This is a genomic window from Acinetobacter piscicola, assembly GCF_002233755.1.
Lineage (GTDB): Bacteria > Pseudomonadota > Gammaproteobacteria > Pseudomonadales > Moraxellaceae > Acinetobacter > Acinetobacter piscicola.
In genome coordinates, this window is sequence record NZ_NIFO01000004.1 from 57672 (window position 1) to 115342 (window position 57671).

Annotated in this window: 55 protein-coding genes, 4 tRNA genes and 1 riboswitch (2 of these 60 cut by a window edge); of the genes, 30 read left to right on the forward strand and 29 right to left on the reverse strand. The window is 38.3% G+C overall.

Features of this window, described 5'->3' with window-relative positions; all coding sequences use genetic code 11:
* Together murD and ftsW are read left to right on the forward strand one after the other, a co-directional pair.
* On the forward strand, positions 1-161 hold the end of the coding sequence (gene murD, locus CDA10_RS08715; protein ID WP_089605242.1) for a UDP-N-acetylmuramoyl-L-alanine--D-glutamate ligase. The gene continues 1186 nt to the left of window position 1, outside the view; only the last 161 of its 1347 coding nucleotides appear in the window; its start codon lies off the left edge, out of view; it ends in the stop codon at positions 159-161.
* Positions 162-182: 21 nt separating this feature from the next.
* On the forward strand, positions 183-1379 hold the full coding sequence (gene ftsW / locus CDA10_RS08720) for a putative lipid II flippase FtsW (protein ID WP_089605243.1): 1197 nt from the start codon (positions 183-185) through the stop codon (positions 1377-1379).
* A 98-nt stretch (positions 1380-1477) separates the two neighbouring features.
* On the opposite strand, the gene gluQRS is transcribed toward ftsW, so the two are convergent.
* The 6 genes from gluQRS to CDA10_RS08750 form a co-directional block, all read right to left on the reverse strand.
* A complete protein-coding gene (gluQRS, locus tag CDA10_RS08725; RefSeq protein WP_228704617.1) occupies positions 1478-2395 on the reverse strand; it encodes a tRNA glutamyl-Q(34) synthetase GluQRS in 918 nt (305 codons plus the stop codon).
* Between the two features lie 2 nt (positions 2396-2397).
* Positions 2398-2925 (reverse strand): RNA polymerase-binding protein DksA, encoded by a 528-nt coding sequence (dksA, locus tag CDA10_RS08730; protein WP_089605245.1) that lies wholly within the window; start codon positions 2923-2925, stop codon positions 2398-2400.
* Positions 2926-3138: 213 nt separating this feature from the next.
* On the reverse strand, positions 3139-3951 hold the full coding sequence (gene cpdA / locus CDA10_RS08735; protein ID WP_089605246.1) for a 3',5'-cyclic-AMP phosphodiesterase: 813 nt from the start codon (positions 3949-3951) through the stop codon (positions 3139-3141).
* Positions 3952-3960: 9 nt separating this feature from the next.
* The gene (locus CDA10_RS08740) at positions 3961-4581 is read right to left on the reverse strand and encodes an NUDIX domain-containing protein (protein WP_089605247.1); all 621 of its coding nucleotides are present in this window, start codon (positions 4579-4581) and stop codon (positions 3961-3963) included.
* Between the two features lie 76 nt (positions 4582-4657).
* Positions 4658-6577 (reverse strand): phosphomethylpyrimidine synthase ThiC, encoded by a 1920-nt coding sequence (gene thiC / locus CDA10_RS08745; RefSeq protein WP_089605248.1) that lies wholly within the window; start codon positions 6575-6577, stop codon positions 4658-4660.
* 147 nt (positions 6578-6724) lie between these two features.
* Positions 6725-6854: riboswitch (TPP riboswitch) on the reverse strand.
* Between the two features lie 165 nt (positions 6855-7019).
* Positions 7020-8096 (reverse strand): hypothetical protein, encoded by a 1077-nt coding sequence (locus CDA10_RS08750; RefSeq protein ID WP_089605249.1) that lies wholly within the window; start codon positions 8094-8096, stop codon positions 7020-7022.
* A gap of 493 nt (positions 8097-8589) precedes the next feature.
* On the opposite strand from CDA10_RS08750, the gene phoU reads away from it, so the two are divergent.
* Positions 8590-9312 (forward strand): phosphate signaling complex protein PhoU, encoded by a 723-nt coding sequence (gene phoU / locus CDA10_RS08755; protein WP_089605250.1) that lies wholly within the window; start codon positions 8590-8592, stop codon positions 9310-9312.
* A gap of 382 nt (positions 9313-9694) precedes the next feature.
* Here the strand turns inward: phoU and CDA10_RS08760 are convergent, their stop codons facing one another.
* Positions 9695-10972 carry an O-acetylhomoserine aminocarboxypropyltransferase/cysteine synthase family protein gene (locus tag CDA10_RS08760; RefSeq protein ID WP_089605251.1) on the reverse strand — a complete coding sequence of 426 codons (1278 nt, stop codon included), beginning with the start codon at positions 10970-10972 and terminating at the stop codon, positions 9695-9697.
* Between the two features lie 311 nt (positions 10973-11283).
* On the opposite strand from CDA10_RS08760, the gene CDA10_RS08765 reads away from it, so the two are divergent.
* From CDA10_RS08765 to ettA, 6 genes are all read left to right on the forward strand, one after another.
* Positions 11284-12276 carry a hypothetical protein gene (locus CDA10_RS08765; protein ID WP_228704614.1) on the forward strand — a complete coding sequence of 331 codons (993 nt, stop codon included), beginning with the start codon at positions 11284-11286 and terminating at the stop codon, positions 12274-12276.
* Positions 12277-12281: 5 nt separating this feature from the next.
* Positions 12282-12842 carry a hypothetical protein gene (locus tag CDA10_RS08770; RefSeq protein ID WP_089605252.1) on the forward strand — a complete coding sequence of 187 codons (561 nt, stop codon included), beginning with the start codon at positions 12282-12284 and terminating at the stop codon, positions 12840-12842.
* Positions 12843-13028: 186 nt separating this feature from the next.
* Positions 13029-13172: a hypothetical protein gene (locus CDA10_RS16820; RefSeq protein ID WP_157909349.1), complete on the forward strand. Its 144-nt coding sequence runs from the start codon at positions 13029-13031 to the stop codon at positions 13170-13172.
* Positions 13173-13279: 107 nt separating this feature from the next.
* Positions 13280-14824: an esterase-like activity of phytase family protein gene (locus CDA10_RS08775; RefSeq protein ID WP_089605253.1), complete on the forward strand. Its 1545-nt coding sequence runs from the start codon at positions 13280-13282 to the stop codon at positions 14822-14824.
* 75 nt (positions 14825-14899) lie between these two features.
* Entirely contained in the window at positions 14900-15772 is an 873-nt protein-coding gene (locus CDA10_RS08780) for a hypothetical protein (protein WP_089605254.1), read from the forward strand.
* 181 nt (positions 15773-15953) lie between these two features.
* Positions 15954-17615: an energy-dependent translational throttle protein EttA gene (gene ettA / locus CDA10_RS08785; protein WP_089605255.1), complete on the forward strand. Its 1662-nt coding sequence runs from the start codon at positions 15954-15956 to the stop codon at positions 17613-17615.
* Between the two features lie 41 nt (positions 17616-17656).
* On the opposite strand, the gene CDA10_RS08790 is transcribed toward ettA, so the two are convergent.
* Both CDA10_RS08790 and hisF read right to left on the reverse strand, forming a co-directional pair.
* Entirely contained in the window at positions 17657-18016 is a 360-nt protein-coding gene (locus CDA10_RS08790; protein ID WP_171333966.1) for an SEL1-like repeat protein, read from the reverse strand.
* Positions 18017-18465: 449 nt separating this feature from the next.
* The gene (gene hisF / locus CDA10_RS08795; RefSeq protein ID WP_089605257.1) at positions 18466-19224 is read right to left on the reverse strand and encodes an imidazole glycerol phosphate synthase subunit HisF; all 759 of its coding nucleotides are present in this window, start codon (positions 19222-19224) and stop codon (positions 18466-18468) included.
* Positions 19225-19337: 113 nt separating this feature from the next.
* Between hisF and CDA10_RS08800 the strand changes: the two genes are divergently transcribed.
* From CDA10_RS08800 to CDA10_RS08815, 4 genes are all read left to right on the forward strand, one after another.
* Positions 19338-20288 (forward strand): homoserine kinase, encoded by a 951-nt coding sequence (locus CDA10_RS08800; RefSeq protein WP_089605258.1) that lies wholly within the window; start codon positions 19338-19340, stop codon positions 20286-20288.
* Between the two features lie 94 nt (positions 20289-20382).
* Positions 20383-21009, forward strand: a complete 627-nt coding sequence (locus CDA10_RS08805; protein WP_089605259.1) for a DUF1294 domain-containing protein — start codon at positions 20383-20385, stop codon at positions 21007-21009.
* Between the two features lie 31 nt (positions 21010-21040).
* Positions 21041-21433 carry a DUF4870 family protein gene (locus CDA10_RS08810; protein ID WP_089605260.1) on the forward strand — a complete coding sequence of 131 codons (393 nt, stop codon included), beginning with the start codon at positions 21041-21043 and terminating at the stop codon, positions 21431-21433.
* A 114-nt stretch (positions 21434-21547) separates the two neighbouring features.
* Positions 21548-21841 carry an antibiotic biosynthesis monooxygenase family protein gene (locus CDA10_RS08815; RefSeq protein WP_089605261.1) on the forward strand — a complete coding sequence of 98 codons (294 nt, stop codon included), beginning with the start codon at positions 21548-21550 and terminating at the stop codon, positions 21839-21841.
* Between the two features lie 414 nt (positions 21842-22255).
* On the opposite strand, the gene hisA is transcribed toward CDA10_RS08815, so the two are convergent.
* Entirely contained in the window at positions 22256-22987 is a 732-nt protein-coding gene (gene hisA, locus CDA10_RS08820) for a 1-(5-phosphoribosyl)-5-[(5-phosphoribosylamino)methylideneamino]imidazole-4-carboxamide isomerase (RefSeq protein ID WP_089605262.1), read from the reverse strand.
* 88 nt (positions 22988-23075) lie between these two features.
* The gene (locus CDA10_RS08825) at positions 23076-23726 is read right to left on the reverse strand and encodes a 3'-5' exonuclease (protein ID WP_089605263.1); all 651 of its coding nucleotides are present in this window, start codon (positions 23724-23726) and stop codon (positions 23076-23078) included.
* Positions 23727-23822: 96 nt separating this feature from the next.
* Between CDA10_RS08825 and CDA10_RS08830 the strand changes: the two genes are divergently transcribed.
* The gene (locus CDA10_RS08830) at positions 23823-24248 is read left to right on the forward strand and encodes a transcriptional regulator (RefSeq protein ID WP_089605264.1); all 426 of its coding nucleotides are present in this window, start codon (positions 23823-23825) and stop codon (positions 24246-24248) included.
* A gap of 49 nt (positions 24249-24297) precedes the next feature.
* Here CDA10_RS08830 and CDA10_RS08835 read toward each other — a convergent pair whose 3' ends face one another.
* The 3 genes from CDA10_RS08835 to hisB all read right to left on the reverse strand — a co-directional run bounded on the left by CDA10_RS08835 (position 24298) and on the right by hisB (position 26235).
* Positions 24298-24834, reverse strand: a complete 537-nt coding sequence (locus CDA10_RS08835) for a DUF805 domain-containing protein (RefSeq protein WP_089605265.1) — start codon at positions 24832-24834, stop codon at positions 24298-24300.
* A gap of 190 nt (positions 24835-25024) precedes the next feature.
* Positions 25025-25642 carry an imidazole glycerol phosphate synthase subunit HisH gene (gene hisH / locus CDA10_RS08840; RefSeq protein ID WP_089605266.1) on the reverse strand — a complete coding sequence of 206 codons (618 nt, stop codon included), beginning with the start codon at positions 25640-25642 and terminating at the stop codon, positions 25025-25027.
* Complete coding sequence (gene hisB / locus CDA10_RS08845; protein ID WP_010112988.1) at positions 25642-26235, reverse strand: imidazoleglycerol-phosphate dehydratase HisB; 594 nt, start codon at positions 26233-26235, stop codon at positions 25642-25644. Before hisB ends, hisH begins: the two co-directional genes overlap by 1 nt.
* A 99-nt stretch (positions 26236-26334) precedes the next feature.
* Here hisB and CDA10_RS08850 point away from each other — a divergent pair, with 99 nt between their 5' ends.
* The 4 genes from CDA10_RS08850 to CDA10_RS08865 all read left to right on the forward strand — a co-directional run bounded on the left by CDA10_RS08850 (position 26335) and on the right by CDA10_RS08865 (position 28155).
* Positions 26335-26712, forward strand: a complete 378-nt coding sequence (locus CDA10_RS08850) for a GNAT family N-acetyltransferase (RefSeq protein WP_089605267.1) — start codon at positions 26335-26337, stop codon at positions 26710-26712.
* A gap of 210 nt (positions 26713-26922) precedes the next feature.
* Positions 26923-26998, forward strand: a tRNA-Phe gene (locus CDA10_RS08855).
* A 134-nt stretch (positions 26999-27132) separates the two neighbouring features.
* A tRNA-Phe gene (locus CDA10_RS08860) sits at positions 27133-27208 on the forward strand.
* Positions 27209-27384: 176 nt separating this feature from the next.
* Positions 27385-28155, forward strand: coding sequence for a class I SAM-dependent methyltransferase (locus CDA10_RS08865; RefSeq protein WP_089605268.1), 771 nt, complete (start codon positions 27385-27387; stop codon positions 28153-28155).
* Positions 28156-28220: 65 nt separating this feature from the next.
* Here the strand turns inward: CDA10_RS08865 and CDA10_RS08870 are convergent, their stop codons facing one another.
* The gene (locus CDA10_RS08870) at positions 28221-28640 is read right to left on the reverse strand and encodes a GNAT family acetyltransferase (RefSeq protein WP_089605269.1); all 420 of its coding nucleotides are present in this window, start codon (positions 28638-28640) and stop codon (positions 28221-28223) included.
* A 224-nt stretch (positions 28641-28864) separates the two neighbouring features.
* Between CDA10_RS08870 and CDA10_RS08875 the strand changes: the two genes are divergently transcribed.
* On the forward strand, positions 28865-30505 hold the full coding sequence (locus tag CDA10_RS08875; protein ID WP_089605270.1) for a GMC family oxidoreductase: 1641 nt from the start codon (positions 28865-28867) through the stop codon (positions 30503-30505).
* A 72-nt stretch (positions 30506-30577) separates the two neighbouring features.
* Here the strand turns inward: CDA10_RS08875 and CDA10_RS08880 are convergent, their stop codons facing one another.
* From CDA10_RS08880 to ompR, 3 genes are all read right to left on the reverse strand, one after another.
* The gene (locus tag CDA10_RS08880) at positions 30578-32098 is read right to left on the reverse strand and encodes an acetyl-CoA hydrolase/transferase family protein (protein ID WP_089605271.1); all 1521 of its coding nucleotides are present in this window, start codon (positions 32096-32098) and stop codon (positions 30578-30580) included.
* 206 nt (positions 32099-32304) lie between these two features.
* On the reverse strand, positions 32305-33765 hold the full coding sequence (locus tag CDA10_RS08885; protein ID WP_089605272.1) for an ATP-binding protein: 1461 nt from the start codon (positions 33763-33765) through the stop codon (positions 32305-32307).
* Positions 33766-33923: 158 nt separating this feature from the next.
* Positions 33924-34688, reverse strand: coding sequence for an osmolarity response regulator transcription factor OmpR (gene ompR / locus CDA10_RS08890; RefSeq protein ID WP_010112999.1), 765 nt, complete (start codon positions 34686-34688; stop codon positions 33924-33926).
* A gap of 609 nt (positions 34689-35297) precedes the next feature.
* Here ompR and CDA10_RS08895 point away from each other — a divergent pair.
* Entirely contained in the window at positions 35298-37682 is a 2385-nt protein-coding gene (locus CDA10_RS08895) for a Tex family protein (RefSeq protein ID WP_089605273.1), read from the forward strand.
* Between the two features lie 49 nt (positions 37683-37731).
* Here the strand turns inward: CDA10_RS08895 and CDA10_RS08900 are convergent, their stop codons facing one another.
* On the reverse strand, positions 37732-38115 hold the full coding sequence (locus CDA10_RS08900) for a MerR family transcriptional regulator (protein ID WP_089605274.1): 384 nt from the start codon (positions 38113-38115) through the stop codon (positions 37732-37734).
* A gap of 105 nt (positions 38116-38220) precedes the next feature.
* Between CDA10_RS08900 and CDA10_RS08905 the strand changes: the two genes are divergently transcribed.
* Entirely contained in the window at positions 38221-39309 is a 1089-nt protein-coding gene (locus tag CDA10_RS08905) for an SDR family oxidoreductase (protein ID WP_089605275.1), read from the forward strand.
* Between the two features lie 71 nt (positions 39310-39380).
* Here the strand turns inward: CDA10_RS08905 and CDA10_RS08910 are convergent, their stop codons facing one another.
* Both CDA10_RS08910 and CDA10_RS08915 read right to left on the reverse strand, forming a co-directional pair.
* Positions 39381-39626, reverse strand: coding sequence for a hypothetical protein (locus CDA10_RS08910; protein WP_089605276.1), 246 nt, complete (start codon positions 39624-39626; stop codon positions 39381-39383).
* 74 nt (positions 39627-39700) lie between these two features.
* Positions 39701-40456, reverse strand: a complete 756-nt coding sequence (locus CDA10_RS08915; RefSeq protein ID WP_089605277.1) for an SDR family oxidoreductase — start codon at positions 40454-40456, stop codon at positions 39701-39703.
* Positions 40457-40563: 107 nt separating this feature from the next.
* Here CDA10_RS08915 and CDA10_RS08920 point away from each other — a divergent pair, with 107 nt between their 5' ends.
* Positions 40564-41460: a LysR substrate-binding domain-containing protein gene (locus CDA10_RS08920; RefSeq protein ID WP_089605278.1), complete on the forward strand. Its 897-nt coding sequence runs from the start codon at positions 40564-40566 to the stop codon at positions 41458-41460.
* Positions 41461-41480: 20 nt separating this feature from the next.
* Here CDA10_RS08920 and CDA10_RS08925 read toward each other — a convergent pair whose 3' ends face one another.
* Positions 41481-42368, reverse strand: a complete 888-nt coding sequence (locus CDA10_RS08925) for an SDR family NAD(P)-dependent oxidoreductase (RefSeq protein WP_089605279.1) — start codon at positions 42366-42368, stop codon at positions 41481-41483.
* A gap of 356 nt (positions 42369-42724) precedes the next feature.
* On the reverse strand, positions 42725-43090 hold the full coding sequence (locus CDA10_RS08930) for an SEL1-like repeat protein (protein WP_089605280.1): 366 nt from the start codon (positions 43088-43090) through the stop codon (positions 42725-42727).
* A gap of 267 nt (positions 43091-43357) precedes the next feature.
* Between CDA10_RS08930 and CDA10_RS08935 the strand changes: the two genes are divergently transcribed.
* From CDA10_RS08935 to CDA10_RS08950, 4 genes are read left to right on the forward strand one after another with little or no spacing between them, the layout of a single operon-like run.
* On the forward strand, positions 43358-43834 hold the full coding sequence (locus tag CDA10_RS08935) for a hypothetical protein (RefSeq protein ID WP_004725380.1): 477 nt from the start codon (positions 43358-43360) through the stop codon (positions 43832-43834).
* 58 nt (positions 43835-43892) lie between these two features.
* On the forward strand, positions 43893-45257 hold the full coding sequence (locus CDA10_RS08940; RefSeq protein ID WP_089605281.1) for a TolC family protein: 1365 nt from the start codon (positions 43893-43895) through the stop codon (positions 45255-45257).
* Position 45258: 1 nt separating this feature from the next.
* Positions 45259-46566, forward strand: a complete 1308-nt coding sequence (locus tag CDA10_RS08945) for an efflux RND transporter periplasmic adaptor subunit (protein ID WP_089605282.1) — start codon at positions 45259-45261, stop codon at positions 46564-46566.
* Entirely contained in the window at positions 46556-49747 is a 3192-nt protein-coding gene (locus CDA10_RS08950; protein ID WP_089605283.1) for an efflux RND transporter permease subunit, read from the forward strand. Before CDA10_RS08945 ends, CDA10_RS08950 begins: the two co-directional genes overlap by 11 nt.
* A gap of 72 nt (positions 49748-49819) precedes the next feature.
* On the opposite strand, the gene CDA10_RS08955 is transcribed toward CDA10_RS08950, so the two are convergent.
* Entirely contained in the window at positions 49820-50620 is an 801-nt protein-coding gene (locus CDA10_RS08955; protein ID WP_004725389.1) for a DUF4198 domain-containing protein, read from the reverse strand.
* 152 nt (positions 50621-50772) lie between these two features.
* On the opposite strand from CDA10_RS08955, the gene CDA10_RS08960 reads away from it, so the two are divergent.
* Complete coding sequence (locus CDA10_RS08960; protein ID WP_089605284.1) at positions 50773-51732, forward strand: cation diffusion facilitator family transporter; 960 nt, start codon at positions 50773-50775, stop codon at positions 51730-51732.
* Positions 51733-51828: 96 nt separating this feature from the next.
* Here the strand turns inward: CDA10_RS08960 and CDA10_RS08965 are convergent, their stop codons facing one another.
* The 5 genes from CDA10_RS08965 to CDA10_RS08985 all read right to left on the reverse strand — a co-directional run bounded on the left by CDA10_RS08965 (position 51829) and on the right by CDA10_RS08985 (position 54519).
* Entirely contained in the window at positions 51829-52170 is a 342-nt protein-coding gene (locus CDA10_RS08965; protein ID WP_089605285.1) for a hypothetical protein, read from the reverse strand.
* A 159-nt stretch (positions 52171-52329) separates the two neighbouring features.
* Positions 52330-52405: transfer RNA gene (locus CDA10_RS08970), tRNA-Glu, on the reverse strand.
* Positions 52406-52435: 30 nt separating this feature from the next.
* Positions 52436-52511, reverse strand: a tRNA-Ala gene (locus CDA10_RS08975).
* Between the two features lie 57 nt (positions 52512-52568).
* Positions 52569-54077, reverse strand: a complete 1509-nt coding sequence (gene gltX / locus CDA10_RS08980) for a glutamate--tRNA ligase (RefSeq protein WP_089605286.1) — start codon at positions 54075-54077, stop codon at positions 52569-52571.
* A gap of 139 nt (positions 54078-54216) precedes the next feature.
* Complete coding sequence (locus CDA10_RS08985) at positions 54217-54519, reverse strand: hypothetical protein (protein ID WP_089605287.1); 303 nt, start codon at positions 54517-54519, stop codon at positions 54217-54219.
* A 373-nt stretch (positions 54520-54892) separates the two neighbouring features.
* Here CDA10_RS08985 and CDA10_RS08990 point away from each other — a divergent pair, with 373 nt between their 5' ends.
* From CDA10_RS08990 to rsmH, 3 genes are all read left to right on the forward strand, one after another.
* Positions 54893-55885: a sulfate ABC transporter substrate-binding protein gene (locus CDA10_RS08990; RefSeq protein WP_089605288.1), complete on the forward strand. Its 993-nt coding sequence runs from the start codon at positions 54893-54895 to the stop codon at positions 55883-55885.
* 168 nt (positions 55886-56053) lie between these two features.
* The gene (locus CDA10_RS08995) at positions 56054-57073 is read left to right on the forward strand and encodes a sulfate ABC transporter substrate-binding protein (protein ID WP_089605423.1); all 1020 of its coding nucleotides are present in this window, start codon (positions 56054-56056) and stop codon (positions 57071-57073) included.
* Between the two features lie 287 nt (positions 57074-57360).
* A protein-coding gene (gene rsmH / locus CDA10_RS09000; protein WP_089605289.1) for a 16S rRNA (cytosine(1402)-N(4))-methyltransferase RsmH crosses the window boundary here: on the forward strand, positions 57361-57671 show its beginning. Its footprint extends 616 nt past the window's final position; 311 of the gene's 927 nt are visible here — the first part of the coding sequence; it begins with the start codon at positions 57361-57363; the stop codon falls past the right edge of the window.

Consider the following 57671-nt stretch of genomic DNA (forward strand, 5'->3'; position numbering starts at 1 on the left):
TGCATGCTGAATCTTTGCAAGAAGCTGTAGCTTTGTCTCAGCAACATACGCATGCGCATGATGTGGTGTTATTATCGCCAGCATGTGCAAGTTTTGATATGTTTACAGGCTATCAAGAGCGTGGACAACGCTTTGTTGAATATGTAAATGCTTTAAACTAAAAGAATCATAAGGATAGCAGTATGGCTGGGTTAGCTCAGACGACTATAAGTAAAATTAATCAGGTGTATGATCGTTGGTTACCTAAGTTTCCAGCAGAGATTACGCCTCGTAATGTACTCGTATTTTGCGTCATTTCATTATTGTGTATTGGTACAGTCATGGTTGCTTCGGCTTCAATGCCTTATGCAGAACGTATGCATGAAAACGAATTCCACTATGTAATTCGACATGCAATTTCGATTGCTGTGGCATTGGTTGCTGCTCTTGTTACCTATCGTATTTCGTTAAATATTTGGTTTAACAATACTTTTCCATTGTGGCTCATCACAATTATTTTATTGCTCGCCGTTTTGGTGGTGGGGACAGAGGTCAATGGTTCAACACGTTGGATTCGTGTCGGTGGGTTTACCTTGCAAGCCACAGAGGTGGCAAAGGTCATGATGACTATCTTTACCGCAGACTATGTTGTACGAAGAGCACAAGAAGTACGCAGTAACTATAAAGGGTTATTACGCCTAGCCATTGTGATGTTACTTACGGTAGGTTTAATTATTGCGGAACCCGACTTAGGGGCAACAGTGGTGATTGCCGTTTCTATGCTGGGTGTATTCTTCCTAGCAGGTGCACCACTGATTCAATTTGGTATTGCTTTTGGTGCGATTCTTTCAGCGTTTATTTTCCTGATTGTCTTTGAACCATACCGTTATGAACGTTTGATGTCATTCTCAAACCCTTGGGCAGATCCGCTGGGTTCAGGTTATCAGTTATCCAATGCATTAATGGCGTTTGGTCGTGGTGAGTGGTTTGGCGTTGGCTTAGGGCATAGTATTCAAAAGATGTCTTATTTACCTGAAGCACATACCGACTTCATGTTGGCAATTTTGGGTGAAGAATTTGGTTTCTTTGGTATTGCGACAGTTTTAACTTTGTCTTTTGCAATGGTGATTTGCTGTATTCGTATTGGTCAACGTGCGTTAAATCATCAATATTTAAGAGCAGGTTATTTGGCTTATGGCATCAGCATTATTTTCTTATTACAAATTCTGGTGAATGCTGGAATGAATATGGGAATGCTGCCAACCAAAGGTTTGACCTTACCATTTATTAGTTATGGAGGGTCTTCATTGATTATGTGTGCGGTGATGATTAGTCTCATTTTAAAAATTGATGCATCGACAAAAAAAGCCAACCCTGCACGAGAAGAATCAAGCTTCTAAACTGCATTGGTTTGGTTCTTAAATGTGAAAAAAGGTGTTACAGCGCTTGGTGTAACACCTTTTTTATTGCTCGGTTATATCAACCATGATTTAAGTTGCTATTGAAATATATCTTGAATCTCAGTGCCTTTAGGAATCAATTGGATGTCCCATTGCGCGACAGCTTGAGCGAGCATGTTATGTGGTTGGTCGATATCTATAGAGGGTTGACCAAGTGCTAAAATCGCTTGTGAAAGCAATTCAGATGCATTTTGAATATCAAGTGCATGTGCAAGATTTTGTTTGGAGAGTTTTTGCCCTTGAGCGTTCATAGCAAGCGGTAGGTGCATATATTCAAGCTGTGGGTAGCCTAAAAGCTGTCCCAACCAAATTTGACGTTCCGTGTTATCTAATAGATCTGCACCACGGACGACATGTGTGATGCCTTGTAAATAATCATCAACCACAACAGCAAGTTGGTAATTGATAATACCATCACGTCGTTTAAGCACGAAATCGCCTAAATCAGTTTTTAGATTTGAACAGTGCTGACCTTGTAAACGGTCTTGAAAACAAATATTTTGATCTGAGACTTTAACTCGAATGGCTTGATTTTGAAACGCTAAATGCTTTTCTCGGCAAGTTCCAAGATAGATATGATTTGAACCGAGCATTTTGCGTGTGCATTCACATGCATAAACCAGTTGTTTTTGTTTGAGTTGTTCTATAGCCGCATCGTAAAGGTCTACGCGGTTTCTTTGATAAATAATTTCAACATCAGATTCAAACTCAAAGGCATCTAAGCATTTTAAAATGTGTTGTTCACTATCAGGATAGATGCGAGGAATATCTGTATCTTCGATGCGTACAATCCACTTACCTTGGTTGGCTTTAGCATCGCAATAGCTAGCAAGGGCAGTAATCAGTGAACCAAAATGCAAAGGACCTGTAGGCGATGGCGCAAACCTGCCTGTATAGATCATCCTATTATCCCTCTCCTTTGTTAAAGAAGAGGGTTGAGGATTATTCAATAACATCATTAACCGTTATTTTGCTTCTCTTTGATCTCTGCAAGTGTTTTACAGTCGATACATAAAGTTGCTGTCGGACGTGCTTCTAAACGACGTAAACCGATTTCAATACCGCAAGTTTCACAGAAACCATAGTCATCGTTTTTAATCGCTTCAATAGACTGTTCGATTTTACGAATGAGTTTACGTTCACGGTCACGTGTGCGTAATTCAATTGCAAATTCTTCTTCTTGTGTTGCACGGTCATTTACATCGGGTAATGAAGAAGATTCGTCTTGCATCGTGTTCAAGGTACGATCCACTTCTGACATTAATTCTGCTTTCCACGCGAGCAAAATTTTACGGAAATGTTCGAGCTGACCCTCAGACATGTATTCTTCATTTTTCTTCGGCTGATAAGGCTCGATACCAAATAGACTTGCTGTAGTACCGTTGTCATTCGTCTTTGGCTTGGTTTTACGCACACGCTTTACAGATTTGTCATCTGTTATCGCAGTTTGTTCATCCAAGACTTGATTTTGGTTGTCATTCGCCATAAAGGGCATTCCTCATCATCATATACGTACTGTTCTATACGTAAAAAATATGGTGATATGCAAGTATTTTTATCACTACCAATAGAATGAATCCATTGGGGGCGTCATCATATAGATTTTTTTACAAAGATGAAAGCCATCTCCGTCTTATTTCGACTTTCTGCATATCTCTATAGGTCGAATAACTTAATAGAAAAAAGCAAAAATGAAAAGCTAATAACCCGAAATTTCTTCATTTATCGTGACTTTAAAGTGGTCGAGTCGATGAACGATTGTTTCAAATTCACCCGTGGTTTTTAAATGTAAGCAACGGTAACCAGGCGCAATTTCATCAAAAGCAAATTCTTGGCTCATTGGTTTAAATTGTACACAAGTTGCGGGCGTTGAAATAAACTGGATACCATTCCATTCATTCAGTGACTCTTGGTGTACATGTCCATGTAATACCATCTTAATATTTTTAAATGGTGCTAAGGTGTCTTTAAATGCTTCTGCATTTTTCAGCTTATGCTGATCTAACCATTTTGAATGCATGTCAAATGGATGATGATGGCAAGCGATAATGACAAATTTATCTTGTTGTTGTTCTAAAATGTGCTTTAAATGTTGTAGTTGCTCAGCTTCAATCCACCCATCAGTTTGCCCAGCAATTACACTATTTAATAGCACGATTCGCCATTGACCTACTTCGATGACAGTAGGGAGCGGCTCAGGGGTATGGAAAGGGAAGATCTCCAGATTGTCATGATTACCAGGGATATGATAAAAATCGACCGCAAACTTTTGCATATACGCTAAATAACGATGATATGTCGCAGGAAAAGCGGCTTGCGCAAGATCACCTGTGTGCAAAATAAGATCCATACTGGGATAACGTTGCTGAATATCATTCATAATGGCATGAAAGTTTTCTTCAGGATTAATACCAACGAATTCTGCGTCTGGATGATCCATCAGATGAGTATCTGTGATCTGTATGAAGACGATATCTTTATTTATTGGATTCGATGATTTCTCTGATCGCATGCCTTTCCCCTAGACATTTTCTAATTGGTTTACATGTTGTTGTAGCCATTGTAAAGCCATAATGATTGGTGCATTGCATAAACGATTACTTTGGAATAAAAGATTTAAGTCTGCGTATTGAATAATATGTAGTTTTATATTTTCGCCTTCATCAGGCATGCCGAAGACCCCGCCTTCAGAAGGTAGTTCTGCTTGAGCAACATAGAGATGAAAGATTTCATCACATGCGCCTGCAGAAGGGTAGAAACTGAATAGAAGTTCAAGCTGATCTAATTTACATCCAGACTCTTCAATGCTTTCTCTTCGAATACAGCTTTCTGGAGATTCATCTCCATCCATAACGCCTGCAATAATTTCAAGTTGCCATGGGGAAACCTGATCATCAATTGCACCCACTCGGAATTGTTCAATCAAAGCAAATTTACGTTGTCTGTCATTGTAAATAAGTACACCAGCGGCTTCTTTACGTCGAATAAGCTCACGTTGGATGACCGTTGTATATTCAGACTGATTAAACAAGCGATGTCGCAAGCTAATTTTTTCAACCTGAACAAATCCTTGATAGGCATGTTCACGAGATTGAATTTCCACATCTTTATCAGAGTAGGTTGCTTGCTGAGTGATATTCATGAATTAGAGTTAGGATAAAACGTGTTCATTTCATCCTAACTGAGAAATGACTAAAGACAAATATATTTTTTCATCTTTACACTTTGTGGTACAACTTTTGTCCGTGTTCTTGATAAACCGATTTCATGGTTTTCATACCGTTTTCAATCACAGATTCATTTTCTGCTGTACTTCCTATATCTTTTTGGTCTTGAGCATGATTCTGTGCATTATTTTGCGCATAATCTCTTACATTCTGAGTGATTTTCATTGAACAGAATTTTGGACCACACATCGAACAGAAGTGTGCAGATTTATGTGCTTCTTTTGGCATGGTTTCATCATGCATTGAGCGAGAAGTATCAGGATCTAAGCTGAGATTAAATTGATCTTCCCAACGGAATTCAAAGCGTGCTTTAGATAATGCATTATCACGAACTTGAGCACCTGGATGACCTTTAGCCAAATCAGCCGCATGTGCAGCGATTTTATAGGTGATGATGCCGTCTTTGACATCTTTCTTATTCGGAAGTCCTAAATGCTCTTTTGGCGTGACATAGCACAGCATGGCTGTACCATACCAACCAATCATCGCAGCACCAATCGCAGAAGTAATATGGTCATAACCCGGTGCGATATCTGTGGTTAAAGGGCCCAATGTATAAAATGGTGCTTCTTGGCACACTTCAAGTTGCAGATCCATATTTTCTTTGATCATATGCATCGGCACATGTCCCGGCCCTTCGATCATGACTTGCACATCATGCTTCCAAGCACGGTGGGTCAATTCACCCAAGGTACGTAATTCTGAAAATTGCGCTTCATCATTGGCATCTTGAATACAGCCCGGACGTAAACCATCCCCTAGGCTGAATGACACATCATAAGCTTTCATAATTTCGCAGATTTCATCGAAATGGGTATATAAGAAGTTTTCTTCATGGTGTGCTAAACACCATTGTGCCATGATTGAACCACCACGAGAGACGATACCCGTTAGACGATTAGCCGTCATTGGAACGTATCTTAAAAGCACACCTGCGTGAATCGTAAAGTAATCGACACCTTGTTCAGCTTGCTCAATCAGCGTGTCTTTGAAAATTTCCCAAGTGAGGTCTTCAGCCACACCATCTACTTTTTCTAAAGCTTGGTAAATTGGAACAGTACCAATCGGTACAGGTGAGTTACGAATAATCCATTCACGTGTTTCATGGATGTTCTTACCCGTTGATAAGTCCATGATTGTATCTGCACCCCAACGAGTTGCCCATGTCATTTTGGCAACTTCTTCATCGATTGAAGAACCGAGTGCTGAGTTACCGATATTGGCATTGATTTTCACCAAGAAATTACGTCCGATAATCATCGGTTCAATTTCAGGATGATTAATATTGGCAGGAATAATCGCACGACCTTCAGCAACTTCTTTTCGCACAAACTCAGGTGTGATTTCCATGAGATTGCGAGCACCAAAGTTTTGACCTGCATGTTGACGCATGTCTACGCCTTCACGTTGACGTTGGTTTTCACGAATCGCAATATATTCCATTTCAGGTGTGATGATACCTTGTTTGGCATAATGCATTTGAGTCACGTTTTGCCCCTGTTTGGCACGACGTGGTTTTTGAATATGTGCGAAACGAATGTCGGCAGTACGGATGTCTTTTAGACGTTCTTGTCCGAAGGTTGAACTGAGTGTTTCTAAGCGTTCGGTATCGTTGCGTTCAGCAATCCAAGTTTCACGGACATTTGGAAGTCCTTTATTGAGATCAATTTCAACTTGAGGGTCGGTATAAACACCAGATGTGTCATAGACCATCACAGGTGGATTTTGCTCACCGCCTAAACCTGTTGGCGTATCTGTAAGTGAGATTTCACGCATAGGAACTTGGAGATCAGGGCGAGAACCTTGGATATAGACTTTTTGAGATGCAGGTAAAATTCGAGTGAGATCTTTGGCATCTTGCTCATGTTGAGCAGATAATTCATTTGAAGAGAGATTCGTTAATTGGTTCATTGCAATGATCCTTATGAATGATATCAACGAATCAAGCACGACCAAAAACGGTGGCAGATTGAGTCTATTTTTAAATGCAGTATTCACTATTAAATGGTGAATACTGCAGGTGTATTTCTACGGAAATAGATCAATAAAAAGCTAAATGTTTTTAGATGGCTTGATTCCTACGCAGGTCTTAACCTGATCAGGTTCAACGGTACTTGGGCTTAAGTTCATTCAATTGAAGAACTGACCCAATCTCAGCGAGGAATTACTCGCGCTCCGTCAAGCTATGCGGTAAATATTAACATATTCACCCTGAATTAGATTTGCAATTTGTATAATTTATCGCAGCATTAAAATGGATAACTCACAGCATTTGCGTAAATTATTTTGAATCGTTTTTGTGATGGGGTGGGAGAGATTGAAAGAGAAGAAATACAAATAAAATTGAAAATATTTAAATTGAGGAGCAAATTGCATCACTAAAACAATCTTTTTTAAGGTTTTTAAAATCAATCGGTTTTAAATTTAAAAATTGATTCAATTGAGAAAGTGCCAATAATTGTGGATTATTTTCCAGTTTGGTTTGCTCTTTAACACTGAGTTGAATTTTTTGTCGTCGTTGTTGGGTAGACATCTTAATAAATTGTTCAAATTTCTGAGCTTTTTCTGATAATTCACCGTCATTAGACTGTGCTAAACGCTCAATTACTGTCCAATTTGCGTTATTCACGTCATTGGCATTTTCAAAGTTTAAAGAAATGGGTTCATTATCTAAACCTAAAAATAATAAACTGCTATAGGCATTTTCTAAGAAACGGGCATCGGCAATATAAGGGCTTTCAGGATAGTTACGAACATATTCCTGCCAGTAAATCGCTCTTTTTACAATATCTTCAGCGCTAAGGTTGAGTTTCTGATTTTTAAAAAGTGGTTCTGCATTTTGTTCTGCAAGACTTTCTATAAATTTTTGCTCAGGTTGTTCTAAGTACGGTGCAAAGACCTTGGCTAAATATTGAGGGTTTCTACGGTAAGCCACTTTATTATTGCCTTGATCAATCAATTCAATATAAGCCTGACCTTTGTGACGAAGCAAATACTGGTCACGAATATTCAATTGTTCAAAGTGGTGCTGTTGAATTGTTGGGTAAGAAGACTGATCTAAAGCGTAGGTTTCAAAAGCCAATTGTTGCTCTGATGTTCGATCTAAATGTAGAAACTGTTGGTACATATGTTTTGAAAGCCGCATTAATTCTTTTTGTTCAGTAGGCTTCATTAAAGGTAAACAAAGACGAATATCTTGATTGACTTGCTCGATTGCTAAAGTCGTTCTTTGCGCGTCCATTGTTGTCATTTCTTTTTTAAGATTTTGGCAAATTTGACCGAGATCAGGAACTAAATCTTCATTTTTTTGTGGTTCTTTCGCAGCATGCATGATATCCGCCGCAGGTTTTTCACAAGCAGTGAGTAGGCTACTAAGCGCAATAAGGATGCTACAAAGAAAAAGATGAGAGAGTTTGTGAGACAATTTCATTAGACGATCATTAAAAAAATTTACCTAGTTCAGGATTTGGCTATTGTCACCTAATCTCATCTAAACAAATGATATGTTTTGTAGTTTTGTGATCATAAAACGTTAATACTTTAGTTGAAAAAGGTTGTTTTTTAAGCGAATTAAAGTGAAATATCTTTAAGCTTACTGTGTTGAGTCAAAATTGAATGATGTTTCAACAGGAGTTTTAAGGCTTTTGAAATAAGATCAATACAGTTAAAAAAAGTTACAAATACGTTGGTCTGTCTTTATTTATCTATGATTGTGATTCAGGCTGTTTATTGACATAGTTTGCATAAAGAGACGGTGCTGTTAAGTTCAAGTATCGAATTCTAGATGTAGTTGGGCGTAGAAATTTCTTTAAAACGATTTAAGATTCGTCTGAAAGAAAAATAGTTGTCATAAAAGATTCATAATTAGTATGGTTTAATATTAAATCTAAAAAAGCTTTTTGCTGTATGTGGAGTATCAGACTTTGAGCCCAAGTAATCCAGTGTTGACGCATCATATATCTTCTCAGTTCAATGAAGATTTACAGGATGTAAATACCAAATTTATGACCATGGGTGGTCTGGTCGAACAGCAAGTTGCAAATGCCGTTCATGCGTTATTAGACACCAATGCCAATTTAGCAATCGATGTTCAATTTCAAGATAATACGGTTAACCGTTATGAACGTGAGATTGACGAAGCATTGACATTAATTCTTGCTCGACGCCACCCAGCTGCAATTGATTTACGTATGGTGATTGCCATGAGTAAAGCCAATACAGACTTAGAGCGTATTGGTGATGAAGCGGCAAAAATTGCACGTATTGCACAAACTTTGTGTGAAGAGGGTGAGTCACCACGTGGCTATATGGAAACTCGCCATATTGGCAACCAAGTTCGTGTGATGATTCATGATGCTTTGGATGCATTTGCCCGAGTCGATGCAGATCAAGCTTTAAAAGTCTTATTGGCAGATGCTGATATTGACCGTGAATATCAGTCGGCAACACGTACTTTAATGACTTATATGATTGAAGATCCACGCCATATTAGCCGTGTTATCAATGTGATGTGGGTACTCCGTTCATTGGAACGTATTGGTGATCATGCACGTAATATTTCTGAGCAAGTGATTTATATTGCGAAAGGTTTTGATGTACGTCATACCAGTGTCGAAGAAATCGAGCAAAAGGTTCAAAGTAAATAATTTAACGTCAGTTCGGGCTAAACTTTGATGTAAGTTGTTGAAAAGATTGATCAGGTGCGGCGGAGTCTTACCGTTTAAAGTCAGATGCAAGGATTAACCTTCGGTTCGACCTACTTTTCTTTCGGGAAAAGTAGGCAAAACCATTTGTCAGTCGCCAACTCGACAGATACTATCAAGTACCGAATATATTGCAAAAACAGTATTTTGCAGATGTAGCCCTGCCTCGAACAATGCGACTGACGTTACCGCGTATCATATAGTTGGAAACATCTCTTATCCCGAGCTCAGGTTAATTTAAAATCAATCATCCAAATCGTAAAAGACCTGAATTTCTCAGGTCTTTTTTTGAGCTTTTACTTTGATATTTAAAGCGAAGTGAGCATTAAACTTGAGCGAGCGCTTGTTCTAAATCTGCAATTAAATCATCAATATGTTCAATACCTACAGACAAGCGAACCATGTCAATGCTGACACCTGCTGATTTTAATTCATCTTCGTTCAGCTGACGATGTGTTGTTGTCGCAGGGTGGCAAGCTAAGCTTTTCGCATCGCCAATATTGACCAAACGTGTGAATAGTTGCAAAGCATCAATAAAGCGAGTTCCGCCTTGAAGCCCATCTTGAACGCCGAAAGACAAAATTGCTGAAGGTTTTCCTTTCACATATTTTTGTGCCAAAGCATGTTGAGGATGATCGGTTAAACCCGCGTAATTGACCCATTTTACTTTTGGATGTTGTTGCAAATATTCAGCGACTTTTTGTGCATTTTCAGTATGACGTTCCATACGGAGGCTTAATGTTTCTAAGCCTTGTAAAATTAAGAATACACTCAGCGGGCTGATTGCTGCACCCGTATTACGCAGTGGAACGACACGTGCACGTGCGATATAAGCAGCTTCACCTAAAGCCTCAACATAATTCACACCATGATAGCTTGGGTCAGGTGTATTTAAGACTTTAAAACGTTCAGGGTATTTACCCCAAGGAAATTTACCGCTGTCGACAATTGCTCCACCAATAGAATTACCATGACCACCAATATATTTGGTCAGAGAATGCACCACAATATCTGCACCATGTTCAAAAGGTTTGAGTAGTGCAGGGGTTGCAACAGTATTATCGACAATCACAGGAACGCCATATTCATGTGCAATTTTAGCAATGGCCTCTAAATCAATGATATTACCCAATGGATTGCCAATTGACTCTACAAAAACCAATTTGGTTTTTTCATCAATTAAACCACGTAAAGCTTCAGGGTTTTGATAGTCAAAGAAACGAACTTCAATGCCTTGTTTAGGTAGGGTATGAGCAAATAAATTATATGTACCGCCATATAAGGTTGAAACAGACGCAATATTATCGCCAGCTTCTGCAATGGTTTGAATGGAATAGGTGATTGCAGACATACCCGAAGCCAAGGCTAATGCACCAATACCCCCTTCAAGTGCGGCTAAACGTTGTTCAAGCACCGCAGTTGTTGGGTTCATGATGCGAGTATAAATATTACCTTGTACTTTTAAGTCAAACAGGTCTGCGCCGTGTTGTGTATTATCAAATGCATAAGAAGTGGTTTGATAGATGGGTACGGCAACAGCTTTAGTGGTTACTTCGGGGGTATAGCCTGCATGAATCGCAAGGGTTTCATCTTTATAAGTCATCTTTTTCAGCTTTTTTGTTAAATTTCAAATGAGTGTATCAAATAAATATATGAAGTAAACAAGGGTTTATGTATTTTTAAATCATAAAAAGTGATAAGGATAGTTGTTTTGTATTTTAATAAAGCATTAAATTTTAGTACTTTTGCTCAAAGCAGAGCCTCGTTAATACTTTCATTTTCCTCCAATTATGCTAAATACGTGTTTTTTTACGGGTTGTAATTTTCTTACTACTCAATTGATGTTTATGTTAACTTACATGAAGTTCTATTTTTTCTGAATCAATCATAAATAATTTAAATCAGGATAAAGAAGTGAAACTTTTGAATTTTAAAAGAATAACAATTTTTTTAACAAGTCTGTTACTTATACTTAATTCAACTTTAGCCAATGCAGCAACATTAGGGGCATGGACACTATCTAATCCAACCGCTGTTGGAGCATCTATTTTATATGATGGTTTAAAGGGTGTTATTAAATCCTCGGTTTTAATTAAGCCTAATGCGACTCAGGTTGCCAAAGTCTTAGGCAGTGGTGGTGGAGGTTTTGCCCTTTCTTATGCAGTTGAGCAATTACTAGGGGCTGTAGATTGGGTGATGGATCCTGCGAATAATCGTATAAAATATAATATAGATCAAAATACTAACGTTTGTTATTACTCAAATATTTCTTCTTTTAACGTTAATACGTATATTGCAGCTCAAAGTGTTTGTAAGAAATTTACTTCAAATGTTACTTTTCTTAGTATTGAAAAAATACAAACAAATAGATATCAATGTAATTATGAGAATACTGGAGGAATTCAGAATATTACTTTTGTTTGCTCAGCAACGACAGTGAAAGAAGAAAAAAACCTCGCCCTCGAAACTGTTGCCCAAAAAGTCATTGAAAATGCAGAAAGTGATAACCTAGATGCTCAGTTTGCTGTTTTAGCAGCAGCAAATAATATTTTATCTGAAGCTGAAAATGATGATGCTAAAGCCAAGCCGATTGAAGATGAGTTGGAGAGGAATGCGGATGATAAATGCCACACTCATAATGCATATATGAATGGGCAAGCAAGGATTGTTGAAGATAGGTACAATGAGATGAGAGCTGATCCACTATTTTTATATAGAGATTACAGAACAACTCCTCATCCCAATGGATACGGATCATGGAATGGTCATCAACAGCGATATACTTATGAACAAGGTCTATTGAATCAAAAGATTCTAGATGCTTTCTTTGCTGGTTGTCCTGAAACAGCCAAAGCAACTGAATGGAAAAATAAACCTGCTCCTCAAAAACCTAACTATGCGTTGTAACAATTATGATTGAAGTTGAAATTTATGAGGGAACTAACGGAGACCCACTTAAAAGAGTGTATTTTAGAAACACTAAAGGCTGGATAATTCGAGAGTCTTTTTACAATCCATCAAATCAACCAATCGTAGAAGAAATGGTTGAGTTTGATGATAAAAATAAAATTTTTCGTCAAGTTTTATTTCTCACAACTGAATATAAAACTATTGCTTATAGAAATTTATATCAAGCAGGAGAAACAGAAAGATCAGATAACAGATTAGGTTATACAGATTACAAATTAATAGATGGGGAATTTAAAAAAATAAGTTGGATGATCTATAAGCCTTCTTCTAAAGAAGCCCCTTTTTCAAAAAGTCTATACTACAATCAAGATGATGAATTGCTTTATTATTGTGTTAATGATGATACAACCCTTACTACAAAGTATTTTAATCCGTATGATCAAGTTATAGATGATTTTTATACTTTTTCTGAAAAAAATCTTGATTCAATTGAAACATACGACAGTATTAAAAATGATTTACTACAACAGATTAGAGATGAATACAATAATAATCAATTGTGAAAATTAATTATGAATGTAAATATTAAAGAGCTTCTTGAAAAAGTATTCCCTCTCTTTGACACTAAAAAACAATGAAAATTTTTGTTGTTTTTTATCTGTCAGGCAAGTTCAATAAGAACAGGATGGGAGAAAGTAATAGTCTAAAGCCTTATAAATAATGAAAAATAGAACAAAAAAACCGCCCTCTTGAAACCGTTACCTAATAAAGTCATTGAAAATGAAGAAAACAATAACCTAGACGCTCAGTTTGCTGTTTTAGCAGCAGCGACAAATATTCTGTCGGAAGCTGAGCAGGATGATGTAAAAGCGAAGCCGATTGAAGATGAGTGATTATATCGCCATTTTAAATCCTGTCATTATGATGTCATTTGTCCCGATTAACATAAGCAACTCAATAAACTATACAACAAACAAAAATGACGATGAAAATTGCAATAATGAAAAAAACGACTTTAACGCTGGCTTTATGTGGATTGATGATTCTAACTGCATGTTCAGATGATGATGACGCTCAATCTTCCCCAAAAAACTTGAGCGAAACACTCACTTTAGAATTTGGTAATGACGCATGTTCGATGGGTGGTACACGTATTCAAAGTGGTTTAGACAATAATCAAAATGCTAAACTCGAAGCCAATGAAATAATCAAAACAGAAGACAGTTGTAAAACGAATCTGTTCACACAAGGTGTCGAACTTCCATTCACAGTATTGGGGAGAAATAATGCCAATGGGACAACCATTGACACTACTTTTGATATCCGTCAGGGTGGCTTTGGTTCAGATGTTGCAGCACATCCAAGCAATAAAAAGCAATTTTATGCCTTAACAGATCGTGGACCGAATGCTGATTTTAATGATAGCGTGCATGGGGCAGGCAAGATTTTTGCGATTGCTGACTATGTACCTAAAATTGGTTTGTTTGAGGTTCAAGATAACGGCACTGTGAAACTGGTTAAAACGATCTCTTTAAAAGATCGTAATGCTAAAGAGATCAGTGGGCTACCCAATAGCTCTGCTTTGGGTGGTACAGGTGAAACGCCTTATGATGTGAATGGTAAAGTGATTACTGTTGATTCAAGCAAGCCTTTTGATGCAGTCAATAATCCAATCAAGTTAGATGATTATGGCCTAGACAGTGAGGGGATTGCAGCCTTAAAAGATGGGACTTTTTGGGTCAGTGATGAGTACGGTCCACACATGGTGCACTATGATGCCAATGGTAAGGAAATCGGTCGTATTAACCCATTTAAGGCAGACAAGCGTAACAATTGGATATTACCAACTGAATTCAGTTATCGTCGTGCAAACCGTGGGATGGAAGGTTTAACCATTACTCCAGACCAAAAAACCTTGGTGGGTATCATGCAATCCACTTTGAGTTTGCCCAATAAAAATGTCAATAAATCAACACTGACTCGTATTGTGACCATCAATTTGGAAACAGGAAAAGTTGCACAATATCTGTATCAACAAGAAATAAAAGAGAATTCAAACTCTGCGATAGTGGCTTTAAGTGATACGCAATTTTTAGTTTTAGAACGTGATGGTCTATTTTATAAAGATTCAGCGAATGTCATGAAAAATGTCTATCGTATCGACCTCAGTCAAGCGACTAATTTAGAAAACATTCAAGATCAAAATAATCTTAAACAAGATGAAAAATTAGGACTAACCATTGCTGGAAAGACCCTAGAAGAATATCAACTTGAGCAAGGTTGGGACGCGCTAAAAGCCTTAAATATTGTGCCTGCACCAAAGACATTGGTACTAGATATGGGTAAAGCTATAAAATATCCACATGACAAAATGGAAGGTTTGTGGCTGATCAATCATACAACTTTAGGTATTTTAAATGATGACGATATGGGGTTGTGGTTTAACAGCAAAGGGATGGAACCCAAATACTTGGATGCTACCCGAACTCGTATCGACATAAATACGTTGTATATTGTCGATAAATTAAATTTAAAAGCACAATAAGTTCATCATTAGCCACCAAAAACGGTGGCTTTTTTATAACAATTTTCAAATTAAAAAAGAAAAGCAGGATTGAAAATGAATAACAGATTTCTTCTCGTATTGTGCAGTGGTTTTGTGATTTCAAATACTTGGGCTGCACCACAAGTGACTTCACGTGAATATAAGTTGTTATTACAAGCCGATCAGTTTAGTTATTCCAATGAATCATCGAATGTAAATACTTATATGCAACAAGCTAAAAATATTATCGCTCAACAAACAGGTCGTAGCGTTACGGGAAATTTAACATTAGATAAACAACGTCAAATTCGTTTTTATGATTCTCCAAGTAGCTGTTTACTCAACAATATTGGCTATAGTTTTAGAGAGCGTATTGAAAATGGCATATCTGAAGTGACGCTTAAATTTAGAAGTTATGATCATTATCTGGCTGATTTTGCAGATTTAAGCAGTCCAACGTCAGGTGCAAAAACCAAACTTGAAGATGATATTACTCAAACAGCAACACAAGGCTTTTTAGTGGGAGCAAGTAAATCGACCACTGTTCCCAATACGCGTACTTTGAATGATTTTTTAGACATTCATACACATTTTCCAAAGTTTAAAGAAAGTTTTGCAATCAGTGATAATCAGGCTTTAGCACTTGTAGGCGGTTTAACCATTTATGAAAGAAGTTATAGTGGTGTGACCATTGATTTGGGGGAGTTTGATGCTGAGATGGATATGAGTTTATGGTACACACAAATGCCATATGCGGGTTTGAAACCGGCTGTGGTTGAAGTGTCATTTAAATATCAAGATCCAAATGCAAACTATACCTATAAGGTCGTGCAACGTGCTGCGATTAGCTTCTCAGCCTTGAAATCATTGTCGAATTACAACGCACCAAGCTCAACACAAACCAAGACACAATTTGTTTACCAATATCAGCCAAATTTTTGTTCTTAATGCACTTTAAGATAGGCAAATGATTGAGTTTGTTATGCTTGAAAAATAGTCAAGAGATCTTTTGAAAATATCTTGACCAAATTGGGCGAATCTAAACAAAAATAGATAAATTCAGCGTATAATTATTGCCATTTATTTGTTCGCGTTTTGCGAATTTCTACTCATTATAGAGGAGTCCTACGTGGCCCAATATATTTACACGATGAACCGTGTGTCGAAAATGGTTCCGCCTAAGCGCGAAATCCTAAAAGACATCTCTTTATCATTCTTTCCAGGTGCAAAAATTGGTGTGCTTGGTTTAAACGGTGCAGGTAAGTCTACCTTGCTTCGTATTATGGCTGGCGTAGATAAAGATTTCTCAGGTGAAGCTCGTGCGCAACCGGGTATTAAAATCGGTTATCTAGAGCAAGAACCACCATTAGACCCAAATAAAGACGTTCGTGGTAACGTTGAAGATGGCTTACGTGAACCATTGGATGCATTGGCACGTTTGGATGAAGTTTTTGCTGAATATGCTGCTGAAGATGCAGACTTTGACGCGCTTGCGAAAGAGCAAGAAAAACTTGAAGCAATTATCCATTCTTGGGACGCACATAATTTAAGTAACCAAATGGATCAAGCTGCTGCTGCATTGAACCTTCCAGCTTGGGATGCAGATGTAAGCTTGCTTTCAGGTGGTGAACGCCGTCGTGTTGCATTGTGCCGTTTATTGTTGTCTAAACCAGACATGTTACTTCTAGACGAACCAACGAACCATTTGGACGCCGAATCTGTTACTTGGTTAGAACGTTTCTTGAAAGACTTTGCGGGCACAATTGTTGCGATTACGCATGACCGTTATTTCTTAGATAACGTTGCTGAATGGATTCTTGAACTTGACCGTGGTATGGGTATTCCGTATCAAGGTAACTATTCTTCTTGGTTAGAACAAAAGAATGCACGTTTAGAGCAGGAAAATAAACAAGAAGAATCTTTTGCTAAAGCATTGAAAAAAGAACTTGAATGGGTTCGTTCAAATGCTAAAGGTCAGCAAAAGAAAAACAAAGCGCGTATGGAGCGTTTTGAAGAACTTAACTCACGTGAGTTCCAACAGCGTAACGAAACCTCTGAAATCTATATTCCACCTGGTCCACGCCTAGGTAATAAGGTTGTAGAAATTGAAGGCATCAGCAAATCATTTGACGGTCGTTTACTGTATAAAGATTTGACCTTTACCATACCACCAACTGCGATTGTCGGTATTGTGGGTCCTAACGGTGCAGGTAAAACGACACTATTCCGTATGATGACTGGCGAGCAACAACCAGACACGGGTACTGTAACCCTAGGTGAGTCAGTTAAAGTGGCTTATGTAGGACAGATCCGTGATACTTTGGATAACAACAAAACGGTTTGGGAAGAAGTTTCTGGCGGTTTAGATATCTTAAGAATTGGTGAATACGAAATCGCATCACGTGCTTATATTGGTCGTTTTAACTTTAAAGGCCAAGATCAGCAAAAACGTGTAGGTGAGTTGTCAGGTGGTGAGCGTAACCGTTTACAACTTGCGAAAATCCTGCAAATGGGTGCAAACGTCATCTTACTCGATGAGCCATCGAACGACTTGGATATTGAAACATTACGTGCGCTTGAGGATGCAATTCTTGTATTCCCAGGTACGGTAATGGTGGTATCGCATGACCGTTGGTTCCTTGACCGTATTGCAACTCATATCTTGTCATTTGAAAATGAACAACCTGAATTCTACGAAGGTAACTATGCTGAATACGAAGCATATCGCCAGTCACGTTTAGGTGATGATGTTGTTCAGAAACGCACTAAATACAAAAAAATTGGCGGTTAATTGCTGATTTAAAACAAAAAACCAGCTTTCGAGCTGGTTTTTTATTGTCTAAAGAATGGTAAAGCATTGAGTTGGTTTTGAGCCTCAACATGTCCTTGGTTTGCTGCTAAAACTAGCCATTTTTGAGCTTTTAAGGTGTTGCTGTCTAAACCTAGCTGTCCATGTAAATACAGCATTCCCAATTTATACTGCGCTCGACTATAACCTTTCAAGGCTGCATGTAAAAGAAACCAAATGGCATTCCGTTGGTAATGATGTAGTTGATGATTAAATGCATTTTCAACACCAACACGATATCTCTGATTGGCTGCCAGATGCTCATAAGCTGTTGCCCGATGATAGGTATTTTGAGCTTCTGAAACCATAAAGGCGTGATTATTCACATAATGTTGTAAAGGCATTATTGATTTCCATATCATCCGAATTATTTTTATTAAATTCATTTTCCTCTACTCACTCTATTTGGAATAAAGCTTTCATTTCCAAGATTAAAATAAATAAATAGAATAAGAAATAGTCTGATTCTGATATTGATAAAAATAGTCTACTTAAAGTGTGATATTTATCATTCATTATAAATTTAGTGATAATTTATTTGCATAAAAATAATAATTTTGTAATTTTAAGAAATTAAAAGGTGAAACATTTTCATTAAATTGACATTTTATTTTAAGAAATATTCAACATTGCGGCAAAGTTGTTTTTTAAATATTTGAATAGAAGAATGTATCAACAGCAAAATTTGCTAAGCATATTGACGCGTTGTTGAAACGCACTAAGTTATATTTCAGACCAATAAAAAAGAGTGTTGTTTTAACACTCTTTTAACCGATCAAAATTTATTTGCCAATCAAAGACGCATTTCAATGCCTTGGTCTGCTAAATATTGTTTTGCTTCTGGAATGGTATATTGTCCAAAGTGGAAAATAGAGGCTGCAAGTACAGCATCTGCGCCACCTTTTAAAATACCATCGGCTAAATGTTGTAAATTACCCACACCACCAGAGGCAATCGTTGGAATGGTGACACGATCATTGATTTGGCGCATTAATTCGATGTCATAGCCTGCTTTTGTACCATCAGCATCCATTGAAGTAATCAACAGTTCACCTGCGCCGAAGTCTGCCATTTTGACAGCCCAATCAATCGCATCGATCCCTGTCGGTTTACGACCGCCGTGGGTGAAAATTTCCCACTTATTATCGGCTGTTTTTTTCGCATCAATGGCAACCACGATACATTGTGCGCCAAAGCGTTGTGAAGCCTCTTGTACAAACTCAGGATTAAACACCGCAGCAGAGTTAATGCTGACTTTATCTGCACCTGCATTTAACAGTAGGCGAATATCTTCAACTTTACGAACCCCGCCACCAACAGTCAAAGGAACGAATACGCTTTCAGCCATATGTTCTACAGTGCGATAGGTTGTATCTCGCTCACCTGAGGTTGCAGTGATGTCTAAAAAAGTAATTTCATCAGCACCTTGTTCATTATAACGGCGTGCAACTTCTACGGGGTCGCCTGCATCACGAATATCAAGGAACTGAACACCTTTGACTACACGCCCATTATCTACGTCTAGGCAAGGAATAATACGTTTAGCAAGCATAATTTTTTCCAAAAATAACAGCCGATTATGAAACTGAGCGATGTTGGTGCTACACCTCGCGAGTCAGAGAGGGTATTCTATCAAACTTATGTAAGTTTTTTCGCAGGTTTTATATGTCGGTTTATACCACTTTGAGTTTAAAGGAAGTTCAAGCCTTTGCAGCACCGTATGGATTAGAGGTTATTGAGCTGAATCCAATTCAAGGAGGTATTCAAAATACCAATTATTTTATTGTCTGTGCAGATGGGTCACAGTTTGTTTTAACATTGTTTGAAAATATGGACACGCAAGCAGCAGCGGAATTGATTCCAGTTTTAGAATATTTAGGACAACAAGGTTTAGCTGTTCCAGTACCGTTAAAGCATAGTGGTCAATCTATTCATACGTTGAAAGATAAACCTGCACAAATTGCGCCACGTATGTTAGGGCAGCATCCAATGCCTTCAACACTGGAGCAAGTTGAACAAATCGCAATTGCTCAGGCTCAAATGCATGTGGCTTTGCAAGATTTTCCATTACAACGTAAAACAGCACGTGATCATGCCTATTGGTACAATGTAGCGAAACAAATTAAACCGACTTTAAATGTTGCGGATACCGCATTGCTTAATAATCTTTTAGGTTTATATGAAGTATTGACAGCAATGTATCCAAATCGTCCCAAAGGTTTTATTCATTCGGACTTATTTCGTGACAATACGTTATTTGAAGGCAATACGCTTAAAGGTATTCTTGATTTTTATGAAATGAATCGAGATGAATTACTCTTTGATATTGCGATTACTTTAAATGACTTCTGTACCGAATATCCTGAAGTGACTTTGAATGAAGCTAAAGCAACGGCTTTTTTAAATGCATATTCATCTGTTCGTCCTTTAACTGAAGATGAAAAGTCTTGTTTGGAATTGTATTTGGCGATGGCAGCAGGGCGTTTTTGGATGATGCGTTTGCAAGTGGCACAAATGAATCAAGCAGAAGGACGTACAGGGGATGATATTTTGCAGAAAAATCCTTTAGAAATGCGTAATATGCTGGTAGAAAGATTAAAGTTTGTAACGGCTTAATAAATGTCAGGCTTCTTTTATTCAAATTATGTTGTGCTATGCAGAAATCATTGAAGCATGAATAAAAGAAGTCAAAATGATTTGGGATAAATAAATGCGTGATCAAGGTCGTTTGGTTGAGTGGTTTGATGATAAAGGCTATGGCTTTATCCAGCCCAATGATGAAGCTAAAGATCGTGTATTTTTACACATCAAAGACTTTGCACAGAAAGGACCACGTCCACTTGTCGGTTGCGCACTGGAATATGTTGTGCAACTGGATGGACAAGGATGCTTTAAAGCCAAGCAAGTGACTTATTTAAAAGCCAATCAAGCCAAGAAATTATCAAAAGTATCGAACAGTCTAGACACTCAATCATCATCAAAATTACAGCCGATGCAAATTCTGTGTGTGATTTATATTATCGCTTTGGTTATTTTGACTGCTACAGGTTTATTAGATAGTCTGGCGCTACTTTTTATTAGCATTATCAATGTGATGACGTATTGGTTTTATTCTCAAGATAAAGAAGCAGCCCAATTGGATCAACGTCGTGTCCCTGAAAATACTTTGCATATACTTGCCTTTTTAGGCGGTTGGCCAGCAGCTTGGTTAGCTCAACAACGTTTACGACATAAAACACAAAAACAACCTTTTAGAAAGGTATATTTCTGTACTATATTCTTCAATATTTTATTGATTTTATGGTTAATTTCTCCTTTAAATGTATTTAGAACTTAAAGGCAAATAACATATTACTTGAGGAATGATAATGAATAATTATGTAGATCCAAACAACAGTAAGTCACTGACTTTAATTTTATATATTCTTTATATTGTTGCGATTTTTTCGGGTGGAATATTCGCCATCGTGGCTTTAGTGATCAATTATGTAAAATTAGATTCGGTACGAGGTACTGTTTTTGAAAGTCATTTTAGATGGCAAATACGCACTTTTTGGTGGTATTTAATTTGGACATTACTGGCATTTATACCGTTCCTTTTCTTATTTTTGACGATGGATAATGCCAATGCGTTTGCAGGTGTTGCGGTGAGCGCTACGATATTCTGTGTTGCGGTATTATTTGTTTCTTGGGTATGGATTGTTTATCGTGCCATTCGAGGCATTATTGCTTTGAATGATAATCAGCCTGTGCCGCTATAGTCTGCTATTTTTTTTACTAAAATCAGCGATTTTCATAGTTGTTCTTAAAGTGTCATGTAAATGAGATGATCTTGTGTTTGAATAGAAAATAAAGGTTCATAAAAGGAGATCAACATGGTGATTGAACAGGCTTTATTTCATATCATTGATGGTCAGCAGATGGCTTTTGAAAAGAAATTTTATGAATTATCCGATATTTTTAGAAATGCGCAGGGTTGTGAAAAGTTTAAACTGATTCGTGGAATCGAAAATCCACAAAATTATGTTTTACAAATTTACTGGACTGATTTGGCAACACATACTGAAGTTTTTATGAAAACAGATGAGTTTAGACATTGGTTTATTGCCATGAAACCATTTTTAGCCCGTAAGATTGAAATGCAGCATTACGAAAGTACATTGGTTTAATAGATCAATGTATTTCAATTCATCATCAAGACATGATTAAGTTAACGTCAGTTCGGGGTAAACTTTGATGTAAGTCGTTGAAAAGATTGATCAGGTGCAGCGGAGTCTTACCGTTTAAAGTCAGATGTAAGGATTAACCTTCGGTTCGACCTACTTTTCTTTCGGGAAAAGTAGGCAAAACCATTTGTCAGTCGCCAACTCGACAGATATTAGCAAGTAGCTAATATCTTGCAAAAACAGTATATTACAGACGTAGTCCTGCCTCGAACAATGCGACTGACGTTTCCGCGTATCATATAGTTGGGCATATATCTTATCCCGAGCTCAGATTAAGTTAGTACAATTGAGCATAAGCCGCTAGAAACTAAAAAGAGAACATTACGTTCTCTTTTTTATAAACAGACAAGTTCAGGATTAAAAACTTTGCTCATCCAATAACAATTGCGCTTCACGAAGGTTTAAAGTCCCTTCATAAATGGCACGACCTGTAATCGCACCTAAAATACCGTGTTGACCTTTCAGATTGCGAACGTCATCAAGATTGGTTACGCCACCAGAAGCAATCACAGGTAATCCTGAATATTGAGCAAGTTGAACAGTTTGTTCAACATTTACACCTTGCATCATGCCATCACGTGCAATATCGGTATATACGATACTTGAAACGCCAGCATCAGCAAAACGTTTTGCCAAATCCGTTGCTTTTACATCCGTTACATTCGCCCAACCGTCAGTTGCAACGAAGCCATTGATTGCATCGATACCAACAATGATATGTCCTGCAAATTTTTTACATGCTTCTTCAACAAATTCAGGCTCTTTAACTGCTTTTGTACCAATGATGACAAAAGAAACGCCCGCTTCAAGATAATGCTCAATGGTTTCCAAAGAACGAATACCACCACCAATTTGAATTGGAAGTTCAGGCTGAGCCTTAGCAATCGCTTCAACCACAGGTTTATGGATCGGCGTACCTGCGAAAGCACCATTTAAATCAACTAAATGCAAACGACGAGCGCCTTCATTTACCCAATGTTGTGCAGTTGCCACTGGATCATCAGAAAATACGGTATCGTCTTCCATACGACCTTGTTTTAAACGGACACATTTGCCATCTTTCAGGTCAATTGCAGGGATGATCAGCATGCTTTCGCTCCTTGCCTAATCTCATGAGAATTCATTGTGGCTCATCTTAGCAAAGTATTGATCAATTTCTAAGTGTCAGTTGGAGCTTTTATTGAGGTGAATTTTCAATACCAGTCAAGTATTTGGACTGGTATTCAGGAAGTAGATCTAAACGGAGCAATTCTTTAAAAATTAAAACAGGTGCATAAGCATCGGCCGTGGCATATTCAATTTGTTGTTGAGTCAAATTTCTACGTGCCCAGTTGGATGTGCTTATGGATTTACTTTTAGGAAAATTAATTCTAAATAACAAAGCCATGGCATTTTTAATACCAATTGGATTATTGAGTCCAAAACTCGAAAAACTTTTCGATAGCTCAATGATATTATTCAGTTCAATGCCTTTTTTTCGAAATAAATGTGCATCATTCTTGAGTCCAAAACCAACTTTGATTTGGTTTTTATTTTCAAATATAGGTTTTAAAAAATCTAGAATTTCTGCTGATACTTGAAATAAATAGGCTTTTTCAGATGTTGCGAGCTGAATGAGATGTGGGCCTGTTTGAACCTCACCTTTGGTAAATGTGGGTTTAGATTCAGTATCAAAACCTAAAATACTCGCCGTTTTTAAAGCATGTTCAATATTCTTACATTGTTGGAGTGAATTGATCACCACAACATTTTCCAAAGAAAGGTTTTGAAACCGAGGAAAGGTCTGAATTTGCTCTTTACTTGGAATGGGTTGAACAGGATTATCCACGATCTTTCAGCATTCAAAAAATTAATTGTATTGTTATAACAAACTTGAGTTAAAAAGGTGATATTTTTGTGAGACGTAAATGATGGAAGCAAAATAATGGTAGAAAAAGATGATGATCTTTTTATTGAAGGTGCAAAGCGTTTAAAGCAACTGATTCAAGATAAAAATATTAAAGCCAGTGACATTGTGAACGTATTAGAAGCATCAAAAGGCACGATGGGTAAATGGCTACAAAATTCGACTCCTTCTAGCGCACAGAGTTTGATTGAGTTAGCACGCTTGGTGGGTATGACAGAGCGTTGGAATGCAGAATCTAAACAACAAGATAAGCAAGATCGTGCAGATCTCGTCAATCAAGCTTATATTGCTTCTGATGTTGATTTAAGCCAAGCCACCATTGAGCAGCTTATGGAAGAAATTAAACAGCGTTATCGTGCTTTAAATTTAAAAGCAGAGATTAAAATTAGCGTACAACCCATGGAAGGTGGCTTTGTGACGAAAGAAGATGAGACTGAAAAATAAAAATAGCCTTTTATGTGAATAAAAGGCTATTGATATTAAATGACAAGAATTATTCAGATTGTTCGACTTGTTGCTGATATTGTAATTGTTGTAGCTGAGCACGTTCGATATAGCTTTGATAAGCTGGAATTGAGATTGCAGCCAGCACACCCATTAATGGAATCATGATAATATAAATCCACCCTAAAACTTTCTCCCAACCTTTGGTCACACGTGGTGCGCCATAGTTATTTGTACCTGCATCACCTTTTGCACAACATAAATAAACTAGAAAGAAAAAGTTAATCAAAGGTACAAGCATGATAAGTGACAACCATCCACTTTGGTTTTTGTCATGTAAGCGGCGAATCGTAAAGACGAAAGTGAAGTAAATCAGTGCGATATAGAGTACTAAAAAAATAATACTTACAGACATAGAAAGTGACGAGAGGCTTTCAGGGTTCGTTCCAACCATGAGAACAACGACAACAATAGCAACTAGAAAAAACACCAAAGCACTTAAAAAAGACCAGCCTAAATAAGACATGCGTCCAAAACGTCCACTAGCACTTAAAGGTGAATCATTGGTTTGAAAATTAGAATTCATTTTATTTTCCTATTGAACGGTTTATTTAATCAGTTTTGAAATTTTTGTACTAAATTCGCTCAAAGCATAAAGAAAAAAACAATCAAAAGAAAGATTAGAAGAAAACTATGACTTCAAAAAGCAATCAAGCCAATAAAAATTGGCTTGATTTTAATGGCTTAACTTTAGAAATAAGAAGAACTTGAATGAATTAAATCTTCCATTCCACAAAGTTTTTAAGTAATTGCAAACCTGCGGTATGGCTCTTTTCAGGATGGAACTGTGTTGCGAATAGGTTTTCTTTATGAATGGCAGTGCAGAATGGCAAACCATAATCACAAGTTGCAGCAACAAGATCTTGATTTTTAGGTTCTACATAGTAGCTATGTACAAAATAAAAACGTGCATCCTGATCAATGTCTTTCCACATTGGATGACTTGGATCAGCTTGATGCACTTGATTCCAGCCCATGTGTGGGACTTTCAAACCCTCCACATTTGGGAAATGCTTAACAGCACCTTCAAAAATCCCCAATGCTGCTGAACCGCCATTTTCTTCTGAAGATTCAAGTAATGCTTGCATTCCGACACAAATGGCTAAAACGGGCTTATTAAACGCCGCGTTACGGACGACCTCATCGATACCTGCTTCACGCATGCCTTGCATACAATCACGCATCGCACCCACACCCGGGAAGACAATTTTATCTGCTTGTGCAATCAATTTTGGATCATTAGTGACATCTACAGTTGCACCAACATGTTCAAGTGCCTTCGCTGCTGAGTGAAGGTTTCCCATGCCGTAGTCAAGAAGGGCAATACGGGTCATTACAAAGTTCCTTTGGTAGATGCAACAGTATTTTCAGCACGAGGGTCAATTTCACATGCCATACGCAATGCACGTGCAAAGGCTTTAAACACACTTTCAATTTGGTGGTGGCTATTTTTGCCTTTTAAATTGTCAATATGTAAAGTCATCAATGCATGATTTACAAAACCTTGGAAAAATTCAGAAAATAAATCAACATCAAATGTGCCAATACGCGCGCGCGTGAATGGAATATCCATCCATAAACCCGGACGGCCTGACAAGTCTACAACAACGCGGCTTAAAGCTTCATCAAGTGGTGCGTAGAAATGACCGTAGCGTTTTAAACCCTTTTTATCACCCAAAGCTTGTGCAAAGGCTTGCCCAAGTGTGATTCCACAGTCTTCAACAGTGTGATGATCGTCAATGTCTAAGTCACCATCACAGTGAATATCGATATCAAATAAGCCATGACGCTTGATTTGATCAATCATATGGTCTAAAAAGGGAACACCTGTATTGAGCGTGCCTTGACCAGTACCATCAAGATTCACACGAACTCGAATTTTGGTTTCGTTAGTGTTTCTTACTACTTCACTGATACGTTGTGTCATGACACGTTCCTCAAAAACGTCAAAATTAAAAGTTTGATGTAACGATGTTTCGCTGTGACGAAAGTGACAGCATATTAGATTGCTCAGGAGGGTTAATCAATGCCTATTACCATACATGCTAAAACTTCACTGGAAAATGCGGAAGTTCGCGATCAGCTTGAGCGACTATACGACACCAGTCCAGAGTTTGGGGATGGTAAAGATGCCGTAGAACAACTTGAGCAAAACTTAGCTCAGTATACCTTACTTTACACCGCAGAATTTAATACCAAGATTATTGGTGCTTTATGGTGTACAGGGCAAGGAGAGAGCAAGATTTTAGAAAATATCGTGGTACATCCTGCAAACCGAGGCAGAGGTGTTGCAGAACGTTTGGTCGAAGAAGTGTGCAAAATTGAAGAAGAGAAAGGTGTGAAAAACTTTGAGCCAGGTTGTGGCGCAATACACCGTTGTCTGGCGCATCTGGGTAAAATCTAAGACTGAATAATTTCAGTTGTATAAAAAATTGAGTGATTCAATGTAATCGATTTATGACAGCCACTAGGCTGTCTTTTTTATTCTATATGCAGTAAAAGGGCTAAGCCCGATGCCAAATATTGCGGATTTGCTGTAAAAATAGACTATCGAACAAAAACATGCATACAAGACTTGACGGCATTACGGTTAAATTGTTTAATACGCCCCATCGGCGTGATAGCTCAGTAGGTAGAGCAACGGATTGAAAATCCGTGTGTCCCCAGTTCGATCCTGGGTCTCGCCACCATATTTAAAAAATCTTCAAGATTTCAATCCCTGATCCCATCAGGGATTTTTTTTGAGTAAAAAATATTCGGTTGAATAAAAAAGTCATGATTTATATTGACTATTGATCTGAGATACGGCTTAATACACCGCATCGGCGTGATAGCTCAGTAGGTAGAGCAACGGATTGAAAATCCGTGTGTCCCCAGTTCGATCCTGGGTCTCGCCACCATATTTAAAAAACCTCAATTTTTTTGAGGTTTTTTTTTGCTTAAATAAAAGCAATCAGGGAATGGATGAGCGATAGAGGATGATGAATCAATCTGATTGTCTTACAAAATGTATGCTTATATTATCGAAATGTCGTAAGATAAATTTTTATGAAAAGAATAGATTGTTATAAGAAAAATGAAAGATTTATTTTCAGCAGCTAGTCAGCTTTATCAACAAGCACGACCCAGTTATCCGCAGGAAGTTATTCAGGAAATACTTAAATATGTTCCTGAGCAGCAATTTGTGTGGGACTGTGGTGCAGGTTCTGGTCAATTTACTCAACTCTTAACGCCTTATTTTGATCATGTTGTGGCAACAGATATTAGTGAACAACAATTACAACATGCACCTTACTTTGAAAATGTTAGCTATCAAATACAACCTTCAGAAAAGACCTCATTCCTCGCACAAAGTTTTGATTTGATTACTGTCGCTCAAGCGATTCATTGGTTCGACTTTGAATCTTTTTACCAAGAAGTGACTCGCACCCTGAAGCCAAACGGTGTTTTGGCTGTGATCGGTTATGGCTTGATTCACGTGGAACATCATTTAATCAATCAAAAGATTCATGAGTTATATTTCGATACTTTACACGGCTATTGGGATGCTGAGCGTCATTATATTGATGAAGAATATCGGACGATTCCTTTTCCTTTTGAAGAAATTACCGTACCTGAATTGAAAATGCAGTATCAGTGGTCATCTGCACAGCTATTAAAATATTTATCCACATGGTCTGCGATAAAGCATTATATTGATAAAAATAAAATTAATCCTTTGCATGATTTGGCAGAAGCGCTCAGTGCTGAGCAGGAACTTTTAAACATAGAATTTCCTATATTTTTAAGAGTCGGTAAGACTAAAAAACGTAAGAAAAAAAGCTTTATGAAAAAAATCGGTCTGTAATTCGATTATGAAAAGCCGAAAACTATTGTTTTATTGCTTTGTGAAAGTGCAAAGCAAAGAATGCTCTAATCTTGGATTAAACGTTTACCTAAGCAGACCACTTCAATTTCTTCATAGCCTAATTGCTCATAAAAGCTTTGTACGTCAATGTTATCTCTACGAATAAGCAATTGTAGCTTAGGACAACCTAGTGCAATTAGACGCTTTTCCAGTTGCTGTATGAGCGCTGTTGCTACACCATTGCGTTGAACGTGTGGATGAACGGCTAAATAGTTTACCCAGCCACGATGACCGTCATAGCCACCCATCACAGTTGCGATGAGCTGTTCATCTTTGACTGCCAATAAAAATAAACCATCTTTTTGTGCCACTTTACGGAAAATATCAATTTCAGGATTATTCCATGGGCGAGTGAGCTCACATACTTCCCATAGTGCGATCACATCTTCTAAATCTATTTCTTGAAACTGACGGATGATAAACATGGCTTTTATTCTATCTCTTGTTTTTAAAGAAAGTTTACATCAGCTTAATATAAAAATGGGGTGATGATAAGTTTATTTTTTAAACAAAAACGTGCTCACATTCATTTAATTTTCTGTGAGATTTTTCATAAAGCAAAGTCGTGATTCTGTGTAGAGAAGGATTCTTTCTATCTGAAATTCATGCATAATGAAAATATAAAGACAATACAAGAAAAGGATTTCATGTGAATAAGACAGAATATGATTACATCATTATTGGTGGTGGAAGTTCAGGTTGTGTATTGGCGGGGCGTTTATCCGAAGACCCAAACGTATCTGTATGTTTACTGGAAGCAGGTGGAACTGGAGATGGATGGAAAGTTGAAGTTCCGAGTGCGGCTGTGATCAGTATTCCGACAAAAATTAATAATTGGGCATTTGAAACAGTCCCACAAAAGGGTTTGAATGGTCGTAAAGGTTATCAACCACGTGGTAAGTGTCTAGGTGGTTCGTCTGCAATTAATGCCATGATTTATATTCGAGGCAATCGACAAGATTATGATGACTGGGCGGCTTTGGGTAATGAGGGTTGGTCTTATGACGATGTGCTGCCTTATTTTATAAAATCTGAAAATAATAAAAGAATTAGCAACCCATATCATGGCAATGATGGCCCATTATCTGTAACCGATTTACACAGTGACAATCCGCTTCAGGAAAAGTTTCTAGCTGCAGCACGAGAGCAGGGTTATACCGTTCTTGATGATTTTAATGGAGCTGAACAAGAAGGGCTTGGAATCTATCAGGTTACCCATATCAATGGGGAGCGTTGCAGTTCTGCACGAGCTTATTTATTTCCACATCGTGACCGTAACAACTTAACCATTGAAACCTTTGCGCAGACGCAGCGTATTTTGATTGAAAACGGCGTTGCTGTTGGCGTGGAATACAAGCAAAACGGACAACTTAAACAAATATATGCTCGCCGTGAAGTACTGCTTAGTGCAGGGGCAATGCAGTCACCACAAATTTTAATGCTTTCAGGTGTGGGTGATCAGCAAGAGTTACTTCAGCATGGGATTGAAGTGAAAAAGCATTTACCCGGAGTAGGGCAGAATTTTCATGATCATCCTGATTTTATTTTTGGATATAAAGTTCGTGATATCCAAGGTACTTTTGGATTGTCGATCCCAGGTTCGATTGATCTCATTAAACAAATTCAGCGCTATCGCAAAGAACGTCGTGGTTTGATCACGACCAATTTTGCAGAATGTGGTGGTTTTCTTAAAAGTTCAGTAGAGCAGAGCTTACCGAATCTGCAATTACATTTTGTTGTGGCACTTGTTGATAATCATGCACGGACGATGCATGTTGGGCATGGTATTTCTTGTCATGTGTGTTTACTCAATCCGAAAAGCCGTGGCTCAATCAAAATCAGTGGGCCAAGCATTGATGATCCATTATTGATTGATCCTGATTTTTATGGTGATGAATCTGATTTGGAAGAAATGGTCAAAGGCTTTAAGAAAACCAAGCAACTGATGGAGTCGAGTGTTTTTAAAAGCATGGTTAAAGAAGACTTGTTTACAGCCAATGTGCAAACAGATGAGGAAATTCGTGAAGTTCTTCGAGATCGCTCAGATACGGTGTATCACCCTGTTGGGAGTTGTAAAATGGGCGTCGATGATCTAGCGGTGGTTGATGCTCGTTTGCGTGTTTATGGTATTGAAAATCTGCGCGTTGTAGATGCTTCAATTATGCCAAAAGTGGTGAATGGCAATACCAATGCTCCTGCAATCATGATTGCTGAAAAAGCGGCTGATATGATTCGTCAGGATCAGGCAGGAGTGGCATTTATTCAGAAGAAAGAAAAAGCAGTGATTTAATCAATATTAATTTGCAGGAAATAAAAAAACGCCCAATTGGGCGTTTCTTGTTTCTACGTTAGATTCAAAATCTTATGCAGATTTTTTAACTTGATCTTGAGCCGCTAACATATGACCTGACTCTTCAAAGTTTGAGTGCCATGCAAGCGCTTCACGAAGAATGTGAGGGGTATGGCCACCTTTTTCACATGCACGATCAAAGTAGTCATTCAATGCATCACGGTACATTGGGTGAGCACAGTTATCGATGATTGCACGTGCACGTTCACGAGGTGCTAAACCGCGTAAATCAGCAAGACCTTGTTCAGTCACAAGAATATCCACATCATGCTCAGAATGGTCAATATGAGAAGCAAACGGTACAACAGAAGAAATGTCACCGCCTTTAGCAATCGATTTGGTTACGAAAATGGCTAAGTGTGCATTACGTGCGAAGTCACCTGAACCACCAATACCATTCATCATTTTAGTACCACACACGTGAGTTGAGTTTACGTTGCCGTAAATATCAAACTCCAATGCAGTGTTAATACCGATGATGCCTAAACGACGTACCAATTCAGGATGGTTTGAGATTTCTTGTGGACGAAGCACCAATTTATCTTTGTATTGTTCAAGGTTATTAAACACTTTTTCGCCATATTTAGCAGAAAGAGTAATTGAAGAACCTGAAGCAAACTTCATTTTACCTGCATCAATCAATTCGAAAGTACAGTCTTGAAGAACTTCTGAATACATTACTAAGTCTTCAAAATTAGAATCTTTAAGCCCTGTTAAAACAGCATTGGCAATAGAACCGATACCTGCTTGTAATGGACCTAAGTTCGGCGGTAAACGATCTTCAGCCACTTCTTTTTCAAGGAAAGCGATTAAATGATTGGCAATGCCTTGAGTTTCATCATCAGGTAAAGTCACTGTAGATGGAGAATCGTGGTATTCGCTGTTAATCACAATGCCTACGATTTTTGCAGGATCAATATTGATAGCATGTGTACCAATACGCTCATCAACTTGAGTCAAGGGAATCGGTTGACGAGTTGGACGATATGTTGGGATATAAATATCGTGTAAACCTTCAAATGCAGGGCTTAAGTTAGTATTGATTTCAACAATCACTTTTTCAGCAAAAATTGCAAAGCTTGCAGAGTTACCGACCGAAGTTGTTGGAATAATGCCACCATCTTCAGTAATCGCAACCGCTTCAATCACAGCAACATCGGGCTTCTTCAATTGAAGATTACGCATTTGTTCAACAGTTTCAGACAAATGCTGATCGATGAACATCACATCACCAGTGTTGATCGCTTTACGAAGTGTATTATCCACTTGGAATGGTAAACGACGTGCAAGTACACCCGCTTCAGTCAATTGTTTGTCTAGATCGTTACCTAGACTTGCACCTGTGATTAACGTGATTTTTAAAGGATTCACTTTGGCTTGTTTTACCAGTGCTAACGGTACAGCTTTCGCTTCACCAGCACGAGTAAAACCACTCATACCTACTGTCATACCATCTTGGATAAAAGTTGCGGCTTGTTCTGCGCTCATGACTTTGTCATGGAGAGATGCTAAACGAATACGATCTAAAGACATGGGTTACGCTCAATTCTTGTTCAAAACTAGACGGATTGTACCGTTCTAAAACTAAATTGTGCATGCCTCTAATGCTAAGGTCTAATTTTTTCAAAAAATACAAGTATAAAAAATAATGATGATTTTCAAGTTGTTATTTATTAAAGAAAATAATATTAACTGTGTGTTAAGCGAACAAACTTGAATGTAGATTCATTGAGCAATCGTTAAAAACGATCACTCAAAGTTTGCTTAATTTTTTGAATTGCATTGGGAGATGGTTGTTCTTCTTCAATTTTTATTGCAATGGGTAATGAAATAATGACCTGTAAACCACCAGTCGCTCGGTTAGAAATCGATATTTCACCCTGATGGATATCCACAATACGTTTTACAATGGCTAAGCCTAAACCACTGCCTTGCACGGTTCTTGCTGAATTTCCACGGACAAAAGGTTGCATGAGATCTTCAATTTGGTCTTCAGGAATTCCTTCGCCATGGTCCGCTACGCAGATTTTAATATGTTCATTTTCAACAAAAGCACTCAGTTCAATCGGTTCAGCACCATAGCGTTTCGCGTTATTAATCAGGTTTCCAATGAGTCGTTTCAGGGATAAAGAGCGCGCAGTCATAATCGGTAATTCATTCGGGGTAAAACGAATATCCAAAGGTTTGAATTGAATGACTAATTCTTGTAGCAAGATGTTGATATTGGTCTCTTGAAGTTCCTCATCTGAGCCATCTCGCATATAGGAAATAAACTGACTTAAAATCGCATCCATATCATCTACATCATAGATTACGCCTTCTTTAAGAAAGTCATCATCCGACATCATTTCTGCACTTAGGCGGATTCGGGTGAGTGGTGTACGTAAATCATGTGAGATTCCCGCGAGCATGATTTGACGATCTCGTTCAGTCTGTTCAAGAGTGTAGATCATATGATTAAAAGCTTGATTCACTTCACGAATTTCTTGTGGCCCATGATTGGTTTCTAGGTAAGGGGCTTTACCTGTTTTACTATAATTATTAGCAGCATTTTGTAGACGGCGTAGTGGACGGTTAAGCTGTCGAACCAAGGTCAAAATAATTGCTGCTGCAATCAGGGGAATACCCAATAACCAGCCTAAAATAAGTTCAGGGCTGTAATTGGCATAGGTTTTCAGTGGTTCACGAACCCAATTGCCATTCATTTCAGGGGTTTGTACCCAAATCCTTGGACTCGGTTTAAATTGAAAATAGACCGTGACATCTTTCATGTTCAACTCTTTAGCGAGCTGATTTTCAATACGATTGGTGAAAAAGTCTGCAATTATTTTATCTTTAACATTTGGATATTCTTTAGGATCAGTGACATATTCAACTCCAACTCTTTGTTTTAACCATTGGTCAATGTCGAGCTGCACTTCGTCATGATAAATCTGTAAACGAGGATTATTGACCATTTCCAATTCAACAGCTAAAAATCTTGCATGTTGTTGAATTTCAGGTAAGTAGAGTGTTTTCCAAAAGAACCACAGTGACATGAATAGACTAAAAAACACCACAAATAAAACCAATACAGTGGTACGCATGGCTGCGGAACGTGGTTTGATTTTGTCTAAGAAGCGTTCCCAAGGTGTACGTTTTCTTTCTTGGTACGTTTCAAAATCTGTAAATGCTTGCGGATCTATAGGGTCTAATTTCACTAATCTATCCAAATATTTTGAATGTTTGAAATATCACTGTCTTAAAACGATTTTATTAAAAATTACAAAGCGTCATGATTCGATCATGCTTTGCTGTTCAGTATTGTATTTGTAAAATAAAATAAGCCTATCAAGATAGGCTTATACAGACTCAAATATTATTCAGCACCATCTGGAACAAATACATAACCTACGCCCCAAACGGTTTGAATATAACGCGCACGGGCAGGGTTTTCTTCAATCAAACGACGTAAACGAGAAACTTGAACATCAATCGAACGTTCCATTGCACCCCATTCACGACCACGCGCAAGATTCATTAACTTATCACGGGTTAATGGCTCACGAGGGTGCTGTACCAATGCTTTTAGGACAGCAAATTCACCAGTCGTCAAAGTAACCACTTGACCTTCACGGGTTAATGTACGTGTTGAGAGATCCAGTGACCATGGGCCAAATGAAACAACTTCTACATTCTGGCTTGGTGCACCTGGAACTTCGCGGACTTGACGACGCAAGATTGCACGAATACGTGCCAATAACTCATTTGGGTTAAATGGCTTCGGTAAGTAATCATCCGCACCTGCTTCAAGACCTGCAATACGGTCAGAATCGCTACCACGTGCTGTGAGCATGATGATCGGTGTATCAATATTCGATTGGCGCAAACGACGACAAATGCTTAAACCATCTTCTACAGGAAGCATGAAATCTAAAACAATCAATGAAAACAGTTCACGTTGTAGTAAACGATCCATTTGTGTCGCATCGTGTGCAGTTTTTACCACAAAACCTTTATCTTCCAAGAAACGCTGTAAAAGGGTACGCAAACGCACATCATCATCGACAACTAAAATGCGTTCGACACGGTCAGTTTCGTTTTGTACAACATCTGTATTTTCAGCAGGTACAACCAAACTCATGATGCACTCCCTTAATATTGTAAATTATAACGATTGTTAATCTCAGTATAATGCCTAAGTTCTTGTTAAGACTATGTATCAAATTGCTCAAAATTACAATTTTAAGCCTGTTTTGAAACCAAAAAACAACATGTTGAAATTATCGAGCTCATTCTATGTTTATAAATAAAAAGATATAGCATTTGCAAATGAAAAATTGATGTATTTTGACAATAAGTTTTTGTTTAAGCGTATATATTCATCATTTCTTATCATTAGAATTGGAAGCACTAATATTCAATCCATTAGAATGATTTTTGGAGCATGTCCAAACTGACCTAATTTAAACAGATATACATGATAATTTTAAATTAAAAAAGCAATATTACTTTTTATTTTTAACTAAACATGAGTTAAATAAAAGGATAGAAAAGTGGTGCTGGAAAAATTATTTTACAATGTGTTCCGCATCGAAATATCAGTGAAATGTTCGATTACACAGTAAAAATTCAATAAAAATGATCTTTAATCATTTTTTTCACTGCTAATTTGCAAAACAATTGTGGATTTTATGGTCTTGGTCTTTATAATCACTAACTTTTAGTCCTTATCCTTGTGGAATTAAACACGATGACTGACTTAGTTCAGCAGTTGGCAAGTGAGCTTGCCGTACGTCCAAACCAAGTAGAAGCTGCCATTAAACTGATTGATGAAGGTTCTAGTGTTCCATTTATTGCACGTTACCGTAAAGAAGTAACGCAGGGCTTAGACGATACACAATTACGCCAACTTGATACACGCCTTGTTTATTTACGTGATTTGTTTGAGCGTCGTGAAAAAGTAATCGAATCTTTAAAAGAACAAAACAAGTTATCGGATGACTTACTTGCACGCGTGAATGCTGCGGAAACAAAAAATGCATTAGAAGAACTTTATGCACCGTACCGCCCAAAACGTACCAGTAAATCATTTAAAGCAAAAGAAGCAGGCTTAGGTCCAATCGCTGAAAAAATTCTCAGTGAAAATGTTGACCCAACAGAAGCATTGGCTGGTTTTAGTCATGATGATTATGCAGATGTTGAAAGTCAGCTAGATGCCATTCAACACATCATCATTGATGATTGGGCTCAAAATATTGTACTGACGACAGATCTTAAAACGACTTTTGCTAAAACTGCTGTATTAAAAAGCTTAGTCGCTTCTGATGAGAAAAAAGAAGTAGGTAAGAAATTCCGTGATTACTTCGATTTCTCTGAGAATCTAAATAAAGTTCCTTCGCATCGTTTATTGGCAATGTTACGTGGTCGCCAAGAAAATGTATTAGGTCTTAAAGTGGATGGTCAAGACGATGCGCCATTGGCTCGTATTGAAACAGAATACAATCTTGAAACTGCTCAGCCACAAGCTCGTCAGGATTATTTAAAACAAACAGCCAAACTATTCTGGTTAGGTAAAATTCGTCCTACGATTGAACATTCATTACTAACAGAAAAACGTCTTACTGCTGAAGCTGAGGCAATGGATGTCTTTGCTGAAAACCTTCGTCACTTGCTACTTTCTGCACCTGCTGGTTCACGTTGCACACTCGGTGTCGACCCTGGTATTCGTACAGGTGTGAAATTGGCCGTTGTAAATGAATCAGGTGATGTAGTTACGCATAGTACGGTTTATCCATTTGCACCAAAAGAAGATAAAGCAGGTTCAATTGCTGAACTTGCTCGTTTGTGTCGCGAATTCAATGTCGATTTAATTGCGATTGGCAATGGCACAGCAAGCCGCGAAACGGAAGCTGTTGTTGCAGAAATGATGACTGTCAATAGTGATCTTAAATTAACACGTGTTTCAGTGTCTGAAGCAGGCGCATCTGTTTATTCAGCGTCTGAATTAGCATCTGCTGAGCTGCCTGAGCTTGATGTATCTATTCGTGGTGCAGTGTCTATTGCACGTCGTTTGCAAGATCCATTAGCAGAATTGGTAAAAATTGATCCTAAATCGATTGGTGTAGGTCAATATCAACATGATGTGAATCAAACGGGTTTGGCGAAAACACTTGAAGCTGTGGTTGAAGACTGTGTGAACTCTGTAGGTGTAGATGTAAACACTGCATCTCCTGCAATTTTGTCTTATATTGCAGGTTTGAATAAGTCTATTGCACAGCAAATTGTTGACTATCGTAAAGAAAATGGTCGTTTTGATAACCGTCAAGCACTGAAAAATGTACCACGTTTAGGCGAACGTACTTTTGAACAAGCTGCAGGTTTCTTACGTATTCAAGCTGGAACAGAGCCATTAGATGCATCTGCTGTTCACCCTGAATCTTATGGTTTAGTGAACAAAATTGTTGAAGCAAAAGCGACAACAGTCAAAGACATCATTGGCAATACTGAAATCATTCGTCAAGTACAAGCTGAAAGTTTTGTCGATGACAAATTTGGTCTTCCAACCATTCAAGATGTGTTAAGCGAGCTTGAAAAACCGGGTCGTGATCCACGTCCTGAGTTCCGTACTGCAAAATTCCGTGAAGACATCACAGAAGTCAGTCAATTGACTGAAGGCTTGCAGCTCGAAGGTGTGATCACCAATGTGACTAACTTTGGTGCTTTCGTCGATGTGGGTGTACATCAGGATGGTTTAATTCACATTTCTGAACTTGCGAATGAATTCGTTTCTGATCCACATAAAGTGGTTAAGCCAGGTCAAATCGTTCAAGTTCGTGTTTTGACTGTGGATGCTGAACGTAATCGCGTCAATTTGTCTATGCGCCCAGAAGGTTCAGAAGCACCAGCTAAAGCACCACGTCAAAAGCGTGAGTTCAATAACAATGAACAACGTGGTGAGCGTAAGCCGCAAGCGAAACGTCCACAAGGCGCTCGTCCTAACCATGATAAAAATCATGACAATAAAGACAAAGCACCACGCCATGGCAATAAGCCACAAGCAGCAAAACCTCAAGAAAACAAAATTGGTGGTTTAGGTGCATTGTTATTGCAAGCAGGAATTAAAGGTTCGAAGTAACTTTTGATTTCTAGGATTGCTAACTAAAAGACCGCCGAAAGGCGGTTTTTTATTGTTTATTGATATTTGAAACGTCACAATCTTTTTGAAACGGGCAAGGTTCTTTCGTGATTAAGTTTTCTAACAAAGATTGAATGTTTTGTAGTTGCAGAATCTTGTTTTGAACAACACTCAGTTTATCTTCCAAAATCTCGTGGAATTGTTCAGCGGGAATCTCATTAACACTCATAAGATCTGTGATTTGTTTCACTTCAGTTAAAGTAAATCCTAAACTTTTTGCTGTTTGGATGAGTCTAAGTTGTTGAATATTCTGTTCAGAATATTCTTTATAACCATTATTTCGAATTAAGGGTTGGATGAGATCAAGTTTTTCATAAAAGCGGATCGTATCACGGCTCAGGTTCAAATATTTTGATAACTCACCAATCAGCATCAAATTCTCCAGTGCTATTTTTATTCAAAATGTTTAAGGGGCTTGACCATAGAGCATACTCCACAGTTTAGCTTATGTATGAAGAATTCAAAAGGGTATAACTTCATGCAAGATCATCAAACAATAAAGAACGTTGCTTTGGTTTTTGGTGCGACAGGATTTATAGGTCGTTTCCTGATTGCACGTTTATTACAAGATAACTTTCAGGTATTTGCAATTTGTCGAAATGTTGTAGAGCAAGCTAAAACATTGCAAAATTGGTTAGAGCAAAAGAATATTGATACACAACAATTAAAATGTATACAGGGCGATGTAAGCTCTGCCGATTTGGGGCTATCCGATGAAAATTGGCAAATGCTTAAAGATGTAAATTATCTTTTTAATATGAGCGCCTTATTTACGTGGAATTTGTCCATGCAGCAAGCTCGAGCAGTCAATGTTGAAGGGTTGATTAACGTATTAAATTCTGTGAATTTGCACTGTCAATTAAAACGAGCATTTCATCTATCGGGTTATATGTTAACGCTAACTCAGCATTTACAAGAGGCTGGTGTGAACTTAGCGCAAATAGATCAAACGAATTGGGACAAAGTCTATAAGCGCTTAGGTGCTTATGAAGCTTCAAAAATAGAAGGTCATTTCACATGGATCAAATCTGCGGAGCGGCTGAATATCAATTGGACGGTGATTCACCCTGCGACTGTAATTGGCGAAGAGGTTTCTGGTGAAATCACGGAAAATCAGCCTATTACAGATTTAATTTCTAAAATCAAACAGGGTAAAATGGCAGCAATTCCTGCAACACCACAACATTATTTACCCATGGTTTCTTTAAATATGTTAGTGGATTCGATCATACATGCGGCACAAGACCCAAATACAATCAATCAAGAAGTCTTAATTGCTCACCCAACACAGATGTCTTTACAGCAAATGATCATAACTATAGCTGAAGCATTGAGTGTGAAGGCACCTACGCAATTTATACCTTTATGGATTTTAAAATTAATTTTGAAATGTAAATGCTTAGCGACAAAATTAGAGATGTCATCTGAATCGTTAAATTTTTTAAGAACGGAGAAATTACACATCGAGTCATTTTTAGTCTTAAATCAAAAATGGCAAATTCCAGTTGCTGATTTGGATAAAACCATTAGAAATACAACAGCTTGGGTGGATAATAATATTCATTGATAATTTTAGAAAACACTCATTTTGATCAATGGGTGTTTTCTATGGAGAGGATAACGCGCTTTCAGCCGGCCTTAGTTCTTAAACAAAAAGTATCCCCAATACACAATCACAGGGATGAAAAAGATCACAAGTTGAATCTGTATTTCTTCTGCAAGCGTATAACCATGTGATAGTCCAAGACGCAAATTCCAAAAAACCACAGCAGCCCAGACCAGACTAAAAATAATACCTGCGATGATCTGGAATTTTTTAGGTATAAAACCCATTAAAGCTAAATCAATACAAAGACCTATAGCAATAATAATTAGCGAACGCATATGTGATTCCAGCGGTTCTATCAACATATTTTATGTTCATAGAACCGAATATTATAAAATTGAAAGGAAGGGGATTAACGTGTGGTATAACCGCCATTGGCGAAAATCGTTTGGCCAGTAATCCACCAACCCTCAGTCACTAAAAAGCGCACTAAAGGTTCAATATCTTCAATCTTGGTTAAACCACCGAGTGCCGCAGCAGATTTATGATAAGCCACAGCTTCAGGCGCTTCTTGACCATAGAAGAACGGTGTATCCATAGGGCCTGGTGCGACAGCAGTCACTGAAATACCACGTTCACCAAACTCTTTAGACGCGGCGCGAGTATAGTGCTCGACAGGTGCTTTTAAGCCTTCATAGGTTGAATATAAGCCAGTATAAGCGGCTAAAAGGCTGGTGACGATTGAACAGATTTTACCGTTATTATTTAAATGCTTACCGGCAGCTTGAATAAAGAAATAAGCAATTTTATTGTTGACGTCATTCATTTCGTCAAACTCTTGTTCAGTTGTCTCAACAAAAGGTTTTTTTAATACGCGGCCTACAGTATTAATGGCGATATCTACACCACCAAATGCTTGTTTTGCTTTAATAAATAAGTTTTCAATTTCCTGTATATCAGACAGATTCGCTTGTACAAGGACTGCTTTAGCGCCTAGACTTTGAACATCAGCAAGTGTTTTTTCAGCATCTTCTAATGTTGCCGCGCTATTGTAATGAATCACAAGGTTTGCGCCATTTTCTGCAAATTTGCGGGCAATCAGACCACCCAAGTTTTTTGCACCGCCTGTAATAATTGCTGTTTTACCGTTTAAAGAATGTTGAGTCATTTTTTATTTTCCAATTTATCGCTAAAAGGATTCATTGTATGAGCTATTTTTCATGTTAAATAGTGAGTAAAATTGAACAGACTGTTCGAATAAATTGAATAATAAGTATGGATAAAATTGAACGCTTAAAAATATTTTGTTTAGTTGCAGAAAAGCAATCTTTTGCCAAAGTCGCAAATCAGTTGGATCTTCCTCGTTCAAGTATTACCTATGCGGTGCAATTACTTGAAAAAGAATATGAAGTTTTGTTATTGAATAGAACGACCAGAAAAGTGAATTTAACCAATGATGGTGTTTTATTCTATCAAGAAGTTCGACAACTGATTATTCAATCTGAAGGGTTAAATAAGTTTAAGCTACAGAACCGAGAACATACCGGACAAATCAAAATTGGCTTACCAATAAGAATGGCGACGCAATATTTAATTCCACATCTCAATGAATTTTATCAACAATATCCAAAAGTAAAAGTGCTTATTCATAGCAGTGACGATTTTTCAAATTTACTTGAAGAGCGTTTGGATTGTGTTGTTAGGGTTGGCAATATGATGGAGAATCATTTAATTGCACGGCCGATTGCCAAAGCTGATTTATATACTGTGGTTTCTAAAAAGTATTTGAATAACAACACTCAAGCGCTGCATATCGATCACTTACACAATGATTTTATCATTGGGTATCAGTTGAAAAATACAGATTCTGGGCTAAGTGAATTGGTGTTCCAAGATCGGCAGGTCGAATTGCCTTATCAATTGGTGGTTGAGGATACCGAGAGCTATTTAAAAGCAGGTTTACAAGGTCTAGGAATATTTCAAATACCTGATTTTGATGCAATACCGTTGATGCGAGAGCAAAAATTAGTCAGAGTTTTGGAAGAAGAAAAATGTTTAAAACTGGAAATTAATTTTTTATTTTTAGAACGTAAATATCGTCCAACTTATTTTCAGTATTTTATAGAATGGTTGGAAAGCCTACTTAAAAATAAACTTTCCAACTTGATTTAATTCATTGATAAATTAAAAACTTACCAATGCTCACCTGGGAACAAGCGTGCATAAGCACGTTGTACTAGATTTAACTTCTGTTGCTCGCCTACAGACGCCGTAGAGCTTGGGAATAAGTTAAAACCGATTGACATCAATTTGTTATTGATTTCAGGTGCAATTGAATAAGTAATTGATGCTAAACGACCTAGATTGGTTGCAACTTTCTTCGGACGTTTCACGATAGCATATGCGACTAAATCAGCTGCTTGTTCTGGTGAAAGTGTTGGTACGTATTTATAAATTTTGGTTGGTGCAATCATCGGAGTACGTACTAAAGGCATATAAACTGACGTAATTGCAATTTTATGTGAATGAACTTCCGCAGATAAACAACGGCTAAATGCATCTAATGCGGCTTTTGACGCAACATAAGCCGAGAAGCGAGTTGCATTGGCCAAAACGCCAATCGAACTAATATTGATAATTTGACCGTCTTTGCGAACCATCATTTGTGGTAAAACATTTAAAACCAAACGAACTGCACCGAAATAATTCAACTGCATCGTACGTTCAAAGTCATGGAAACGATCTACAGACTCATGCACAGCGCGGCGAATTGAGCGACCCGCGTTATTGATTAAAATATCGATATGATCAACAGATGCGATAATCTGTTTAGAGACTTCATCAATCGCATTCATGTCATTTAAATCACAAGGGAAAATGTCAGCTTGACCGCCTTCAGCGATAATTTCAGCTTGAACTTCTTTTAAAGTTTCTTCTGTACGGGAAACGAGAAGTACATGCGCACCTGCTGCAGCGAGTTTTTTTGCAACCGTTAAACCAATACCACTTGATGCACCTGTAATTAGTGCAATTTTACCTTGAACTTTTGATTGAAAAAGTTGCTCTAATTTTTGATTCATAGCTGTTTCCCTAATTGACTTTAAATGAATATATGGGCTGTATTTGTTGTTTCAGGGGTGATCATGGCTTTGTATAAAAGGTGATCAGATTTATTGGGCGCAATAATATACAAAAAAATAAAAATACTAGACTTAAGTTTATGAATTTACAAAATATTTCTAGAGTAATTGCTCTATTAATTTCCCATTTATTAAGTGATTTTTACCATATATTTTGCAATATTCAAAGCATGAATATGATGAAATGGGTTAAAAAATAATCAAATAAATTCAATAAAGTATATCCAAACTTGCAAATAAACAGAGTCAGATTCAACTCTGTTTATAAACAAATAATGTAATATTTCTTTCGTAATTTATGAGAAAGCGAGTTCGTTATACGCTTTTTTTAGCTCTTCCTTTGCATGGCTATGACCTTGGTGGGCTGCTTGTTCAAGCCATTTTTCAGCATGACTATAACTACGATCTAAACCAAGTTGTCCATTTAAATAACTTAAACCCATTTTATATTGCGCTTCTTGATCTCCTCGTAAAGCCGCTCTTAGATAACACCACATCGCATTACGATTATCCACCGAGTCTGATGGAGTTTCTTGAAACGAGTTTTTGCTTTCAAAATCGTGTGCTTGCGCTTTTTCGAGAGCAGCTTCGGAAGCATTCTGTTCAAATGCCCGGCGAGATGTTGAATCTCCTAAAAAACGGTTAAAAATATGTACCAACATATACAACCTCCTTGCTAATCCATTAACAAAGTAAAAGAGACTGCTAATCACAAAAAAATGATTAGATATAATTAATCTAGCTGATTTTTTTCACTTTGCAAATAGTTAAATGTAATTTGTCAATTGCGATTTTTACACATTTGTTAAAAAATACATTATTTAACAAACCAACAATTTTTATTTAAAAGATTAAATCACGCACTGTAATTTTATTACATTGAGAAAATTTGCTATATTTAGGTTGTTTTTTGATTTCGGATAGAATCTGTGAAACGCTCAAGTGTTTTCATCACAGTCTTGCTTAGTTTGTTTATGTTCCAAAGTCTTTGGAATGTAGCGGCGGCTTTTTGTGATCATGAAAATACTGCGCTTCCATCACAAAGATTAATTAGTCAGCATTTTGGGCACCATAATGCGCCTGATTGTACTCAAGATCAGCAACAGCATCCGCAGCTATTGGATGTGTATGGGATAGATAAACCGATTTCTGATCAGTCCGCGTCAAAACAATTATCAGCACACCAACATGATGTGCGCTCCAATGATTTCCTTAATCATATAAATGATGATCATCGTGACCATTTGCCTTCCTTTGCGCATTTTATTGTGGTTGATGATCAGCAACAAACAGCGCAGCCTAAGTTTATAGGCTACCCTGAATCCCGCTTTATTGGCTGGAATAATTTGTACCAGTCACCCGATCTATATTTGCCTAATCCTCCGCCTCTCTCATCCCCGCTATAAGGTGGGGTAGCCAAAAAGATTGCCCACCGCTAATGGTTTAATTTAGTGGGGCATTTTTATGTCAAAAGAAATACGTAATTTAGTACAAAAGCCTGTATTTGGTTTTAGGCCGTCTTTGCTCGGTGCACTGATGTTGAGTGTGATGTCATCTCTTAGTTGGGCAGACAACCCATCTCAAGCATTAACCTTACAACAGGCAATTGCAAAAACTGAGCAATATCAGCAAACGCAGAACGTCTGGCAAACACAGCAACAAATTGCAACGGCGAACATCAAACAAGCAAAACTGTGGACAAATCCAGAGTTATCCGTATCGCAAACGGGTTTTGGTTCCAATCAAGATCAAGAGCTTTCAATTGGTGTTTCTCAACGATTGGATATTTTTGGTGAACGTAAGTCAGCACAGAGGTTGGCACAACTTTCAAAAGATCAAAGTGACTTAAATCAGCGGATTTATCAGGCTCAACTTGAATTGGCTGTGAAATACCAATGGTCACAGCTCGCGATTTTTGAATTAGAACGCAACGTGGTTCAAGAGCAGCTCAACGTCAGTGAAGAAAATCTGAATGCGATTCAGAAGCGCTATCAAGCCGGGAGTGTCGCTCAGGTTGATGTAGATCGTGCCAGACTGAGTCATGCAGAAAATGCTCGCTTATATCGTCAAGCCGATTTGCAGGTGCAAGTTGCCAAGCAGCAATTGTCCAACCTTTGGGGGGATGCTGATAAATCGATTCGTATCGGTTTAAATCCTCAATCTTTATGGCCGTCTTCGACACACCAACAGGTACAAGAATATCTCGCGGACAATCTTTTTGAAAAATCACGTCAGTTACAGGTGTTGCAAGCAAAAGCGACAGTGGCGCAATTAAAAGCTTCGGCACGGCCTAATCCGACTGTGAATTTAGGCGTGAATCGTACTCGATCACCTGAAACCTCGACTGACAATGCTTTAGTTGTGGGGGTCTCTATCCCATTGAATATTTTCAACCGCCAGCAATACGGTGTGCAAATTGCGCAAGCAAAGCAGGATTTACTCAGTAGACAACAGGAGTTTTATCTCCGCCAAAATGCTTTGCAGGTGGGAACATTATTGACTGAATTGCAAGGACTGGAAGTACAGTTTAAAGCAGTCGATGAGTCTCAGATTCCGCTTGCAGCTCAGGTTCAACGTAAAACTTTGCAGGGGTTTACTGTCGGTAAATTTGCCGTTAACGATGTGCAACTCGCAACGTTACAGTTGCAAGAAGTGCGTTTGAGAAAAGTGCAATTATTGAAAGATGGCTGGCAACGTGCCATTGAAGCGGAAAGTCTGAGTCTCGGTATTGAACCAAGTCAAATCATGGCAAAAGACGCTTTAGCACAGATCAATCAGAGTTTATGGCAGGAAACACAAGCTTTACCAATCGTGGGCGGGGGAAATTAATATGCTGAATCAATTTAAATCTTTTAAACTTCAGAAAGGCAAAATTTCTCAACGCCTACTGATCATCATTACTATTGTAATGACTGCTCTTATTGCCATGGGGTTGTTCTTTTCAACCAAAAAAGGCACGAGCAAAGAAGAAGGCGGTGAAAAAGAAGCAGAACATGCTGAAGAAGGACATTCACATGATGAAAATGCTAAGGGAACCACCAAAGATGGTTCCGAAGAAGCGAAGCACAGTGAAGAAGAGGGTGGCGAGAAAGAGAATGCTGAAGCCATTAGTTTGACTGCTCAGCAGATCACTGAACAAGGGATTAAACTAGCTAAAGTAGAGATGGGTACTGTTACCAAATCAGCTTCTTATCCTGCAAAGGTTATGGTCAATACAGATCGTCAAGCACATGTATCACCAGCATTTAGTGGGCAGGTGGTTGCCGTCAATGTTGAGTTGGGACAGCGTGTGCAAAAAGGGCAGGCATTGGCGACATTGGTGGTGCCTGATTTGGTTGATCAGCAGGCGAATTTACAGGTCGCACAAACAAGCTTAGAGCTGGCACGTCAGGACTATGAACGAGAGCGTCAGTTATGGTCACAAGGTATTTCTGCCAAGCAGGATTATCAACGAGCTTACAATGCCTATAAGCAAGCACAGATTCAGGTACAAGCCACCAGATCTCGTTTATCTGCTTTTGGTGCCTCATCGAGCAGTAATGGTCGTTATGTTCTCACAGCACCAATTGCAGGCATCATCAGCAAAAAAGACTTGGTTATGGGTGAAAATGTACAGCTTGCCAGCCAGTTATTTATCATCGATCAACTGGATCAGCTATGGCTTGAATTTATTGTTCCAAGTTCTGAATTCTCAGCGATTGCACCAAATCAACAGCTGGAATTTAAGTCACTGCAAACGGGGAATACCTTTAAAGCACAGATTCAAAGTTTAAATAGTGAAGCTGATGTGCAGACTGGACGTTTACAAGTGCGTGCCAAAGTATTGTCGAATGCGGCTGAATTACGTCCGAATTTGATGGTCAATGTTCAGCTACAACAGCAAGGCACTGCTCAAGCATTACGTGTACTCAAAAGTGCCATACAGAAAGTTGAAGGAAAGGATATTGTTTTCGTTTCCAGTGAACATGACAAGAAAATCGAGTTTACTGCACAGCCTGTTGTACTGGGTCAGGTATCCGGTGATGATCAGTGGGTTGAAGTGAAGTCTGGTCTGACTCAAGGGCAGCAATATGCAGGTCAGGGTAGCTTTTTGCTGAAATCTGAATTGGAAAAAGGAGAGGCGAGCCATGGGCATTAATGATTCTTCTGATTCTAAGTTAGATCTCGATGCGGATTCAGCATTACCTCAACCTGAAGGTTTATTTGATCGACTGATTCAATTTTCGATTAAAAATGCCATTTGGGTCATGCTGTTTATTGTGGCATGGATTGGCGTGGGGATTTACGGTTATCAAAAATTACCGATTGATGCTGTACCCGATATCACCAATACCCAAGTGCAAGTGAATACCCAAGCGGCTGGTTTTACTGCATTAGAAGTTGAGCAAAGGATTACCTATCCCATCGAAACTGCGATGGCGGGTTTACCTAAGCTAGAGTTGACCCGTTCTATTTCCCGTTATGGTTTATCGCAAGTGACCATTATTTTTAAAGATGGGACGGATATTTATTGGGCACGACAACAGATTAATCAACGCTTACAAGAAGCCCAAACCGAACTACCAGATGATATTGCACCGACAATGTCCCCTGTATCGACAGGGTTGGGTGAGATTTATCAATGGGTGATCAAGGCTGAACCGAATGCGAAAAAACCTGATGGTACGCCCTATACCGCGATGGATTTACGTGAAATTCAGGACTGGATTGTACGACCACAGCTACAACGGGTTCCCGGTGTTGCAGAGGTCAACTCGATTGGTGGCTTTAATAAAACTTATGTGGTCACGCCTGATTTAAATCGTTTGCAACAATTACAAATCCCTGTCAGTGATCTACAAAACGCTTTAACTGGAAACAATGAAAACCGTGGTGCTGGTTTTATTGAAACCAATGGGCAGCAATTGACAGTACGTGTTCCAGGAACCTTGAACAATATTGAAGATATTCAAAATGTAAGTATCGGCAATAAAAATGGTTTTCCGATCCGAGTTGCAGATGTAGCGACTGTTTCGATTGGACATGATCTACGTACAGGTGGTGCAACTTACAATGGCGAGGAAACAGTACTCGGTATCGCCATGATGATGATGGGTGAAAATAGCCGTACTGTGGCGAAATCAGTGGATGCCAAAATCAAGGAAGTCCAGCAATCTTTACCGAAAGGTATTGTGATTCAAACCGTATATGACCGGACAGCTTTGGTCGAGCGTGCGATTAGTACAGTACAGAAGAACCTTGTAGAAGGGGCAATTCTGGTTATTGTTATTCTGTTCCTATTTCTTGGTAATTTCCGTGCCGCGTTAATTACTGCGTGTGTAATTCCGTTATCGATGCTGTTTACTTTGGCGGGTATGGCTGAGCAGAAAATTAGTGCCAATCTGATGAGCTTAGGCGCACTAGATTTCGGGATTATTGTGGATGGTGCGGTCGTTATTGTTGAAAACTGTATTCGGCGACTGGCAGAGGCACAGCATGCAAAAGGCAGATTACTCTCACGAGCAGAACGTTTTAAAGAAGTTTTTCTTGCGGCAAAGCAGGCGCGTCGCCCTTTAATCTTTGGTCAATTAATTATTCTAGTGGTGTACTTGCCTATTTTCGCTCTGTCTGGTGTTGAAGCGAAGCTCTTTCACCCAATGGCTATGACGGTGGTATTGGCACTGGTGGGTGCAATCATTCTTTCAGTGACTTTTATACCTGCTGCAGTGGCTTTATTTGTTAATGGTGAAGTTAAAGAAACAGAAAGTCGCTGGATGCTGTGGTTAAAGCAAAAATATGAAAAACTACTCAATTTAGCCTATAACTTTAGAATGTTAGTCGTCACCCTTGCGGTGAGTATTCTGTTTTTAACAGGTGTGCTTGCCACTCAAATTGGTAGTGAATTTGCACCCACCTTGAGTGAGGGCGATTTTGCAGTACAACAAATGCGTTCACCAAGTACTGGCCTAGAGCAGTCTTTACGTATGCAGGAGAATACTGAAAAGTTATTGCTCAAAGAGTTTCCAGAAATCAAAGCTATATTTGCCCGTACAGGGACGGCAGAAGTGGCAACAGATGTCATGCCGCCTAATATTTCCGATGCTGTGGTGCTGTTAAAGCCACGTGATGAATGGAAGAATCCAAAGCAAACAATTGATGAGCTACGTCAACGTATGATTGCATTTCTTGGTACATTACCCGGAAATAATAGTGAGTTTTCTCAACCGATTGAGCTGCGTTTCAACGAATTAATTTCTGGTGTGCGAAGTGATGTGGGGATCAAGATTTTTGGCGATGATATGGAGGTGTTGAATCAGCAAGCCACTAAGATTGCACAACAAATCAAAGGGATTACTGGCGCAACTGCCGTCAATGTGGAACAGACTTCAGGCCTACCACTTTTAAATGTTGAAGTGAACAAAGCCGCGGCAGCGCAATATGGTCTGTCGGTGAGAGCGATTCAAGACTTGGTGGCAACCAGTGTCGGCGGGCAGAATGTTGGTCAGATCTTACAAGGTGACCGCCGTTTCGACTTTGTGATTCGTCTGGATGATGCTCAACGTACACCTGAACATCTGGCCGTTTTACCTATTCAAACACCGAATGGTGGTCTAATCCAACTTCAGGATGTGGCTAAAGTTGAAAATATCCTCGGTATTAATCAGGTTAGTCGTGAAAATGGTAAACGTCGTGTGGTTGTGACCGCTAATGTCGAAGGGCGCGATTTGGGCTCATTTGTCACCGAATTACAATCGACTTTGGCGAAGCAGGAAATGCCTGCGGGATATTGGTTGAGTTATGGCGGACAGTTCGAAAACCTAACCTCTGCGAAGGCACGTATGCAGCTGGTCGTTCCACTGGCGCTGATAACTATTTTTGTGCTGTTGATGGCCGTTTTCCATAACTTTAAGGAAAGTTTGCTGGTATTTACTGGTGTTCCATTTGCACTGTGTGGTGGTTTGATTGCACTGTGGCTTCGCGGTATACCATTGTCGATGTCTGCAGGTGTGGGCTTTATCGCGCTCTCAGGTGTGGCGGTATTAAATGGTTTGGTAATGTTGACCTTTATTAAGGAATTACGTCAACAACTGGATGTTTATCAGGCCACATGGCAAGGTGCAATTTTACGTTTAAGGCCCGTATTGATGACGGCTTGTGTGGCATCGTTAGGTTTTGTGCCGATGGCGTTGGCTACAGGGACAGGTGCGGAAGTTCAGCGTCCACTGGCAACCGTGGTGATTGGCGGCATCATGTCATCCACCTTACTGACTTTGGTGATTTTACCGGTGATTTATCGCTGGATGAATGAACGTAAAGTTAAAGCACAAACGGATGGTTGATCGTTAATTTAAAAATAACCTCACCGTTCTTAGCCAAGAAGGGTGAGGCATTGAAACTGTATAGACAGTTTATTATTGGCTAACAGGCAATACACCTAAACTAATGATGGTGTAATTTTGATTTACAGGTTGAGTGGTTTGGTTAAATGCTTCACTGATTTCAAGCAGATATTGCCCTGAATAAGGAAAAGTGACTGTCGCTGAACCATCTTGAGCAACCGGAACTTTTTGCGCTTGTTTATCGGTTTGCCCTTGAGCACGGATGAGCAGTTCAGCATTTTTGAGTGCTTGTCCTGATTTTTTAATCAAGATTTGTACAGGTTGCTGCGCAGTAATGCTGTTGGGGTGGGTTTTAAATTCGACTTGTATTGCAGCATCAGTATTGTTTTGAATAGGTGACGTTTTTTCTTTAGAAATATAGCTTTGGATTGACCATTCTCGGTTAATGGTGATCGGTACAGGCGGTTTCTTAAAGTCAGCAGGAATCACATATTCGCGCTCAGCGATCTTACCTGCTTTCTCAGCAGGGACATCAAAAAGCATTTTCCATTCTTTATTATGTTGGACATATTTGAGTGGGAAAGACGCTTTGCTGAACAGGTGATAGGTGCCTGCTTGTGGTAAGGCTAAGTCAAACACCGTAGCCGATTTTAAAGTGCTTGCAGCTTCAACTTGTAATTTGCTTTGATCTGGTTGAATCACGTTGAGCGCGGTTTGTTTCATGGCATGTTCTGCATTTAGTGCTTCTTCAGCATAGGATGCAATCACTGGGATTTGTGTATTTGTGGTGTTATAGCCCAGAGGTGCAACATAGGGTTCATGTGCATAACTATAAGAGCAAAGAAGTACAGAAAGGTAGAGGTATTTTTTCATTGTCGATATTCCATTAACAGGGGTATTTGAACTGTGGAAAATATAGTCGCCATTATATAGAAGAAACCTTATTATTGATAATAATAATTATTATCAATAATAAATAGAAAAAATATTCAATATTTTGATAAAACAAAATCAGAGGTATGAACATGAGTGAACAACAAGGGCATGATCATAGTCATGCTGTCGTCACAGAAGGAAATGTAAAAAAACTAACCTTTGCATTGGCGTTAACCAGTACCTTTCTAATTGTTGAAGTGATTGCGGGTTTCATGACGCAAAGCTTGGCTTTATTGTCCGATGCAGCACATATGTTTACTGATGCAGCAGCATTGGCAATTGCATTGGTTGCCATCAAAATTGGTAAATTACCCGCAGATGATAAACGGACCTTTGGCTATCAGCGTTTTGAAATTTTAGCAGCGCTGTTTAATGCCATGATGCTGTTTGTGGTTGCAATTTATATTCTCTATGAGGCGTATCAGCGCTTTAGCCAACCCCCTGAAATTCAGAGTGTCGGTATGATGGTTGTGGCGGTTATTGGGTTGGTGATTAACCTCATTTCAATGAAGATTTTATTCTCCAGTTCAAAGGAAAGCCTCAATATAAAAGGTGCTTATCTGGAAGTGTTAAGTGATGCACTGGGTTCTGTGGGGGTGATCATCGGGGGCGCAATTATTTATTTCACCGGCTGGATGTGGGTTGATACGGTGATCGCCGTTTTGATTGGTTTTTGGGTTTTACCGCGAACTTGGGTTTTATTGAAACAAAGTATCAATATTTTATTGGAAGGTGTACCTGAAGAAATTGATATTGAGAAATTACGCAATGATTTATTAAGCGTGAAAGGGGTTGAAAGTATTCATCAATTAAAAGTTTGGGCGATTACATCGAAGAACATCCATTTAACAGTGCATTTATTTGCACCCATTGCAGATCATAATCAAGTTTATCGAGATGCGATTGAAATATTGGGTCATGAGCATGGTATTGTAGAAATGACATTGCAGATCGAAGATGATCAATGCATTGCATGTGCACATGAGTCAAAAGCACATGATGTTCACGATCACGATCACGATCACGATCACGATCAGAAGAAGAATTGATTATAAAATGATGTAAAGAAGAACAGCACCTATCCATATAGATTGGTGCTGTTTCGTATGACTTAGTCTATTTCTAACAACAATGGATCTAGAAAATTAGATTTTCCATTGGTGATTACAGTCACGACATTTCCATTCTTTATTGGCTTGCATGAAAGATTGCATCGAAATTTTAAAATCAGGAAGGTCACGCCAAAATAATAAACCTGCAATCACCGTTGCAATAAATACCACCACAGTCGCGATTTGTACGGTTGGTCCTGCACCATTGCCGAAAATCCACATCGCAATACTAATGACAACCAATAACAGCAGAATAAAAAGCAAAGGGATCAAAAATACAAGGCTTCTCGGTACGACTGGACGTACAGCAGGCTCACTTGCACTTGCAACAGGAATGATTTTTCGACTTTGACATTTTGGACATTGGTATTGCATGGTGGCTCCATATTTTTAATCAAGTTGTCATTTTAATCGTAATTATGCAGAATGCAAAAGTCGTAAAAAATGAAAAGAAATAATACCAAAAAAATCTAGGCAATAAAAAACCCAAGTCATAATGCTTGGGTTTTTCATAAGATGTCGCCATCTTAAATATGGCGTCCCTACGGGGATTCGAACCCCGGTTACCGCCGTGAAAGGGCGATGTCCTAGGCCTCTAGACGATAGGGACAATTGAGGCAACAAACAGAGTATTTCAAAGTGGTGGAGCCAAGCAGGATCGAACTGCTGACCTCTACAATGCCATTGTAGCGCTCTACCAACTGAGCTATGACCCCAGTCTGTGTGAGCGCCATATTAGGGACATTGCGCTCATACGTCAACAGAAAATTTAATTAAGCTTCATCGATTGCATCATTTTTCGGCAATTTTAAGCTTTCATTGAGTTTTTCCCAAGTTTTCGCTTCTTTTTTACTCGGCCCACCGACAATTTCAAGTGCATGGCGTAAACGAGCGAAGGTCAAATCAGGACCAATGGTTACCATCGACTGCATTACAGGTGTTGATGAGGTCGAACCTGCGATTGCAATGAAGAAGGCTGGCATGAAATCACGCAGTTTGATTTCCATCTGATTTGCCAAATCCATTAAAGTTTGGCTTACCGTGTCATTATTCCAAGTGAACAAACTTTCTAAACGCCAAATTGCAAATTGTAAGCTTTGACGAACTTGTTCTTCAGACAATTTTTTGCTTTCAAATTGTTCTTTTGACAGGGTTGGGAATTGGTTGAAATAGAATCCCGCCCAATTCACAGCTTCTGACAATAAATGAATACGTGGCTGAATTGCTGCTGCGATTTCTTCTAATGTTTGACGATCAGATTTCCATGAAAGTAGTCTGTTTAACAATTCAGTAGGTGTTAGACCTTTGATCCATTGACCATTGAGCCAATTTAATTTTTCAACATCAAAAATTGGACCGCCTAAAGATACACGTTGAATGTCAAAGTGTTCAATCATTTCAGCCAATGTGAATTTTTCACGTTCATCTGGCATTGACCAACCCATACGACCTAAATAATTCAACAAAGCCTCTGGAAGTACGCCAATATCTTTGTAGTAATTGATCGATGTTGGATTTTTACGTTTTGATAATTTTGATTTGTCAGGATTACGCAATAATGGCATATGACATAAAACAGGCATGTCCCAACCAAAGTATTGGTAAAGTAATTGGTGCTTAGGTGCAGACGGAATCCACTCCTCACCACGAATCACATGAGTGATTTGCATTAAATGATCATCAACGACATTGGCCAAGTGGTAAGTCGGTAAACCATCGGTTTTAAGCAGGATTTGCATGTCGACTTGTGACCAAGGAATTTCTACTTCACCACGTAGTAAGTCATTAAATTTGCAAATACCGTCTTCAGGTATTTTCATACGAATGACATGTGGTTCACCTTGAGCTAAACGTTGTTGTACTTCTTCTTGAGAAAGTTTTAAACCACGACCGTCATAACGAGGTGTTTCACCACGTGCTTGTTGTTCCGCACGCATTTGATCAAGTTCTTCAGTTGTTGCAAAGCAATAGAAAGCATGGCTTTTTTCAATCAGTTCTAAAGCATAATCTTTATAAATGCCCATACGTTCAGATTGGCGATAAGGCGCATGTGGGCCACCAATATCAGGCCCTTCTGACCAATTTAAACCTAACCAACGAAGTGAATCTAAAATCATTTTCTCAGATTCAGGTGTTGAGCGTAGTTGATCTGTATCTTCAATACGCAGAATAAATTCACCACCATGCTGTTTAGCAAAACATAAGTTAAACAATGCGATATAGGCAGTACCTACATGTGGAAAACCAGTAGGAGAGGGAGCAATACGGGTACGGACTTTCATAACTAAATATTATTCAGAATGTAAATTAAAACCATTATAACGAAAAAGCCCAACTGCTTAAGGGTTAATTCACCAATAAACGATTGGGCTCATAAATTCTTTTTGGGAGTTATGAATTTATTTCCGTTATATCAAATTGTTAAGAGCTATGTGATTGAAATAATGCTTGAACAAAGCGTGAAAATTTTTGATGTTGTTCCGCTAGAAAATTCTGCGCAGGTGCAACTTTGATAGATGCCAAAACCTTAATCTGGTCTTTATCTGAAACCAACTGATAATCACCGCGTTTTTGCTGGCTCAATGCTTTCTCAATCGGTGATTGTTTTTCTGCAACAATCAGAGATTGAATCGGCTTATTGGTATCTTTAATTGCTGCTGTATGACCAGCTTGGGCAAATAAAACAAGACTAAAACCTAAAATATGTATTAATTGTTTGCTCATGCCATCAACTCCCCTAGATGGTTGATTATTGTTTTCCACAAACTGATTGTAGCAAACTTTGTTACCAAAATGTACAACTACGTCACATTTCTTAATAATAGTATACAAGAAATGTTTAAAAAACAATCATTGAAACGAAATGTAATAATTTAATAAATAACATATAAATATGTATGAATCGTGGAGAGTTTCACTTTAATCAAAGTTGTTGAGTAAATACTCAAAAAATTAAAGATAAGATTTACACTTTTTTAGATATCTAGAATCGTGAATTTGATAGATTTAAATATTATAACCATATGATTGTTAAAATAAAATATTCAAAATATAGTGCATTTAATAGTCGGAAAATTGATATTCAATGAGAAATTAAATGAAAAAATTACTTGTATTGGGTTTGATGAGTTTGGTTGGTGTGGGGCAAAGCTATGCAGCAAAAGAATTCTTAAACGTGTCTTATGATCCAACACGTGAGTTCTATCAGGAATATAACAAAAGCTTCGGTACTTTCTGGAAACAAAGAACGGGGCAAGATGTAGAGTTTAAACAATCGCATGGGGGTTCTGGGAAACAGGCTCGTTCAGTTGTAGATGGCTTGCAAGCGGATGTTGTGACTTTGGCTTTGGCGAATGATATTGATGAAATCGTCAATGCAGGTTTAATCGATAAACATTGGCAAAAAGAGTTTCCAAATAATTCGGCACCGTATACTTCGACGGTGGTATTTTTAGTGCGAAAGGGCAATCCCAAAGGTATTAAAGATTGGAATGATCTAATAAAACCTGATGTTGAAATTATTACACCGAATCCAAAAACCGGTGGTGCGCCTCGTTGGATCTATTTATCTGCATGGGGCTATGCTTTAAAACAGCCGGGTGGAAATGATGCAAAAGCAAGAGAGCTGGTTAAACAACTCTATAAAAATGTCAAAGTGTTAGATTCGGGTGCGCGAGGCTCATTAACGACTTTTGCAGAGCGTGGAATTGGAGATGTTTTGCTGTCTTGGGAGAATGAGGCACTTTTGGCAACCTCAGGGCCTGATAAAGATAAATATCAAATTATTTATCCTTCAATTTCAATTTTGGCAGAACCATCGGTTGCCATCGTCGATAAAACTGTAGATAAAGATGGCAATCGTAATTTAGCCAAAGGCTATTTGAATTATTTATATTCACCTGTAGGACAAGACCTTGCAGCAAAATATAATTTCCGCCCACGTAATGCTCAAGCCGCTAAAAAGTACGCAGGAAAATTCCCAAAAATTAAATTATTCACCATAGATCAAGTTTTCGGTGGTTGGGCAAAAGCACAAAAAACACATTTTGCGAATGGTGGCATTTACGACCAATTTACCGCTGAAAGATAATCAATATGACTTGATTTAAGACTTCTGAATTGAATTTCATTGAAGAAGTTTTAAATTTTTTTAATGCATTTATTATTCAGATTTGAGGAGATGTGAATATATGAAATTGAAGTTTATGAGCCAATCTCATATATTGAAGTTCATTATAGATGAATGATTGATATGGTGATGAAAACCAATTTTAAAGCGTTATTCGCTTCAGCACTTTTTATGGCTGGTTTGAATTTGACGACTACAACAGCTTCACATGCGGCTGATCGTGAATTCTTAAACGTTTCCTATGATGCAACACGTGAATTTTATGATGAGTTTAATCAATCATTTGGTGAATATTGGTTAAAACGCACAGGGAAAACGGTTAATTTCAAGCAATCACATGGTGGTTCAGGTAAACAAGCACGTGCTGTTGTGGATGGTTTGAAAGGTGATGTGGTGACTTTGGCTTTGGCAAATGACATCAATGAAATCGCTAAATCTGGTCAGATTAATGCAGGATGGGAAAAAGAGTTCCCATATAACTCAGCACCTTATACCTCAACCATCGTATTTATGGTACGTAAAGGTAATCCAAAAAATATTAAAGATTGGACTGATTTAACTAAATCGGGTGTGCAGATTATTACGCCTAACCCGAAAACTGGCGGTTTACCACGTTGGATTTATTTATCGGCATGGGGTTATGCACTTAAGCAGCCGGGTGGTAATGATGCCAAAGCTCGTGAATTTGTATCTAAGATGTACCATAACGTCAAGGTTATGGATCCGGCAGCACGTGCTTCAATGACAACTTTTGCAGAGCGTGGTATCGGTGACGTATTACTGACTTGGGAAAATGAAGCCATGATCAGTAAGAAAACTTTGGGTAATAAGTTTGATATTATTTATCCATCTATGTCGATTTTAACTGAGCCTTCAGTTGCGATTGTGGATAAAACCGTAGAGAAGAATGGCAATAAATGGTTAGCAACAGGTTATATCAATTATTTATATTCTCCATTGGGTCAAGAGATGGCAGCTCGTCATTTCTATCGCCCACGAAATGAAAAAGTTTTAGCAAAATATGCAAAACAATTTCCGCCGTTAAAAACTTTCACGATTGATGAAGTGTTTGGTGGTTGGGCGAAAGCGCAACAAACTCACTTTGTAAATGGTGGCATGTTTGATCAAATTTATAGTTCAAAGCGTTAATTTTGATCTTGAAAAACTTCAGTAAGTCTCTCTTTCCTTGAGTCATATATGATTCCGGGTTGGAGAGAGTTGTTGAGTATTTAGTCATTCGCATTATTTTATGCATTTGGTTATTTTAGAAATAATGATTTGAAAACCTAAAATGATGTTTAGAAAGCGTATAAAAAATGCCTTAAAACGGTTTTCTCCATAAAAAGTAATATTTCCCTACAAAAAGTCGTTTGGAGCTTTGACAAAACAAGGTAATAATGTGCAGTTACTTTTTTGATTGAACTGAAACCATACTTATGTCTCATATTTCTGTATTACTACATGAAACTGTCGATGCTTTACTTGCAGATCGCAATACAGGAATTTACGTGGATGGGACATTTGGACGAGGCGGACATACGCGTTTATTACTGTCTAAATTAGATGAAAATGCACGTGTATATGCATTTGATAAAGACCCTCAAGCTTTAGAAGTGGCGTATCAGTTAGAAAAAGAAGATCCAAGATTTAAAATTATTCATGCCAGCTTTGCAGATTTGCAACAAGAACTCAATCAACTTGATATTTATCAAGTGGATGGTGTTATGGCAGATTTAGGTGTTTCATC

Coding starts and splice junctions, on each gene's coding strand:
- ftsW (WP_089605243.1), top strand. CDS start 183: ATGGCTGGGTTAGCTCAGACGACTATAAGTAAAATTAATCAGGTGTAT.
- gluQRS (WP_228704617.1), bottom strand. CDS start 2,395: ATGTTATTGAATAATCCTCAACCCTCTTCTTTAACAAAGGAGAGGGAT.
- dksA (WP_089605245.1), bottom strand. CDS start 2,925: ATGGCGAATGACAACCAAAATCAAGTCTTGGATGAACAAACTGCGATA.
- cpdA (WP_089605246.1), bottom strand. CDS start 3,951: ATGCGATCAGAGAAATCATCGAATCCAATAAATAAAGATATCGTCTTC.
- CDA10_RS08740 (WP_089605247.1), bottom strand. CDS start 4,581: ATGAATATCACTCAGCAAGCAACCTACTCTGATAAAGATGTGGAAATT.
- thiC (WP_089605248.1), bottom strand. CDS start 6,577: ATGAACCAATTAACGAATCTCTCTTCAAATGAATTATCTGCTCAACAT.
- CDA10_RS08750 (WP_089605249.1), bottom strand. CDS start 8,096: ATGAAATTGTCTCACAAACTCTCTCATCTTTTTCTTTGTAGCATCCTT.
- CDA10_RS08760 (WP_089605251.1), bottom strand. CDS start 10,972: ATGACTTATAAAGATGAAACCCTTGCGATTCATGCAGGCTATACCCCC.
- CDA10_RS08770 (WP_089605252.1), top strand. CDS start 12,282: ATGATTGAAGTTGAAATTTATGAGGGAACTAACGGAGACCCACTTAAA.
- CDA10_RS08775 (WP_089605253.1), top strand. CDS start 13,280: ATGAAAAAAACGACTTTAACGCTGGCTTTATGTGGATTGATGATTCTA.
- CDA10_RS08780 (WP_089605254.1), top strand. CDS start 14,900: ATGAATAACAGATTTCTTCTCGTATTGTGCAGTGGTTTTGTGATTTCA.
- CDA10_RS08790 (WP_171333966.1), bottom strand. CDS start 18,016: ATGCCTTTACAACATTATGTGAATAATCACGCCTTTATGGTTTCAGAA.
- hisF (WP_089605257.1), bottom strand. CDS start 19,224: ATGCTTGCTAAACGTATTATTCCTTGCCTAGACGTAGATAATGGGCGT.
- CDA10_RS08800 (WP_089605258.1), top strand. CDS start 19,338: ATGTCGGTTTATACCACTTTGAGTTTAAAGGAAGTTCAAGCCTTTGCA.
- CDA10_RS08805 (WP_089605259.1), top strand. CDS start 20,383: ATGCGTGATCAAGGTCGTTTGGTTGAGTGGTTTGATGATAAAGGCTAT.
- CDA10_RS08810 (WP_089605260.1), top strand. CDS start 21,041: ATGAATAATTATGTAGATCCAAACAACAGTAAGTCACTGACTTTAATT.
- CDA10_RS08815 (WP_089605261.1), top strand. CDS start 21,548: ATGGTGATTGAACAGGCTTTATTTCATATCATTGATGGTCAGCAGATG.
- hisA (WP_089605262.1), bottom strand. CDS start 22,987: ATGCTGATCATCCCTGCAATTGACCTGAAAGATGGCAAATGTGTCCGT.
- CDA10_RS08830 (WP_089605264.1), top strand. CDS start 23,823: ATGGTAGAAAAAGATGATGATCTTTTTATTGAAGGTGCAAAGCGTTTA.
- CDA10_RS08835 (WP_089605265.1), bottom strand. CDS start 24,834: ATGAATTCTAATTTTCAAACCAATGATTCACCTTTAAGTGCTAGTGGA.
- hisH (WP_089605266.1), bottom strand. CDS start 25,642: ATGACCCGTATTGCCCTTCTTGACTACGGCATGGGAAACCTTCACTCA.
- hisB (WP_010112988.1), bottom strand. CDS start 26,235: ATGACACAACGTATCAGTGAAGTAGTAAGAAACACTAACGAAACCAAA.
- CDA10_RS08850 (WP_089605267.1), top strand. CDS start 26,335: ATGCCTATTACCATACATGCTAAAACTTCACTGGAAAATGCGGAAGTT.
- CDA10_RS08865 (WP_089605268.1), top strand. CDS start 27,385: ATGAAAGATTTATTTTCAGCAGCTAGTCAGCTTTATCAACAAGCACGA.
- CDA10_RS08870 (WP_089605269.1), bottom strand. CDS start 28,640: ATGTTTATCATCCGTCAGTTTCAAGAAATAGATTTAGAAGATGTGATC.
- CDA10_RS08880 (WP_089605271.1), bottom strand. CDS start 32,098: ATGTCTTTAGATCGTATTCGTTTAGCATCTCTCCATGACAAAGTCATG.
- ompR (WP_010112999.1), bottom strand. CDS start 34,688: ATGAGTTTGGTTGTACCTGCTGAAAATACAGATGTTGTACAAAACGAA.
- CDA10_RS08895 (WP_089605273.1), top strand. CDS start 35,298: ATGACTGACTTAGTTCAGCAGTTGGCAAGTGAGCTTGCCGTACGTCCA.
- CDA10_RS08900 (WP_089605274.1), bottom strand. CDS start 38,115: ATGCTGATTGGTGAGTTATCAAAATATTTGAACCTGAGCCGTGATACG.
- CDA10_RS08905 (WP_089605275.1), top strand. CDS start 38,221: ATGCAAGATCATCAAACAATAAAGAACGTTGCTTTGGTTTTTGGTGCG.
- CDA10_RS08910 (WP_089605276.1), bottom strand. CDS start 39,626: ATGCGTTCGCTAATTATTATTGCTATAGGTCTTTGTATTGATTTAGCT.
- CDA10_RS08915 (WP_089605277.1), bottom strand. CDS start 40,456: ATGACTCAACATTCTTTAAACGGTAAAACAGCAATTATTACAGGCGGT.
- CDA10_RS08920 (WP_089605278.1), top strand. CDS start 40,564: ATGGATAAAATTGAACGCTTAAAAATATTTTGTTTAGTTGCAGAAAAG.
- CDA10_RS08925 (WP_089605279.1), bottom strand. CDS start 42,368: ATGAATCAAAAATTAGAGCAACTTTTTCAATCAAAAGTTCAAGGTAAA.
- CDA10_RS08930 (WP_089605280.1), bottom strand. CDS start 43,090: ATGTTGGTACATATTTTTAACCGTTTTTTAGGAGATTCAACATCTCGC.
- CDA10_RS08940 (WP_089605281.1), top strand. CDS start 43,893: ATGTCAAAAGAAATACGTAATTTAGTACAAAAGCCTGTATTTGGTTTT.
- CDA10_RS08945 (WP_089605282.1), top strand. CDS start 45,259: ATGCTGAATCAATTTAAATCTTTTAAACTTCAGAAAGGCAAAATTTCT.
- CDA10_RS08950 (WP_089605283.1), top strand. CDS start 46,556: ATGGGCATTAATGATTCTTCTGATTCTAAGTTAGATCTCGATGCGGAT.
- CDA10_RS08955 (WP_004725389.1), bottom strand. CDS start 50,620: ATGAAAAAATACCTCTACCTTTCTGTACTTCTTTGCTCTTATAGTTAT.
- CDA10_RS08960 (WP_089605284.1), top strand. CDS start 50,773: ATGAGTGAACAACAAGGGCATGATCATAGTCATGCTGTCGTCACAGAA.
- CDA10_RS08965 (WP_089605285.1), bottom strand. CDS start 52,170: ATGCAATACCAATGTCCAAAATGTCAAAGTCGAAAAATCATTCCTGTT.
- gltX (WP_089605286.1), bottom strand. CDS start 54,077: ATGAAAGTCCGTACCCGTATTGCTCCCTCTCCTACTGGTTTTCCACAT.
- CDA10_RS08985 (WP_089605287.1), bottom strand. CDS start 54,519: ATGAGCAAACAATTAATACATATTTTAGGTTTTAGTCTTGTTTTATTT.
- CDA10_RS08990 (WP_089605288.1), top strand. CDS start 54,893: ATGAAAAAATTACTTGTATTGGGTTTGATGAGTTTGGTTGGTGTGGGG.
- CDA10_RS08995 (WP_089605423.1), top strand. CDS start 56,054: ATGAAAACCAATTTTAAAGCGTTATTCGCTTCAGCACTTTTTATGGCT.